The sequence below is a fragment of the Winogradskyella marina genome (assembly GCF_015645385.1).
GTDB classification, from domain to species: domain Bacteria; phylum Bacteroidota; class Bacteroidia; order Flavobacteriales; family Flavobacteriaceae; genus Winogradskyella; species Winogradskyella marina.
Map to the genome: position 1 here is coordinate 57,672 of NZ_JADOET010000013.1, position 42,034 is coordinate 99,705.

The following is a 42,034-nucleotide window of genomic DNA, read 5'->3' on the forward strand; positions in this document are numbered from 1 at the left end:
ATTATAGTTATTACCCTGTTGTTTTTAAAGATGAAGCCGAACTTTTGCGTGTAAAAGCAGCTCTAAACCAAGCCGCTATTTTCCCTAGGCGTTATTTTTATCCTAGTTTAAATACTTTGGACTATGTTGAAAGCGTATCCTGTCCTGTTTCAGAGTCTGTAGCTTCTAGAGTTTTGTGTTTGCCTTTGTATCATGGGTTACAGCCTTTAGAGGTAAAATTAATAACAAAAATAATATTAGATACATTATGAAAGTAGCTGTAATGCAACCATACATATTTCCTTATATAGGCTATTTTCAGATGGTTAATGCTAGTGATATATTTGTTTTTTACGATAATGTAGATTACATTCAAAGAGGCTATATAAATAGAAATAACCTATTGTCAGGTGATGGCAAACAGTATTTTACAGTTCCTGTAAAAAAAAGTAGTTTGGGGACGAAGGTAAATGAGGTTGTGATAAGTGATTATGGCAAGTGGAAAGTTAAGTTTCTAAAACAAATTAAATTTACTTATTCTAAAGCTCCATTTTTTAATGATATTTACGATATTTTAGAGAATTTTTTAGAGAATAAAAAGTATGATAAAATAAGTGATTTCTCATTAGAATCTGTTATAATGATAAGTAATTATTTAGAAATGCGGAACCAATTTGCATTTAGTTCAGAAATAGAAGGATTAAGTGAATTTGACGATAAGGTCGAAAAACTTGAACATATTTTAAATAATTATAAGGCCAGTGAAATTATATTACCACCGGGTTCAAAAGAATTATATAAATATTGGGAGCCAATTAATGCTAAAAAAAGTACATTAAAAGCCCCTGAAATTAAATACAAGCAGTTTAATTTTCAATTTGTAGAAAATTTATCCATTATTGATGTGTTAATGTTCAACGAGATTGAAAAAGTTAAGTCGTTTATAGAAAATGTTAATTATCAATGAAAACAATAACAGGAATTCATGGTGTGCCAAGATCCGGGACATCTTGGTTAGCTCAAATTTTTAATGCATCTCCAGAAGTAAGATTAAAATTTCAACCATTGTTTTCGTATGCATTTAAGGAGAGACTTGATGAGTTCTCATCTTCTAAAGATATCACTGATTTCTTTGATGGCATATACAATAGTGATGACGACTTTATTAATATGAGAGATACTGACTTACTTAAAGGTTATCCTCAGTTTAAAAAAATGGAAGAACAGCAGCATTTAGTTTTTAAGCATGTTCGTTACCACAATGTTTTACCAAATTTAATGAAGAACCATAGCTATTTAAAACTCATTTTGGTTATAAGAAACCCTTTGGCTGTATTAAGCTCATGGAAGAACGCCCCAAGGGAATTTGACAAATCATGGGACTTTCTTAAAGAATGGAAGTTAGCGCAGCTAAAAAATACGGATAGGGCTGATTATTTTGGGTTTGATAAATGGAAGGTGGTAACTGAGATGTTTTTATCACTAGAAAAATCTTATCCAAAACGGGTTAAATTAGTTACGTATAAATCTATGCTTTCTAATACTTTAGAGGTGTCAGAAGAGTTATATAAATTTGCAGGAATAACTTTTGGGGAACAAAGCAAAAACTTTATTGAGGAAAGTAAAACGAAACAAGTCAATCACCCAAATAGCGTTTTTAGAGTTAAAATTAATGATGAAGCTTATAAAAATGATATATCCATAGATATCCAAGATGAAATTATTCAAAATTTAAAAGGGACAAATTTAGAGCGCTTTTTATATGAATAAGCAAACAAAACCACTTGTTAGTGTAAGCGTGGTAACCTATAATCATGCTAATTATATTAAACAATGCTTAGATGGTATTTTAATGCAAAAAACCACATTTCCTTATGAGATAATATTAGGGGAAGATGATAGTACTGACGGAACTAGAGCAATTTGTAAAAATTATGCAGAACGTTTTCCAGTTAAAATTAGATTGTTTTTACGCTCTCGAAAAGATGTGATTAAAATTAACGGAAATCCTACTGGGCGTTTTAATTTTATGGAAAATTTAAAATCTTGCCAAGGCAAATTCATTGCACTATGTGAAGGTGACGATTATTGGACAGACCCATTAAAGTTACAGAAGCAGGTAGATCTTTTAGAAAGCTCTCCGAATTTGGTTGCTTGTCATCATTGGCAAAAAAATGCAGTCCTACAGGAAGGTTTATTTATAGAAAAAGATGCACCAAAAAAAGGTCATGGTTATTTTCCTAAAAAAATAGCTACAGTAGAAAATATTTTTTCTAATGAGATGCGAGTGAAAACACGTACGGTTATGTTTAGGAATATAATTGACCCAAATTTTTTTCCTTATTGGTTCTCTGAAGTTGCTTTTGGAGATGTGCCGCTTAGTTTTTTACTAGGTAAACATGGTGATTTTGGTTTTATAGATGAAGAAATGGCTGTATATAGATTAACAGGAAATGGAGTTAGTACTGCAGGATTAGAGGAGTTAGGTAATAATCAATTTTATGTTCAGCATTTTAAAAACTGGATAGATATATGGGATTTTGCAGATAAGCATTATAATTACAAGTTTCATAAGCAAGCTTCAAAAACTGTGATAAGTTTTTATCGTATCATTGAATCCAATTTACCAACGAAAATGTCTTCTTTTCTACATATTATGAAGTTTAATCTATTAGAGAGGAGAATATCTCTATTCAAATCTTTTACAGCGGCAAAATGGTTGTGTTTACAATACTTTAAAAAAAATAGGGTAAAAGTTAAAAAGAAAATTAGATATTAATGAAAGAAGAAAATTTAATATTTTTAATCTCTCAACCTAGAGCAGGTTCTACTTATCTTCAAAATTTGTTATCAAATAATAATGAAACTAACACGTGTAGTGAACCATGGTTGCTATTATATTTTGCTAATCAATTTAAGCCTAATTTATTCGAAGCAAAATTTGATAATAAATTAGCTAAAACTGCTTTTAATGATTACCTAGAAAAATATCCAAGTATTAACTTTAATAACGAACAAAAGTCCTTTTTATTAAACTTATATACTCCTCTTTTTGATGGGTACAAATTTGCAATTGACAAAACCCCGAGATATTGGGAAATAATGGATGAGATTCAAAATCTATTTCCTAATAGTAAAATAATTATTTTAAAACGCAATCCATTAGACGTAGTAAAATCCATTATCAATACTTGGAATATAAATTCAATATCTGAATTAAATTATTACAAAAGAGATTTATTATTAGCTCCCAAAAAAATACATGCTTTTTGTAAAAACCACAGAGATAATCCTAATATATATGCTCTACGATACGAAGATTTAATTAGAGATACAATTGTAGAGATAAAAAAAGTATATAAGTGGATAGGTATTGCTTATCAAGTAGAAGTATCTGATACAAGTAATAATCAAAAGTATAAAGGAAAGTTTGGAGATCCCTATCAAAACTCAGAGAAATCCTATTATCAGGTTAAAACAGAATTTAAACAAAAAACATTAAATAAAACATTTAAAGATTTTTTAATAGGTTATGAAAATTATTTAGGTTCTGAATTTTTATTGGCTTATGGGAACTATGAACTAACTGAAGCAAAACAAAAACAGACCAGAGCATATAATTATTTTATGCACATCCGTACGGATGGTCGGAAGAGAATTCATTTGAAAAAAGAATTCTCTTACCTATTGAAAGAAATTTTTTACAGGTTATTTAAATAAAATTTACTAATATTAAAAATATAACAGATAACAATTGTTTAGCTAATATGTTTATTAATACTAGTGATTCTTTAACATCATAAAAAGGAAACTTTAATGTTGATATCAATAATTACGATAAATTATAATGATTTAGAAGGTTTGCAAAAAACAATGAAAAGTGTGTTGGGGCAAACCTATACCGATATCGAATATATTATAATTGATGGAGGTAGTGAAGATGGTAGTAAAGCTTATATAGAAAGTTGCGAACAAGATTTAGCTTATTGGGTAAGCGAACCAGATAATGGGATTTATAATGCAATGAATAAAGGAATTGCTCATGCTACAGGAGACTATTTGCTGTTTTTAAATAGTGGTGATTGGTTACTTGATGATTTAGTTATAGAGAATTTCGTAAATTTTATTCCAGTAGAAGATATAATTTATGGAAAAATTAAATGGATAAAAGAACAAAAAATATGGGATGATGATTTTTCAAATAAAATAACCTTCAAGTATTTTTCTAAGGCTTCTCTTCCTCATCAAGGTAGTTTTATTAAGCATAAATTATTTAGAGAGATTGGAAATTATGATGAGAAACTAAAGATTACTTCAGATTGGAAATTTTTTGTTTTAGCTATTTATAAATATAATTGTTCATTTAAACGTATTAATATGTTTATCTCTATGTGTAATCGAGACGGTTTAAGTTGTCTTCCAGAAAGTTGGCCTTTAATTTTGAAAGAACGAGAAGAGACTATGAAAACTTATTTTCCTGCATTTTATTCTGATTTAGCGATTTATGAAAATGTTGAAGAAAAATTGTTAACTAAAATTCATAAGTTAAAAAGAAATCAAAGATTTTGGATTTCTAAGGCTCTTATTAAAATATTTAAATAATTATGAAACTCCTCTTCGTAACGCACGATACCACACGTACAGGAGCACCTATGGTGATTTTGCACTTTTTACGTTGGTTACGTGTACATAAACCAGAAATTAAAGTAGATGTTATTGCTCTTAAAGGAGGTAATATGGAGGAAGATTTTAAAGCGAATTGTACAACGTATTATAATTATGCTTTAAAAACAAAAAAAGAGCCTTCGCCTTTTATTAAAGTTGTATTTAAGAGGTTAAAACTATATACCCCTAAAAATATAAAAGATGTATTTCTGTCAAATTTAGCAAGTAACGAGTACGATGTTATCTATGCTAATACTGTAGTTTCAATTCCTGTAGCTATAAATTTGAAAACGTTTTATGCCAAAACTAAGGTTATTGCTCATGTGCATGAACTAGAGGTGGTTATTAGAAGTTTATTACCTGATTTTAATGATTATTTACCACACATTTCAAGAATTATTGCACCAGCACAATTAGTGAGAGAGAACTTATTTAATAATTGGGGCATAAATGAGAATGATGTAGACGTAGTTTATGAGTGTGCTAATGTAGAGTTGCCCTTAGCAGTAGAAGAAAAAAAAGCTAATTCTAATTTTATAATAGGTGCATCTGGTACAGTGCATTGGAGAAAAGGTTATGATTTGTTTATATTAGTTGCACGCTATATAAAAGAGCACTATGCAGAAGCTGATATTATTTTTCAATGGGTTGGTGGTTTGCCTAAAAACATCAAATATATAATTGAAGAAGATTTAAGAAAACTAAGACTACAAGATGATGTCTGTTTTATAGGAGAGGTTGATAATGCTAGTACCTATTTTAATGATTTTAATGTGTTTTTAATGCCATCAAGAGAAGATCCTTTTCCGTTAGTTTGTATTGAAGTCGGTTTATTAGGAAAGCCAATAATTAGTTTCGAACAAGCAGTTGGTACTAATGAAGTTTTGGAAAAAGGCGGTGGGTTTATAGTTCCATACTTAGATGTAAAAGCTATGGCTGAAAAAATAATGATTTATTATAATCAAAGAGATTTGATTAAAATACATGGTGACATCAATAAAAAGGAATTTGGAAAGTTTACACCAGAATATATTTGTCCTCAATTGTATAATGTTATAGAAACGGAATTGAATGACGCCTAAAGTTTCCATAATCATTCCTAACTACAATCACGTTAATTTTATACAACAACGCTTAGATTCTGTTTTTAATCAAACAGTTCAGGATTTTGAAGTCATTTTATTAGACGATGCTTCTTCAGATAGTAGCGAGCAAGTTTTGTTATCTTACAAAAATCATCCAAAAGTAAGTCATATTATTATTAATAATGTCAATTCAGGAAGTCCGTTTAAACAATGGGAAAAAGGAATTAAATTAGCTGTTGGAGAATATATATGGATAGCAGAGAGTGATGATTTTTGCGAACTAAATTTTTTAGAAACGTGTTTAAAGAATAAATCTGATAATTCTCAAATTTGTTATGTTCAAAGTGTTGATGTAGATGAATTAGGGGATGTTTTGAAAGATAGAATAAGTTATACAAAAGAGTTTAACCCAAATATTTGGGAAGATAATTTTTCAATCCTAGGGATTCAATTTGTAGAAAAATATCTCTTAAAAAAGAATGTAATACCAAATGCAAGTGCTGTTTTGTTCAAGCGAAAATTAATTAAGCCAGATTTATTTAATAAAGAGTTGACTTCAATGAAAATGTGTGGAGACTGGTTTTTTTGGATTAAATTGATTTATCATACGGATATAACTTTTATTAACAAAAAATTAAACTATTTTAGAAATCATAGTGAAGTAAGTCGAAATCATTATGATTTACATAAACAAAAACAGCGTGTCTTAGAAGAAGTAGTTATTAGAGAATTTTTATTTAAAAATCACAAATTAGAGGATAAAACAAGTGTGAAAAAAATGCAAAAAAAATGGTTTAATGCACATAAAAAAAATGAATTTTTAGATAAGAGTTTTTATAAAATTTCAGAAGGTTTTTTATCTAAAGCTTCATTGTTTTATAATTTTGTTGTTTTTAAAATAAAGTCTTTATGAATATAGCCCTTTTTTCCCCTTCCAAGAACCCATATTCGGAAACATTCATTCAAGCACATAAAAATTATTTGAAAGGGAATATGTTTTATTTTTATGGGAGTGGATCGGATATTAGATTAGAAGGTGTTGGCGAATTAGAAGCTTCATTTTATTATGATTTATTGAAAGTAAAAGGAAAACTTCTTGGTAGAAAATATGGATACGCTTGGGAGCAAGTTTTACTTAAAGCTTTAAAAAAATATAAAATAGATGTTGTCTTAGTTGAATATGGAAATCATGCTTTTTATCTAAAAAATGTATTAAATAAATTAAAAATACCTATTGTCGTTCATTTTCATGGAGTGGATGCAAGTAGTAGATATATTATAGAGTATTGTAATAATTATAAAACTGTTTTTAGTTTTTCTAGTAAGGTTATAGCTGTATCAAAATTAATGGTTCAAAATTTATTTGATTTAGGGTGCCCTATGGAAAAGCTAGTATGTAATCCATGCGGTCCAAATTCAGATTTTTTTAATGTAAAAGCTAAGTTTTCTAAAAAACAATTTATTGGTATTGGTCGTTTTGTAGATAAAAAAGCACCTTATTATACTATTTTAGCGTTTAAAGAGGTTTTAATAAAGTACCCTGAAGCTATACTTTTATTAGCTGGTAAAGGATTGTTATTAGATACCTGTATAAATTTAGTTAAGTCTCTAAATCTTGAAAAAAACGTATCTTTTTTAGGTGTTATTACGCCTCATGAGTTTCAAAATTATTTAAGCGAAAGTTTGGCATATGTACAGCATTCTATAACGGCGAGCTCTGGAGATAAGGAAGGTACACCTGTAGCTGTTTTAGAAGCGAGTGCAGCAGGTTTGCCAGTAATCTCAACTAAACATGCAGGTATTCCAGATGTAATTATTGAAGGTGAAACAGGATTATTATGCAATGAACATGATGTTGTAAAGATGACCCAAAATATGTTGTTTTTATTAGATAACCCAAAGAAGGCTATATTGATGGGGGAACAAGGAAGAAAGAATATTTCAGAGCATTTTACTTTAGATAGGCATATAAGTATTTTGCAAAAAATTATTGATGATTTAGTTTAATTTATAAGAATTGAATACTCAAACAATAAGTACAATCTATATTTATGAGCAATTTCCCATTAATTTCAATCATTATACCAACTTATAATCGTGCTCATCTTATTGGGGAAACTTTAAATTCTATTATAGACCAAAATTATACAAATTGGGAATGTATAATAGTAGACGATGGGAGTACAGATAATACAATTAAAGTTATAGAAGGCTATTGTAGGAAAGATAATAGGTTTCAATATTACCAAAGACCCGAAAATCGTCTGTCTGGTGGTAATGCAGCTCGTAATTATGGTTATGAAATGTCTCAGGGAGAGTTTGTAAATTGGTTTGATAGTGACGATATTATGTTGCCAAATTTTTTAACTGAAAAATTAAAAATTTTTCAACATTATCCTAGTTTAGATGCTGTATTGGGTTATGGTGCTTATTTTGAGGAGGACAAGGCTGTATTAGAAGTTCGTAAGCCTAAATTAGATGGAGATAACTCTTTGGTGGACTATGTGTCTTCTAAATTATTTTTTATAACACATGGACCTTTATGGAAAAAATCCTTTTTAAGGAATAAAGTATTGTATGACGAAAATAGAATTAAACTTCAAGACACAGAGTTTCATTTCAGAATGTTAATAGAAGGGTTAAATTTTAAATTTTATGAACCTGACTTTTTATTTTTAATTCGCAGAGGAGATGATAGAATTTCTGCTAAGAAGACTCTAACCTTAAAAAAACTTGAAGCTGTTTTTAATTATCACTATTTTACTTCTCAGAATACGCAATATGTATCTTTAAGATTTAGAGAGCTATATCAGAAAATAACGCAGTTAAAAACATTACAAGCCTTTTACGAAATGCTAGTACGTCAAGAAGAATTGAGTATAAGATTAAGATTAGCTAAGAGCTATAAACATCAAGTTAACAGTACTATTAATAGCTTTTCACACACTACTTTCCATAAAATAAAATTGCACGTAGCAATTGCAATTATAGTATTATTTAGAAAGGGGTTTTTATTATTAAGATAACAACTAATATTATGCTTAAAAACATATTAATATCACATAATTCCATTCCTACAGAGACTATTGGCAGTTGGAAACGTATGATTACAGATTTAAATGAATATGATGGTAGTATATTTGATTACATAATATGTCCTTTAGAGAATAGAAGCTTTCTATCTCATAAGCATATTAATGTTAAAGGTTACCGACAATCAAAATTATTAAACAAGTTTGTAAAGTTTTACAGATATAGAGATTATATTTTAGCATTAGATAAATTGTTAAAAAGAGAACAACACTTTATAATTACAATTATCGATAATTACGGGATATTGCTAGCGGTGGAGCACTATTTATTAAAAAACAACAAAAGAAAATCTATAAAAATTATTTTTTTACAACATGGTCATAATTATTATTTAAATCCACAAAAAAAACAAGAATTTTTTAATGCCATAGATCTATTAGTCGTACTGACTAAAGCTTCTTATAAAATTCAGTTATTAAACGTACATGCAATTCCCTGCCGTGTAAAGCAGCTTTATAATGGTGTAGATTCTAGTTTGTTTAAAGGCGTGAGCAAAGAAAAGCAAAAGCAATTAAGGGAAAGTCTAGGTTTTAAACCCAACAAAAAATACTTTTTATGGTTATCTCAAGATAGAAAAAAGAAAGGGCTACATCTTATTTTAAAAGTATGGGAGGAAATTAATAAGACGCATAAAGATATAGAATTGCTTATCATTGGGACGAAACAACGTTTTAATATTCCAAATGTTACAACATTAGGGATTATACCTAACAAAGAATTACCTATGTATTATAGCCTTTCTGATTTTTATTTATTTCCTTCATTGTGTTATGAAGGGCATTCATTATCCTTAACAGAAGCTTTAAAAAGTGGTTGTTATTGTATTGCGTCAGATTTAGGAGCAAATTCTGAAGTTTTAGGTTATGGAGATTATGGTCAACTTGTAGAAAATCCAAACTTTGAAAAATCTTGGGTTGATGCTATTAACTATGCGCTTAAATTATATATTAGTAATGCTTTAGAAAACCCTTATTCTTCTAAAACCCCTAAAAATATTTATGATTTAGCGGAGTGGCGTAAGAAAATTACGGAAATTATTAATCTAGAAAAATGGAGTGTACACTAGTACGTTACAAATATGAAAACAAGTAAACCGCATTTCATTATAGCCGGAGAAAGAAGGTCAGGAACTACTACACTCTATGATTTGTTATGTAAGCATACAGAAATAGGAATGTTAAATATATCAGATTATGATTTTTTTATTGAACCAGAATTGTTTTCAAAGGTTCAACCTAGGGATTCTAGATTGGGTAATTGGGAGGATAATCATGATATTTCAGACTATTGGGAACTATTTTCAGATCATTCAGAACCGGTTATAGGGCAAAAAGATGCCGATTTACTATGGTGGAAATCTTCCCACGAAAGACTTGCTAAATTTTTACCTGATACGAAATTCATAATTGTTCTAAGGAATCCCGTGAGACGTGCGGAAAGTCACTATTTTAATGAGTTATCTAAAGGACGTGAAAAACTCAGTTTTCGTGAAGCTATCGATAGAGAAGAAAAGACCGAATTAACAGATTGGGAATGTTTGCACCTACAATATAAAGCAAGAGGCTGCTATGCTAAATCATTGACGGAATTTTATAAATATATTTCCAAGGAAAAAGTAAAAATTGTCATTTTAGAAGAACTCATAAATAATTATGAAGTAGAAATTGAGTCAATTTGTAATTTTTTAGAAATCAATCAAAAAGAATTAATAAATCTTAACCCTATACATTCTAATAAAGAAAAACTATTAAAAAGAAGGGCTTTTGCAAAAACACTACCCTTGAGAAAAATATTTGATCTTTGGGAGCGTCTAGTAGAAGGTGTTATTGTAAGAGTTACTAAAAATAAGAGTAAACGAGAAATTTTTAGAAAATATTTAATGAGCTTTTATAAATATTCAAAACGTAATAATAGTAGTAATTCTGATAATGACAGTGTGAAATTATATTTAGAAAATTACTATAAAAAATACAACATTGAGCTTGAAACATTAATTAAGAGACCTTTAAAATATTGGTAAGATGTTCAGAAGAATTATAAATAAAGTAGAATCAATATACCAATATAGATACTTATCTCGAAATGAAAAAGCGAGCTATAATTTCTTATTAAAGAATGTATTTAAAGGAACTGATATTGAATTTTTAGAAAAAGTTTGGCAGTTAGATCACTTCAGAGAAGTTCTGGATCTTCAGGAAATTAATAAGAAAAAATTAAAAAAAGTTTTAATCTTAGCTCCACATCAAGATGATGAAGTAATTGGTTGTGGAGGTCTTCTTAAAAAATTAGTAGACCAAGGGAGTGAGGTGCATATAGGATTCTTAACTGATGGAGCAGAATTATCTAACCCTATAGAATCAGTAGTCACTAGGCGTAAAGAAGCGGAAAACTTATGTAATTACTTAAAAGTAGGTGTCCGAAACCTAGAGGTATGTAATATTAATTTAAAAATTAATAAATATCATATTGAAACCTTGACGTCTTGGTTTAGAGAAGATTGGGATGCTATATTTACAGTATGGCCTGTTGATCATCCTCCTAAACATCGTTTATGTGCATACATGGTTGGCAAGGCACTTAAAAACAGCGCTAAAAAAGATTTTCCTTTGTATTTATATGGAGTGCACACCGATGTATTAGCAAATTTTTATGAAGATATAACTGATGTGATTGATGAGAAAGCAGATCTCATTAACTTTTATCCTTCTCAGATGCAAGCTCAACGTTACGATCATTTATCAAGAGGTTTAGATGCTTGGAGATCTCGTTTTTTGCCCGTTTCAAATGAACCAAGATTTATAGAGACTTTTTTTAGAATTCCAATAGAAGCCTATGATGATTTTCAAAGTGTTTTTGACAAATCTAATATTAATAAACTATTCAAGGGGCACGAGGCCTGTATACGTAGTTTTCATATTATTAAGAAAATTAAGAATTAATTATCTGTTTTTATCGAAGTCAAGAATGGTTAAATATAAATTTGTTAAATGAAAACTATTGCAATTATACCAGCTCGTGGAGGATCTAAAAGGTTACTAAATAAAAATATATTGCCTTTAGGGAGTATGCCTTTAATAGGGCATAGTATTAAATATGCTTTTGAGCAACCTGAAATTGATGCTGTGTATGTTAGTACAGATGATGAAAATATAAAACAAGTAGCTATAGAACACGGCGCAAGTGTTATTGATCGGCCTAGCATTTTATCAGGAGACTTGGAGCCCACAGTAAGTGCTTTGCAACATGTTTTAAAAGAGTTGAATGATAATGAAATTGAAACCGTTGTGTTATTACAACCAACAAACCCTTTGCGTCCTAAAGCACTATTCAAAGAGGTGTTTACAGAATTTAAAACTAAAAATCATTCGAGTGCCTTTACAGTTACTCGAAACCATGATAAGTTGGGGCAGATTTTAAATAATACATTTGTACCCTATAATTATACGCCAGGACAACGCAGTCAAGACTTAGAGCCTTTGTATTATGAAAATGGTTTGTTATATATTACAGCTGTAAATGCTATACGTCAAGGCTATATTATGACCGAGGATGCTTTTCCTTTTGTAGTTGATCATCTGTTTGCTAAAGTAGATATTGATACACAAGACGATTTTGATTATGCTGAGTTTTTGTTAGAGAAATATAAAGAAGAATAGAAAATAGTATTAATCATATTAAAATAGTTATTATTTATATCGTTATTCAACTATAAAAAAATAACTTATTACTAATTAGTTTATAATAATAAAATCATAATAATGAAACCATATATAGAAATTTCAGGCCGAAAAATAGGTGCAGATTATCCACCATTAGTTATTGCAGAAATTGGTATCAATCATGAAGGTTCTTTAGAAGTTGCTAAAGAGATGGTAGATGCGGCTGCTCGTGCTGGTGTGGAAATGGTAAAACACCAAACCCACATTGTTGAAGATGAAATGAGTGGGGCGGCTAAAAAAGTAATTCCCGGAAATGCAGATATTTCTATTTATGATATTATGGCCCGTTGTGCGTTAAATGAAGCTGATGAATTGGCTTTAAAACAGTACGTTGAAAGTAAGGGTATGATCTTTATTTCTACCCCTTTTTCTAGAGCTGCTGCAGAACGCTTAGAACGTTTTGATATTCCGGCCTATAAAATTGGTTCTGGAGAATGTAATAATTATCCGTTATTAGAACACATTGCACAATTTGGAAAACCTGTTATTTTAAGTACAGGCATGAATACCATCGAAAGTGTAAAGAAAGCAGTCGCTATCTTTGATAAACATAAAGTTCCTGTTGCCTTATTGCATACCACTAATTTATATCCAACACCTATTCATTTGGTGCGTTTTGGTGCGATGGTAGAATTGCACCAGGCTTTTCCTGATAAAGTCTTTGGTTTAAGTGATCATACGCTTAATAACAATGCGTGTCTAGGCGCTGTTGCTTTAGGAGGTAGTATTTTGGAACGTCATTTTACCGATCATATGCAACGTACAGGTCCAGATATTGTGTGTAGTATGGACGAGCAGGCCTGTAGAGATTTAATTGTGAATAGTGCAGAAATGGCACTTATGCGTGGAGGAACCAAGGCACCAGCCAAAGAAGAACAAGTGACCATAGATTTTGCTTTTGCAACGGTATGTACTATTGCTCCCATTAAAAAAGGAGAGGTGTTTACTAAAGCCAATATTTGGGTGAAGCGTCCAGGAACTGGTGAGATTTTAGCAGAACATTTTAATGATTTATTAGGGAAAACGGCAATTGTAGATTTAGAGGAGGATGTACAGTTACGGTTGGAAGATGTGAAGTAGATGACTATTTCAATATAAAATGTTATTCAGACAATAAAAGGAATCTCTATTGATATGTGTTTGGATTTCATTCCAAAGGTTCTAGGAATCTTTCTATTGATGAGATGAAACCATTCTTAATCTTTTATCATTTCAAATAAAAGTCTTAAAATTGTTCTCAATTTCAGAAGATTGAAATCAACGAGTACCAAAACGATTTAAATACTTTTATTCATGAAGCAGATTGTATTCCTAACAGGCACTCGAGCTGATTTTGGAAAACTAAAATCATTGCTTGCTATTTTGCAAGATTCTCTTGATTTTGAGCCTCATATTTTTGTGACAGGAATGCATCTACAACATTTGTATGGATACACTTTGATAGAAATAAAAAAGAGTGGTTTTAAAAATATTTATACGTTTGAAAATCATACCGATGAGGCTACAATGGATTTGACTTTGGCTAAAACCATTTCGGGATTTTCAGACTATATTAAGAGTATAGACCCCGATTTAATTGTGGTGCATGGAGATCGGGTGGAAGCTTTGGCAGGTGCTATTGTTGGAAGTTTAAACAATGTGTTAGTCGCACATATTGAAGGGGGCGAAGTTTCTGGAACGATAGATGAACTCTTACGCCATGCCACGAGTAAAATGAGCCATGTCCATTTTGTATCTAATGATCAAGCGAAATCACGATTAATTCAGATGGGGGAGTTGGAAAGTGCTATTTATACAATAGGTTCACCAGATGTAGATATTATGTTTTCGGATACCTTACCAGATTTAGACACGGTAAAACATTATTATGACATTCCTTTTGAAAGGTATAATATCGTCATGTTTCATCCTGTGACTACAGAAGCTAAGGAGATGTCTTGTTATGCAGAAGCTTTTGTAAATGCATTATTAGCAAGTAAAGATAACTATGTCGTAATTTATCCGAATAATGATTTAGGTAGTCAATCTATTTTAAAAGCGTATACACGTTTAGAAAATAATACACGATTTAAAGTTTTTCCCTCATTACGTTTCGAATATTTTTTAACGCTGCTGAAACATGCCCAATGTATTATAGGAAACAGCAGTGCTGGGGTACGTGAAGCACCTTATTATGGCATTCCTGTAATTAATATTGGGACACGACAACAAAATCGTGTCACTCATTCTGAAATTATAAATGTAGATTATAGTGAAGCTGCTATATTGGAGGCTTTACACCAGATTCCTAAATTGACTATAGAGCCCATGACACCACAGTTTGGAGGAGGTGATAGTGGTGCTTTGTTTTTAAAGAGTTTACAAGAAGAAGCATTTTGGTTATTAAATCATCAAAAACAGTTTCGAGATGTTCTTTAATTCTTTGGATTTTGCCTTTTTTTTACCATTAGTTTTTCTTTTTTATTGGTTTGTCTGTAATAAAAACTTAAGGTTTCAGAATATATTCTTAGTTTTCGTTAGCTATATTTTTTATGGGTGGTGGGATTGGAGATTTCTTAGTCTTATAATTTTTAGTTCTCTTTTAGATTTTATATTGGGGAAAAAAATAGCAAATACTGTTGATAAAAATAAGTCTAAATTCTTTTTATATACAAGTGTTATTGTAAACCTTGGTTTTTTAGGTTTTTTTAAATATTATAATTTTTTTGTTCAGAGTTTTGCAAATAGTTTTAATTTTTTAGGCTTAAACTTTAATGTGTCAACCTTGAATATTATATTACCGGTTGGAATAAGTTTCTATACATTTCAGACTTTAAGCTATTCAATAGATGTTTACAGAGGTAAGATAAAAGAAGCAACAGATCCTATCTCATTTTTTGCGTTTGTTAGTTTTTTTCCGCAATTGGTTGCTGGGCCAATAGAAAGAGCGACTAATTTATTACCACAATTTTATAATAAACGGGTTTTTAATTATGACAAAGCTGTATCTGGAGCGAGATTGATACTTTGGGGATTTTTTCAAAAAATAGTGATTGCAGACGGTTGTGCTTTATATGTAAATGACATTTTTGAAAATTACTTGTTATATTCTAGCCCTACACTTATTTTTGGAGCAGTATTATTTGCTTTTCAGATTTATGGTGATTTTGCAGGCTATTCTAATATTGCAATAGGAGTCAGCCGTCTCTTTGGATTCGATCTAATGAGAAATTTTAATTATCCTTATTTTTCAAGAGACATTGGTGAATTTTGGCGTCGTTGGCATATATCATTATCCACATGGTTTAGGGATTATCTATATATTCCTTTGGGAGGGAGTAAAGGTAGTAAATGGAACAAGGTTAGAAATGTTTTTATTATTTTCATTATAAGCGGTTTTTGGCATGGAGCAAATTGGACATTTATAGTTTGGGGAGGACTAAATGCATTATTTTTTTTACCACTACTCATTAATAATAAAAACAGAAAGTATCTTAATGATATATCTCCAAATCATTTTTTACCTTCTGTAAAAACTTTTTTTCAAATATGCTTTACATTTACACTAACTAGTTTCACTTGGATTTTTTTTAGAAGTAAATCGGTCTTAGATGCAATACAATATGTTAAAAGAATATTTATAAACAGTGATTATTTAACGTTATCTTCAGACAGAACAATGAATGTTTCTATTAAACCTTTATTATTAGCTCTAATTCTATTTGTTTTGTTTGAATGGTATAATAGAAATAGAGAATCAATTGTTGGTGGAGATATATTTAAGTTTTCTTACATGAGATATGGTTTGTATTTTGTAACTATAATTATGATTATTTTGAATATAAGTAATGAAGCAAATGGGTTTATTTATTTTCAATTTTAATTAGTTTATGAAAAAATTTATAATTAAGCTTATTAAGATATCTTTTGCTTTATATGGTGTGTTATGGATATTACAATTTATAATAGACACAGGTTTAAGGAAAAGTACTGATGATGTTTTTGTAAGTTGGAATAAAATATATAAAGGAGAAATTAATGCTGAAATCTTATTTTTAGGTACTTCAAGAACACTCAAGCATTATGACCCAAGAGTTTTTGAAAAAGAATTAAAGATGGTGAGTTATAATTTAGGTACTTATGGAACTCATTTTGATACTCAATTTTTAATTCAAAACCCATATTTTAAGTATAATAACAAACCAAAAATTATAATACAGAATGTAGATATAACAGCTTTGTTTAAGACCGAAGAATTAACTAATAAACAACAATATTTTCCTTATTATAAATTAGAAAATTATAAGTTGCTTAGTTCTTTTGATAAAAATATAACAATTGAATATCTGCTACCAATGTATAAATATAGAGGATACTCAGATGTGATTTTAAATTCATTACATTCTTATTTCGGTATTAGTAAAGACTTACAAAATATAAAAGGATACATTCCTAAAGATGAGATGTGGAATGATACTTTTAAGCAGCGATTGAAATATCTTAAAGGTGAAAAATTCAAATATAGTCATATCAATTTTGATAGTAGATTTAAGGTTTTTAATAATTTACTAAATGATTTGGAAGTCAATAGTGATAAAATTTTTCTTATTTGGGCACCTGAGTATATTGGCAGGCAAAAGTTAGAAGAGGAAAAAATCATGTATGTGAAAGAAAGGTATAACCAATTAGCAAAGAACGATAAAACTTTATTTTTTCTTGATTTCACAAATGATCCTATGTGCTTGGATACGACATATTTTTATGATTCATATCATTTAAACAAAATTGGGTCAGAAAAATTTTCCCGTCAAGTAAGTGATAGTATCGTGAAACATTTAAAATTAGATTAATGGATACAAAAACTAGGAAAGTATTATTTGTTGTTCCGGATGGTGTGGGTATAAAAAACTATTTATATTCCAAAATCCTAACGTATCTCAAAGCAGATGATATTCAGATTGTAATATGGTCACCTTTACCTAAGGTCGTATTTGAAGCAGTAGAACGCTTGCACCATATTACAATTGAATACAAATACATAGAGTTAGAAGTAGAATCACCACTTACACGTTTATATCGTGAGGCTACTACGTATGCACGGTTAAAACACAATGCTAAACTTAAAAATAATACTTCTATTCTAACCAATTGGCCCACAGTTAAAGGGTTTAGTAAACGTGCTTGGTTACAACGCGTATCTAAAGGTCTTGGAAACTATTTAGCTAAAGATTATAAACGTATTTTGAATTTTGAAACCAAAAGCAAAAAATATTGGTCTAAATCTATAATTAATCAATTTAAATTTGATTTGGAGGCTTTGCAACCTCAAAGTGTTTTTATAACACATCAGCGAGTAGCCAGTTTAATGCCCATATGTTTAGCGGCAAAACAATTAGGGATTACGATACATACGGCTATTTTTTCTTGGGATAATTTACCTAAGGCACGTTTGTGTGTAGAAGCTGATTACTATTTAGTTTGGGGAGCGTGGATGCAACAAGAAATGGCAGATTATTATCCTGAAATACCTACAGAAAACGTAAAATTGGTTGGAACGCCACAATTCGAATTTTATTTGGATGACTCAAAGCAGTCAACACGTGAACAATTTGCGAAGCAAAATGGATTAGATGTTAATAAAAAATGGATTTGTTTTAGTGGCGATGATGTGAAAACATCACCTTATGATGCGGTGTTTTTAGAAGATGTTGCTGAAGCACTTGCTCCCTATCAAAATCAATTACAATTAATTTTTAGACGTTGTCCAGTTGATTTTTCGGACCGATATGATGTAACACTTGATAAATATAGCACTTTAATTACTTCAATAGATCCATTATGGAATACTCCAAACGATACTGGATGGACAGGGTATTTTGCGAAATATGAAGATATTAATATGCAGGTTAATTTGGCTAAGCATTGTGAAACTGTTATAAATTTGGGATCAACTATGGCTCATGATTTTACGATGTTCAATAAGCCATGTTTGTATTTATACTATAACCCTGTTCAAGATCATGATTGGAATGTAGACACGATCTATCAGTATCAACATTTTAGAAGTATGTCAAGTCTAGATGCTGTAGGTTGGTTAAAGTCTAAAGCAAGTCTTGCAGAAGATATTTTAAAAACCATTAATCAACAGGAAGTCGTTGCTCCTGATCGAAAAAAATGGATGGAAAATGTTGTATTACAACCAGTCACGGTAACGTCTAAATTGATATCTAAACTCTTTTAACTTATGCATATTTGTTTTATAACTAATGAGTTTCCGAAACCAGGCTATCCGCATGGAGGCATAGGAACTTTTATAGCAACCTTAAGCAAGGTTTTGGTAGAAAAAGGAATAGAGGTTAGTGTAGTTGGAAAAAATTATACAGCAAGTGAAGAAATTGAATCTATCAACGGAGTAAAGGTTTATAGACTTTATGCTAAAAAAATAAAAGGTTTAGAATGGTACTTCAACACACAAGTTATTGCAAATAGAATCAAAGCGATTCACTTAGAATCACCAATTGATATTGTAGAAGCCTCGGATATGGGTTTGGCTTTTTTGCCTAAATTAAAAGGAGTTTCTTATGTTATTCGTATGCATGGAGGTCATCACTTTTTTTCAGAATCTGAAAATCGAAAAATAAACCCTTGGCGGGGATTTCAGGAAAAACGATCTTATAAAAGCGCAGATGCTTTTGTGGCTGTTTCAGATTTCGTTAAAACACATACGTCTAAATATTTATCTTTAGAAAACCGTCTCGTCGAAAGAATTAATTATCCTATAAATTTAAATCACTTCCAACCGATCGAGGTTCCGGTAGTACCTAATCAAATTGTTTTTGCAGGCACGGTTTGTGAGAAAAAAGGAATTCGACAACTCATTCAAGCTATGGCTTATATTTTAGAAGAATTTCCAACCGCTAGTTTAGATATTTGTGGTAGAGATTGGTTTTATCCTAATGGCGATTCTTATATAGAAATGCTCAAAGCAACAGAGATTCCTAAATTAAAATCAAATGCAGATAGTGTTACTTTTAAAGGGGTAATTGATTATAATGAATTGCCAAAAGTATATGCAGCTGCTCACGTATGTGCGTTTCCTTCTCATATGGAGACTTTGGGTTTAGTAGCACCTGAAGCCATGTGTATGATGAAACCTGTATTATTTACTAAAGAAGGTCCTGGGCCAGAAGTTATAAGTCATTGTGAGACAGGCTTATTATGTAACCCTTATGATGCTTTAGATATAGCAGAACAAATTAAATGGATATTTAAAAATGCTGAAGCTGCAGATAAAATGGGTGTTAATGCTCGTAAAAGTGTATTAGAACGTTTCAACATCAACAGCATTGTAGAACAGAATATTACATTTTATAACCGAATTATTAATAGTAATAAATCCGTGTAATTAAAATGTTTTCAAAATTTAAAAAGGATATAACTAAATATAAGGATTATAGTAACACTAATAGTTTAGTTTTACTACTCACTCAGCAAGGGCTTTGGGCCTTATTTGTATATCGTATTTCGAATTTAATTTATGTTAGTAGTATGCCAAATGTATTGAAGCGTATATTATTAATACCTTGCTTAATAGCTCAAAAATCGATTGAGATATTAACAGGGATATCATTACCTTACTCGGCTACCATAGGTGAGTCTTTCTATATCGGACATTTTGGGGGAATTATTATTAACGCAAATGCTATTATTGGAAATAATTGTAATATTTCTCAAGGTGTCACTATAGGTGTAAGTGGTCTTGGGCAAAAGCGTGGTGTACCAGTAATAGGTAGCGATGTTTATATGGGAGCAAATGCTGTAATTGTAGGAAATATTAATGTAGGCAATGGAGCGGTTATAGGTGCTAACTCTTTGGTAACAAAAGATGTTTTGAGTAATACAACCGTTTTGGGCGTTCCGGCAGTAAAAATAAATGAGCATAATTCAAAAGGGTATATATGAACAATAAAACGAAAAAATTATTAACCATATCTTTAGCACCAACCATCTTAAAAGATGGGAAATATTGGTCGTATTCTCCTTATGTCAACGAAATGGATGTTTGGTTTAAATATGCTGATGAACAAAGAATATTGGCACCTTTCTCTTATCCTGAAGATGTTTTGATAAAACCTTTTAGTACGAAAACTATTAAGCGGTATTACATTCCATTTTTTGCTTTCAATTCTATTTTTAATACTCTAAAGACTTTATTGATTATGCCGCTAGTGGTTTTTCAAATGATTAGAGCTATGGCTTGGGCAGACCATATTCATTTAAGATGTCCTGCAAATGTTAGTTTAATTGCATGTTTTGTACAAATTTTATTTCCATGGAAAAATAAGTCAACAAAATACGCAGGGAATTGGGACCCTAACAGTAATCAACCTTGGTCTTACCGTTTACAACAAGCCATTTTAAGGAATACGTTTTTAACCCGAAATATGAAAGTGTTGGTCTATGGAGATTGGCCTGGTGAGACTTCTAATGTGTATCCTTTTATTTCGGCAACTTACAAGGATGAAGAGCGTGTGCCTTTTAAGGCTAAAGATTATACTGAAGAATTAGTTTTTGTATTTGCAGGTATGCTAGTGCCAGGGAAGCGCCCCTTATTGACCATACAGTTTATAGAAGCCCTAAATAATAAAGGGATTTCGGCACGGCTGGAATTGTTTGGAGACGGGCCTTTACGCCCGGAACTGGAAACTTATATATTAGAACATAAGCTTGCAGATTGTATTACTATGCATGGGAATCAAGATAAAATGGTTGTGAAATCGGCTTTATTAGGCGCGCATTTTAATATTTTATTATCGAAAAGTGAAGGTTGGCCCAAAGCTGTGGCTGAAGGGATGTTTTATGGGTGTATTCCTGTAGCGACTTCGGTATCTTGCGTGAGTTGGATGCTGGGACATGGGATTCGGGGTATTGTTGTAGATGCGGAATTGGACTCGGCTGTAAACCATTTTTTAGAGGTATTCCATTCAGACTATTTAGATGCCATAGCAGAAGCATCGTTACAGTGGTCGCAGCAATATACTTTTGATCGCTTAGAGGGCGATATTAAGGCTGTTTTAGAAGGGACTTTTGAAAGTCAAGTTTAAACAGACTAAAAAAATTATGCATAGTTTTTATTTATTTAACTAACAAGAAACAATATTGCGCGTATTACAATTAATAGATAGTCTAGAAGCAGGGGGAGCCGAGCGAATGGCGGTAAATATGGCCAACGCCTTGGTTGCTAAAATAGAGCGATCCTATTTGTGTACTACGCGCGCTGAAGGGGTGTTGCGAGATGGCCTCTCTTTAGACGTAGGGTATTTATTTTTAAAGCGCACCAAGACCTTAGATTTAGGTGCTTTAAAGCACTTGTGGCAGTTTGTGAAGCAAGAAAGGATTACCGTGGTCCATGCACATTCGAGTTCGTATTTTATGGCGACTCAATTAAAATTGATCGTTCCTAGTATAACATTGATTTGGCATGATCATTATGGGAATAGTGAGTTTTTAGATCAACGTCCCGTAACCGTTTTAAAATGGTGTTCGTACTTCTTTAAAGCCATTATAACCGTGAATGCTCAATTGGCAAGATGGGATAGGACACATTTACATTGTAAACAGGTTCAGTTTTTGCCCAATTTTGTAATGGCTTATGATACAGAAGCTGTCACTACTCTAAAAGGAACTATTGGAAAACGTATTTTATGTTTGGCTAATTTACGAGCACAAAAAGATCATATCACGTTATTATATGCTTTTAAGAAGGTGTTAGGTGTTGCTCCAGACTGGACATTACATTGTGTTGGGAAAGATTTTAATGATGCTTATAGTGCAGCAGTTCGGGATGAGGTTACTGTTTTAGATTTGGACAATCGGGTGTTTTTTTATGGGAGTTGTCCCGATAGCTCACATATTATTGGTCAAGTTCAATTGGGAGTGTTATCATCAGCTTCGGAAGGTTTACCTTTGGCTTTGTTAGAATATGGACAAGGCGGTTTAGCCGTCGTAGCCACGGATGTTGGCGATTGTAAGCAAGTGATTCCTACAACTGACTGTGGTACTTTGGTACCTGCCGCAGATGCTGAAGCTTTAGCGAATGCGTTATTACGCTATATTGAAGACAGCGAATTACGAAACCGTACCGCTAAAGCTTTAAAGGGCTATGTTGCAGAACAATTTTCTGAAGAAGCGATTTTAGAACGGCTATTAACTATATATGCTTAAATTTGCCCGCTAGATATGGGAATTAAATCAAAGAGAAAGAAAAAATATCATTTTACCAATGACTTGTATGTGCTGTTGGTGGTGCTGCATTTATGTATAGGTGCTGGGATTTATTATATCCCCTTATTCTCTAAGCTGTATTTTACGGTAGTTTCTCTATTTTTTATAGGAAAGGTATTAATGTCTCCTACATCGTCTAAAACCATGTGGGTCCTGTTTGGCTGTGCCTATATGGCTGCAGCAGAGTCTTTCTTTCGGATGACTGGTGGTGGCTTGTTTTATGAGTTTTCGAAATATTATATTATTTTATTAGTGCTTATTGGGATGTTTTTTACTGGGGTGTCTGGGAAAAGTTATCCTTATTTTTTATATCTTATTTTATTGGTGCCTTCGGTTTTAGTTGCTTCTACCACTCTAGGTTACGATTTAAATTTTAGGAAATCTATTGCTTTTGTGTTGAGCGGTCCTGTTTGCTTAGGCGCTTCTGCTTTATATTGTTATGATAAAAAGGTGACACAAGAACAGCTGTTGCAAATTTTAGCTTGTATGAGTTTTCCGGTGTTATCGATGATGGTGTACTTGTTTCTATATAACCCGAGTATAAAAGAGGTGTTGCAAGGTACAGGGTCAAACTTCGCTGCATCTGGAGGGTATGGGCCTAATCAGGTCTCAACTTTATTAGGATTAGCAATGGTTGCTTTAACGGTTCGGTTTTTTTTAAAATCGCCTAGTTTTTTTTTAAAGGTATTTAATCTGGTATTATTAGCTTTAGTATCGTTTAGAGCCTTGGTGACTTTTAGCCGTGGAGGAGTTGTTGCTGCCGTTATGATGATGGTTGGTTTTTTGGTAGTGTTGTATACACAATCCAAGTTTAAAAGGCGCCAACAAATTATAGGTTCCTTGATTTTATTGTTTATTGGAGTCTCTATTACTTGGATGATAACGGCAAATCAAACAGACGGTATGATCGAAAATCGTTACACAAATAAAAATGCAGCAGGTGTAGAGAAAAAGGATTTGTCTACGGGGCGAGTAGGTTTGTTTGTAAGAGAGTTTCAAGGATTTATAGATCATCCCTTTCTAGGTGTGGGTGCAAATGGGATGAAACAAGTACGTTTGGAAGAAGAAGGGAAAATTATAGCGTCTCACAATGAGGTGAGTCGGTTGTTTTCTGAGCACGGTATTCTTGGGATTATTATTTTGATTATTTTAATAGTAACGCCATTGGCCTATAGAAACCAGCATAAAGGGAATCTATTATTTTATTCGTTTTTAATTTTTTGGTTCGCCACCATTAATCACTCCGCCATGCGTATTGCGGCTCCTGGCTTTATCTATGGTTTAGCTTTATTACATGTTACTTATGAGAAAAAACGTACTATACGTCGGGAACGCCTTATCCAATAAAGGAAAAACGAGTACAACTATTGATACCTTAAGTGAGCGCTTAAGTGAAAATTATGTTGTTAAAATTGCTTCTAATAAATCAAATAAAATATGGCGTTTATTTGATATGGTATTTTTAGTGTTAAGATATCAATCAAAAACAGATTATGTACTCATTGATACGTATAGCACAGCTAATTTTTATTATGCTTTTATTATTAGTCAGTTATGTAGGTTGTTTAACCTTCGGTATATCCCAATTTTACATGGTGGGAATTTGGAACAGCGGTTAAAACATAACCCAAAGTTAAGTGGATATATTTTTAATAATGCTTATAAATTAATAGCACCATCGAATTTTTTAAAAACAGTTTTCAACCGCTTTGGTTATCCGGATGTATTGTTTATATCGAATACGATTGATATTGAGGGTTATACATGCTTAAAAAGAGAGATTAAGACTATAAATATGCTTTGGGTGCGGTCTTTTGCTTCCATTTATAATCCAGAACAGGCAGTGTTAGTCTTAGAGCAATTGATACGTAATAATTATAAGGCTACATTAACCATGGTTGGCCCTGATGTGGATGGCTCTTTAATTGCTGTAAAACGTATGGCAGCAGCTAAACAACTGGATGTAAATTTTACTGGAAAATTAACTAAAACAGAGTGGCTGGAACTATCCAAAGGTTCTAATGTTTTTATTAACACTACTAACTTTGATAATACTCCTGTAAGTGTAATTGAAGCTATGGCTTTAGGTTTGCCTGTAGTTTCTACTAACGTTGGAGGTTTACCATATTTAATTAGTGATAAAGAAGACGGTCTTTTAGTGCCGCCGAACAATACCGATGCCATGGTTAATGCCATTATAAAATTAAAATCAGATGAACATTTGAAAGATAAATTAGTTACTGCGGCAAGATCTAAAGTTGAGAACTTTGCTTGGGACTCAATAAAAATAAAGTGGGAAAGGCTTTTGTCTTAATTTAATGTTAAAATCCAATTGAACTTGTTATATTTACATCACTATAATGCTTAAAATGTCGCAAAAAAAAAGTATTCATTTCGAAGTTTCCGAGCGCAAAATTCTATTGAGGATTGTTGACTTGATTGTGGTGTTTATTGGCGTTTATGCTCTAAGTTATTGTTTTGATTTTGAATATGTTGAAGTCAGTATGGCCAATAGCATTGCCTTAATTTTATTAGGAGCCTATATTATATTACTAGGAACAATCTTTGAGTTGTATGATCTTCAAAAAGCGAGTCGGATAGAGTCGACATTTAAAAATACGGTATTAACGGCCTCTACTGTTGTACTGTTTTATTTATTGACTCCTATATTATCTCCTGAGTTGCCAAATGAACGTATGCAAATCGTCTATCTTTATTTGGCCGTTATTGTTTCGATTCTCTTGTGGCGTCTTGCATATATTCATTTAATTGAGTCTCCTCGTTTTTACAAACGTGTACTAATCGTTGGTGAAATATCTAATATCGATAGCTTAGTCAAAGCCTTAAATGCTTCGGATCCTAATTATAAAATAGTTGGTTTTATAAATAGTGAGGAGTCATCTAATGAATCTGTAATATTTAAAGGACTTCCAGAGTTTGAAGCCAAAGATTTTTTAAACACGATTAATAAAGAACGGATATCTGAGATTTTGGTGGCTAGTTCTAATACAGAAGCTATAATGGCGGAGGTGTATCACGATTTAATTTCGTTATTAGAGCGTGGTTTTAAAATTAGGGATTATACCCAAGTTTATGAAGAGTTACTGCATAAGGTTCCTATTCAATTTGTAGGTAAAGACTTTTATAAATATTTCCCATTTAGCCGGAATAATGAGAATAAGCTCTACATATTTATACAACGTGCTTTTGATATTGTTTTTGCCATTATTGGTTTGGCAATTGGCATCTTATTATTACCTTTTATACTAGTAGGGAATTTAATAGGAAACCGAGGTCCTTTGTTTTATACACAAGAGCGTGTTGGTAAGAATAGTCAACTTTTTAATATATTGAAGTTAAGGAGTATGGTTGTAAATGCTGAGGCCAATGGTGTAAAATGGGCTCAAAAAAACGACAGTAGAATTACGGCCTTTGGTATGTTTTTGAGGCGCTCTCGATTGGATGAAATCCCACAGTTTTACAATGTCCTTAAAGGTGAAATGAGTATTATAGGACCACGACCAGAACGTCCTTTCTTTGTGAATGAGTTATCTCGTGCGATTCCTTTTTATGAAACACGACATATTATAAACCCAGGACTAACCGGTTGGGCTCAGGTTAGTACACGTTATGGGTCTTCAGTAGATGATAGTCTTACTAAGCTTCAATATGATTTGTATTATATTAAGCATCGCAGTGTTTTTTTAGACTTAAATATTTTTATAAAAACGCTTAGTACTATTTTGTATTATAGGGGGCAGTAAAAGGGTGTTGGTCGTTTAGTCGTTAGTTGTTTAGTTTGAAGTTGGAAGTTGGAAGTTGGAAGTGTGGAGTATTAAGTATTAAGAACAAAGTATTAATTACAAAGTATAAAGGTATTAAGTATTATTTGTAATGTGAGACGTCTAATGTATACTGCTTTTTTAGATTGATTGCTTTTTGATTGTATTATATTGTTTTGTAAGTTTTTGAGATGTAGTGTGTTGTTGTGCTACGAAAGATTTTAGACTCCTACACCTTTAAATTAAAGAGCAATGATTTGTTACTAATTAGCTTAATACTGAGAATTTCAATTTTCGTTTAAAACGCTAGACTTTTACTTTATTGCGGCAGGTCTTTGTTAAACCACTTTATTAAATACAAATATCTTATCAGCAAGGCAATTACAATTGGTATTAAACCAATAGCGAATACTTGTACACCTCCAATCCAGTGAAAGGTCATTAGGGCGAACATTATGATTAAAAATTTAAGGTATCGTGTGATCCATTTTTTTACTTGTGGTTTTAATAACTGTAGCATTACAATTATATTTAAAGGAAATGCCCATAATAGATTGTAGTTGTGTGCGGTTGCTGAATGATCTGTTCCAAACCATAAGAACAGTATGAGCACACCGATTAGTCCTGTAGTTCCAAATATAGCAAGGTCTAGCCATTTTGTTCTGGTGTTGTTTTTGGCATCCTTATAGGTTATATATAACATTATTAAGGCTATTAAACCTATAATTACTAAGGGACTGAATAACCAATTTAAAGCTGATTTACTTTCTTTTTTTTGATAAAGCGTAGTTGAGTTTTGAACCAAATTCTCATTGCCATTTATGGTGGCATTCTCAAAAAACGTGTGAATGTATTCTGGAAGAAACATGTGCTCAGTTACTGACGCTTTTCTGTCTATTACTGAGCCTAAAGCGATATCAATTCCAAAACTCCCCCAAGAGTTTAAGCCGACATGGTCGTGAATAAGCGTCCGAAAGGTCTTTGGTTCGAAATTTTCTGGTGTTTTAAAGTCTATTTTAGTGGTGGTTGTCGTTTGTGCAATATCTCTAATTCGTGTGGCGCAGTTATCATAGAAAAAATCATATAGATACCGTCTGTTTTCAGGTTTATAATTGTTTTCTAAATAATTGAATAGGTTTTGTTTCTCCGCTGAACTAAGGTTTAAAACTTGCTCGTTTATGGTACGATTACTAATGGAATAGTGATACAATAGATCCTTAAAATTATGTCTGCTAATAAGGTAGTTTAACTTGCCTTGTGCAAATTTTAAATAAAAATTAGGGGCTTCAAAATCGTATTCACCATAACCATAAACCACATCTATGCCCAAGGCATTATCTTTTATTCGGAAGCCGTTATGACCAAAAGCATCATTTAAGGATTCACCAGGACCAATGGTTAATACTGATACTTTTGCATCTTCTGAAAGTTGAAACTGTTGACCAAATACTGAAACAATGGAACATAGGAAGAAGAATGCGAGTAACTTTAATTTCATAAGTATAACTATCTAAAGATGCTAAAATCTATTTTTAGTGAAAACACATTGGAATACAAGGCTGCACTTTGATCGCCAATATCTGTAAAGGCATAATCTATTTGGATTCCTCTATATTTAAACCCGACGCCAAAGTTGGGTTGAAATGTCACTTGTTCGGAATCATCGATTTGTAGTTCATTTTGAAAGTTGCCCACTCCAGCCCGCATAAACACCAAGTCCGTATAGCCAAACTCGAAGCCTAAAGCCGGATTAATACTTGCAAAGGATGTAGAAATAATATCATTATTTTCAGCAAAACGCATATTTAGATTTGCAGCGGCTAAAAAGGAGTAGTCATAATTATAAAGCCACTTTTTAGAGAGTCCGATTTGTAATTTAGGAATTGTTATTTCTGTGGTTTCTGGTAATTCTTGGTTTTCGCCATCAATAGCACTACTAATTTGTTCGAATTTTTCTTCGTCAATTGACCAAGCGTTATAGGTTGTGGTGATATCTCTTGCCATGATACCAAACTTCCAATTGTTTTTACTTTCAAACTGAATGCCTGCATCGAATCCAAAGCCCCAAGATGATGCGAAATCACCAATCACTCGTCTTATAATTTTTGCATTGACGCCAAAATTTAGACCGTCTAAAGGTAGTTTTCTGGCATAAGAAAATGTAAGGCCGTAATCTGCGGTAGAAAAGGTGCTTATTCTGTCGTAATTAATATTGCCTTGGTCGTCAATTAATTGTGTGGTGTCTAATATATCATCAACGCCAAATCTAATGAGAGAAAGGCCAACAGCACTTTTATTGTCTAAAGGCATGGCGTAGGCGATGTAGTTGTAATTGGCTATGTTAGCAAAATAACTAGAATGCATTAATGCGAGTTGGTTATCTTCTAGATGTACCAAGCCGGCTGGGTTCCAATATCCAGAATTAACATCGTCAGTTTGCGATACCACTGCATTACTCATACCCAAAGCAGCAGCATCAACACCGATATTCATAAATTCATTAGAATATTTCCGTGTTGTTTGTGCCGAAGCGATGAGCGCTGTAAGTGTGAATACCAAACCAAGCACATAATGTCGCATATAATTTTTTTCTTTTTAGCTTACTTTTTTTTTAAAATTGTTACCGTAATAAAGGCTATACAGTCCCGATAGGTATCGGGATTGTAATTTCATTTAATCTAAAAATAATTCAATTTCTTTATACGACATTAGTTGTTTAATTGAGTATAAGAGAATTACCTAGTAATTTTTAAACAGCAAAAATTTTTTACAAAGATGCACATTATTTTTCTATATATTTAACTGATAAATACTGTTCTTATTGTTTTAATTTGAAGCAATTCGGAAAAATTATAAGATTGAGCGCAAATACTTTTTTATTTTTACAAAAAATACTTCTATGAGTTTTAAGAGACACATTCCAAATATAGTGACGCTCCTTAATTTATTTTCGGGTTCTATTGCTGTACTATTTGCTGTAAATGGGAATTTTATTGCAGCTGCTATTTTTGTGTTTTTAGGAATATTCTTCGATTTTTTTGATGGACTTTTGGCGCGGAAGCTCAATGTACAAAGTCCTTTAGGCATTCAATTAGACTCTTTGGCCGATTTAGTAACCAGTGGAGTAGTGCCAGGTATTATAATGTATAAGCTGATTTCTGACGCTACAAATTCTCCAAGTTTAGGTGTGAGTTCTGATAGTTGGAATTCTGTTTTTCATTGGGAAGAGTTTCAATTGCCAGTGCTACCTTTAATTGGTTTGTTAATTACCTTAGCCTCTGCTTATCGCTTGGCTAAATTTAATATAGATGAAGATCAACAGAGCTATTTTAAAGGTTTGCCAGTTCCTGCAAATACCTTGGTTATACTGTCATTACCACTGATTTTAGAATATCAGAATAACGACCTTATGAATTCCATTATTTATAATCCGTGGTTTTTAATTGGGCTAACGCTTTTGAGTTGTTACCTCTTAAATTCTAATATTAAATTATTTGCTCTAAAGTTTAAAAATTGGGGATTTAAGGATAATGCTGTTCGGTATATATTTCTAATATTGAGTCTTGTCATTTTGATAGTGCTACATTTTGCCGCAATTCCACTGGTTATTGGCTTGTATATTGTGCTTTCTTTATTGACGCAATCTAAAATTTAATAGTCTTATTATTAATGTCCGATAAAAGACATAAGACCGCTGCGCTGTTAGACGTGAGAACCAAGACTTGATTCTAACTAACTGATAAACAGTTTTGTTTTAAAAGTATGTGCCCAAAAGCATAGTGTTTTTTTAATTCTTAAAACCCATTGTTTAAATAAGGTTTAAGAATCTTGATCGTTTTTAGTCGGACAACAAAAATGGTTTATGATATTTGGAAATAACAACCCATGAACGGTAGTGTTATTACCGAAGAATAATTTTATGTAGTTTGTAAAAAATATCTCGCAGATATATTAGATTTACACTGAAAAACAGCATTGGTTGTATTCAAAATGAGACTGCTGATTATGTTATTTTAGATCAGCCCATAAATACTGGATGTTTAGAATAGAACTATTTATAATACAGTCGAGAAGTTATTGAAATTAAGGGTTTGTAGGTATTCGACTATGCTAAGATTGACATAAATTAAACATTGCTTTTTAAAATATTTTTATTAAAATTTAATTCATATAAACACAATTATAATTAATGGCTTCAGGATTTTTTGCATTACTCGATGATATAGCAGCTATAATGGATGATGTTGCTGCGATGACTAAAATCACAACCAAGAAAACAGCCGGTATTTTGGGCGACGATTTGGCTGTAAATGCCGAGAAAGCTTCTGGGTTTGTATCTTCTCGTGAAATTCCCGTTTTATGGGCAATTACGAAAGGTTCCATGCTTAATAAAATAATAATACTGCCATTGGCTTTTTTATTAAGTGCATTTATACCTTGGGCAGTGATTGCTATATTGCTTTTTGGTGGCCTGTACTTGGCTTATGAAGGTGCAGAAAAAATCTACGAATATATTGTACCACATCCACAAGACGTTGTCGTTGATCTAAAAAAGGATTATACAGAAGACGAGCTTTTAGAAAAGGAAAAGGCGAAGATTAAATCTGCTGTAGTTACCGATTTTATTCTTTCCGTTGAAATTGTAATAATAGCCTTAGGAACAGTAGTTAATGAGACATTGGTGACACAAATTATTGTGGTTTCAATTGTTGCGTTAATTGCAACGGTAGGTGTTTATGGCATTGTTGCTATAATAGTACGAATGGATGATCTTGGATTAAAACTTATTAGTAAAAGTAATGGAAGTCGAGGTTTTTTATTTGGAATTGGGACGTTTTTGGTAAAGGCTTTACCGATTGTAATTAAGAGCTTATCAGTTATTGGTACGATTGCTTTATTGTTAGTTGCAGGTGGTATTTTTGTTCATAATATTGAATATATGCATCATTTTTTAGAGCAGATTCCTTCGTTGTTGCGTGATTTTCTTATTGGACTTGTGGTTGGTGGTGTTTGTTTGCTGCTGGTTAATGGTTTTAAGATGTTGTTTTTGAAGAAGGGGTAAGAGTTGGGGTTTTGTGAAATGAAATATTTCTGAAAAATGGAACAATAGCGATTTACAAGTTTTAAATCAATAACCAATATTGGTTATTTTTTAATAACGTATATAGAAGTGGATTAGGTTCGTAGAACTTAAAGGTTTGCCTGCCTTTATAGAAAGACAGAACACGTTTACTCTCTTATGTATTCTTATGTTTTTATATTTATAAAAACTTCGTCGCTTTGTCATTCCTGCGACGGCAGGAATCCACTTGTTTAAACATAATAATGTATAAAACTATTCATCAATATTATCTTTATATTATTACCAATAAAACCAATGGTACACTTTATATTGGTGTCACCAATGATTTAGAAAGAAGAATGTTTGAGCACAAGCGTAAACTCATAGATGGGTTTAGTAAAAAATACGGGCTTACTAAATTGGTTTATTTTGAAAGTTATCAGTATGTGAATGATGCCATTAAAAGGGAAAAGAATATGAAGAAATGGAAACGACAGTGGAAGATTGATCTTATTGAAAAAGAGAATTTTAGTTGGGTTGATTTGTCTAAGGATTGGACGGTGTTTGATGATTAGTTGGCTTTGTTATTGAGTAATTGGAGCTGATTGATTTGATTGTTATCTAAAGTTTGAAGATTGTATTTAGTTAGTGGATTCCTGCTTTCGCAGGAATGACAGAACAAGTTTATTTTTGTAAACACTTTACTTAGAGTTGAAAATTTGAGACTGTTTGTTAATAGTGGATTAGCTTCGCTGAACCTAAAGGTTTGTCTGCCTACGCAGGTATGACAGAACGAAGAAATTAAAATTAATTAAACATAAATAACGTAGTCATTGGTGTTTCCTACCAACAATTAAAGAATAACTTATAATTTCGCAGTATTAAAAGGCTTTTCCGTATTTAAAACTCCAATTTCTTTTTACGTAGTTCAAAATTTTGACCTAAATATACTTTACGAACCATTTCATCACTAGCCAATTCTTCAGGTTTACCTGCTTTTAAGATACCACCTTCGAACATTAAATAAGTTCTGTCCGTAATGGCTAATGTTTCTTGTACGTTATGGTCTGTAATAAGGATACCTATGTTTTTCTTAGTTAGTTTAGCGACGATTCGTTGAATATCTTCAACTGCAACAGGGTCAACTCCTGCAAAAGGTTCATCTAATAATATGAAATTTGGATCGGTTGCTAATGCTCGTGCAATTTCTGTTCTACGTCGTTCTCCTCCAGACAGTAAATCTCCTCTGTTAGTTCTAATATGACCTAAACCAAATTCTTCGATGAGCGATTCCATTTTGTCGTGCTGTTCTTTCTTACTCAGTTTTGTAAGTTGTAACACGCTTAAAATATTATCTTCAATACTCAGTTTTCTAAACACCGACGCTTCTTGAGCTAAGTAACCAATTCCGTTTTGAGCACGTTTGTACATGGGGTATTTGGTAATATTGGTATCATCTAAAAAGATATTACCACCATTTGGTTTAATTATCCCAACAATCATGTAAAAAGACGTTGTTTTACCAGCTCCATTAGGACCTAACAAACCAACAATTTCTCCCTGATTCACTTCTAAAGAGACATCTTTTACTACTTTTCGTCCACTGTAGGACTTCATTAAATGTTCTGCTCGTAACTTCATATATGGTCTAAGAACGCTAAATTTAATAAAATCATATAGATTCTATTAGCTTTGGCTATCAATTTATTATAAGTTTAACCTTGTGCGTTGTGTTCTTCTATGGCGTCCCAATATTCGTGTGCACGACGTAAATGTGGAATCACAATAGTACCACCAACCAAAGTTGCAATACCAAGGGCTTCACTTATTTCTGCTTTGGTTAACCCTTCCTTATAAGACGATTCTAAGTGGTATTTTACACAATCATCGCAACGTAAAACCGTGGAAGCCACCAAACCTAAAAGTTCTTTGGTCTTTTTATCTAAAGCGCCTTCTAGAAACGCATTCGTATCGAGATTAAAAATACGTTTTACAATTTTATTATTATCAGCTAATATTTTATCATTCATTTTAGCACGATAATCGTTGAACTCTTTTACAGTATCAGACATAATTTAGGACTTAACTTTTGATTTTTTATTTTCTCTTGCAGCGCGTCGTTTTTGTTTTCTAACAACTATAGCTGAAATATATATACTTACTTGGTATAATATTAATATTGGAATCGCCACAATGACCTGGCTTGCAATATCTGGTGGTGTAATCACAGCAGATAAAATAAGCACAATTACTAAGGCGTATTTTCTGTATTTTCTTAAAAATTGAGGTGTTACTAATCCGATTTTAGTTAAAAAATAGATGAGTATTGGCAATTCAAAAACAAAACCTGCAGCTAAAGATGATGATCTTACAATTGAATTATAAGAGCTTAAATCAAATGCATTTGAAACTTCATCTGCAAAGGTATAGTTTGTTAAAAAGTTTAGTGATAAGGGGGTTATAACGTAGTACCCAAATGCGACACCCAAAAAGAAAAGAAGGGATGCGATTAATATAAAACCTCTAGAACTTCTCCGTTCGTTAGCTTGAAGTCCAGGACTAATAAAACTCCACAATTGATATAATACATATGGAAAGGCAATAACTAAACCTGCATAAATGGATGTCCAGATATGTGCAGAAAACTGACCTCCAACGGATCTTACTTCAATAACAAATGGTAATTCATTGGCGCAAAACGACATGTCCATTCCGAAAAACTTAGACATTTCGCATAATGCCACGTATGTTGGAAAATCCATGTGCTTTGGAGCCATAATAATCCCAACAATAAAATCTTTAAAAATAAAAGCTAATATTGCTGCAACTAAAACACTAACAACAGCTCTAACTAAATGCCATCTTAATTCTTCGAGATGGTCTAAAAAAGACATCTCATCTACATTCTTTTTCGCCATTATATAATGCCTTCTTTTATTAAATCGTGAAGATGAACTACTCCAGAGTACCTACCATCATGTTCTACCAACAATTGAGAAATTCCAAATTCTTCCATAACTTCTTTGGCGTCTACTGCCATTGCATCTTCCGAAATTCGTCTTGGATTAGTACTCATTATGTCTTTGGCTTTAAGGCTCATAAAATCATCACTCTTACTCAACATTCTCCTTAAATCACCATCTGTAATAATGCCCATTATCTTTTCGTTGTCGATAACCGCTGTTACACCTAACATTTTTTCCGTTATTTCTACAATAACTTCTTTTAAAGATGTTTCTAAGCCAACTTGTGGTTTCTGGTTTTGAGACGATAAATCATTCACTCTTAAATATAAGCGCTTACCAAGTGCACCTCCAGGATGGTATTTCGCAAAATCTTTACTCGAAAACCCTCGTAATTCTAATAAACAAACTGCTAAAGCATCTCCCATAACCAATTGTGCTGTGGTGCTTGTTGTTGGTGCTAAATTATTAGGACAAGCTTCTTGTGCGACATAAGCATTCAAAATAAAATCGGCTTGTTGGCCTAAAAACGACTCAATATTACCTGTAATGGCAATCATTTTATTATTTGCATTCTTAATAAGTGGCACTAAAACTTTTATTTCAGGAGTATTTCCGCTTTTAGAAATACAAATTACAACGTCGTCTTCAAGGATTAATCCAAGGTCTCCATGAATGGCATCTGCCGCGTGCATAAAAATTGCTGGCGTGCCTGTTGAATTTAGCGTAGCAACGATTTTCTTAGCAATAATGGCGCTTTTGCCGATTCCTGTAATAATAACACGACCTTTAGATTGGTAGATTAATTCTACGGCATCTGCAAAATCTTCTGTTAAAAGTTCAGACAAATGGTCTATGGCTTTGCTTTCAGATTTGATCGTTGATTGTGCCGTTTTTAAGATTGATTTCTTAGTGTTCAAAACTTATTATTTATAGAGTTTTCAAAGTTTAAAGAAATTGTTATCTTTAAACTTGTTGCAAATGTATATAAAATACCAATAGGGATTAATGAGTATTGCAGAAATTGACTTACACTCCGCATTAAAAAAGTACTTTGGATTTTCAGAATTCAAAGGCCTTCAAGAAGAAGTAATAAAGAACGTCGTTGCCGGAAATAACACTTTTGTTATTATGCCAACAGGTGGTGGAAAATCTTTATGCTATCAATTACCAGCATTAATAAAAGACGGTACTGCCATTGTAGTATCTCCTCTTATTGCGCTGATGAAGAATCAAGTAGATGCCATAAGGGCCGTATCTGAGCACGAAGGTGTTGCTCATGTTCTAAACTCTTCTTTGAATAAAACGGAGGTAAAACGCGTAAAAGATGATATCACAAACGGCATTACAAAATTGTTGTATGTCGCTCCAGAATCATTAACTAAAGAAGAATATGTAGACTTTCTAAGAACGGTTAAAATTTCATTTATGGCGGTCGATGAAGCCCATTGTATTAGTGAATGGGGACACGATTTTAGGCCAGAATATAGAAATCTTAGAACGATTATTAAGCGGATTGGTGACGATATTCCAATTGTTGGACTCACAGCAACAGCAACTCCTAAAGTTCAAGAAGATATTTTGAAGAGTTTAGGTATGCCAAATGCAGTCACTTTTAAAGCGTCTTTTAATAGACCTAATTTATATTACGAAGTACGTCCTAAAACTAAAAATGTAGATGCAGATATTATTCGTTTTGTAAAGCAGAACGAAGGAAAATCTGGTATTATATATTGTCTAAGTAGAAAACGGGTTGAAGGCTTAGCGCAAGTTCTTCAAGTCAACGGTATTAAAGCGGTACCGTATCACGCAGGTTTAGATGCTAAAACCAGAGTGAAACATCAGGATATGTTCTTAATGGAAGATACCGATGTTGTGGTGGCTACGATTGCTTTCGGAATGGGAATAGACAAACCAGATGTGCGTTTTGTGATTCATCATGATATTCCTAAAAGTATAGAAAGTTACTATCAAGAAACAGGTAGAGCAGGTAGAGATGGTGGCGAAGGTCACTGTTTGGCGTATTATGCTTATAAGGATATAGAAAAGCTCGAAAAATTTATGGCAGGTAAGCCTGTTGCTGAACAAGAAATAGGTCATGCTTTATTACAAGAAGTAGTTGCTTTTGCAGAAACTTCAGTATCGAGACGAAAATTTATCCTCCATTATTTTGGTGAAGAATTTGACAACGAAACGGGTGAAGGTGGAGATATGGATGATAATGTTAGGCATCCTAAAAAACAAGTTGAAGCTCAAAATGATGTAAAAACGCTGTTAGAGACCGTAGAAAAAACGAAAGAGAAATATAAAGCAAAGGATTTAGTACAGGTACTTGTCGGAAATTCTAATGCACTTATTTCTTCGCATAAAACAGATTTACAAGCGCACTTTGGTGTTGGTAAAGCTAAACCACCACGATATTGGATGGCTTTAATTCGTCAGGTTTTAGTAGCTCGTTATTTAAAGAAAGATATTGAAACCTATGGTGTTTTAAGGCTAAGTGAAACTGGAAAGGATTTTATTAAAACGCCTAGTTCTTTTATGATGGCAGAAGACCATGTGTTTGATGAAGAATCAAACGATGGTATTGTTACGGCTGCTAAAGGTAGAGGAGCCGTTGCAGATGACAAACTAATGGGAATGCTTAAGGACTTACGTAAGCGAAATGCTAAAAAGTTAGGTGTGCCTCCGTTTGTTATTTTTCAAGATCCTTCTTTAGAAGATATGTCTTTAAAATATCCGATTTCTATTGAAGAATTATCTAATGTACATGGAGTTGGAGAAAGTAAAGCCAGAAAATATGGAAAAGACTTTGTTGGGTTAATCGCAGATTATGTTACTGACAATGATATTTTACGACCTGAAGATATGGTGGTAAAATCAACAGGTACTAATTCTGCTATTAAACTATATATTATTCAAAATGTAGATCGAAAATTACCGTTAAGCGATATCGCCTCATCAAAAGGTATGGAAATGCCTGCATTTATTAAGGAAATGGAATCAATTGTGTTTTCGGGAACAAAGTTGAATATCGATTATTGGATCAATGATATTTTAGACGAAGACCAACAGGAAGAAATTCATGAGTATTTTATGGAATCGGAAAGCGATAAAATAGATGATGCTATTGAAGAGTTTGATGGAGATTATGATGATGAAGAATTACGCTTGTATCGTATTAAGTTTATGAGTGAGGTGGCGAATTAGTGATCAGTGATCAGTAATCAGTGATCAGTAATCAGTAATCAGTGATCAGTGATCAGTGATCAGTGAAAAATGGTCTATATTTAATGTAAGAGTTGAATTTCTGATTTAGGTTTTCTGAAAAAAAATGAATGAACGTTTTTAAATTATAAAATCAATACGTGAACCCGTTTTTGGCTGTTTTATTAGTCATATTCATTCCTTTTTATATCTGGATAATGGGGTATATAAATGCATATTTTTTTATTCCATTTTTTAAAGAAAACGAGGCTTCCGATTTTTTAGAAGCTCATGGTTATGAGTTTGTTTCGTGTGAAGACACAATAAGCGATGGACGTCATAACCTAGAAGAAAACCTTATAACAAGACTGTATTCTTATAAAAGTTACTACCAGATTACTGCCAAATCTATTTTAGATGGTTCGGAGAAAACATTTAAGCTCATCCTAACGAAAACCTATTTGCCATTCCATCAAAAGAGAGAATTGCATTATTTTGAAGACTCATAAACTAAACCTTGAATCTCAGTTCCTGGGTTACTCCTCTTCGTCAGAAGATTCTATCACAACATACTTGCTAAACAGAATGTCATGCTTTTTTACCTTTAGTTGAATACTTCTAAGTGTTGCGTTTTCTAGTTTTTTTACCTCGCTTTCTTCAATCTGAAAATCTATTTTAGTGACATTTCGGCCTTTAATATCTGAGTTTTCTGATTCAAACTCAGGCATATCAGCTTCTAATTTTAATTTAAAATCATCACCTGCAAAATACAGTTGCGCTCCGTTTTTACATTTCACATTAAGATCCCCAACAATAACAGTTTGAAAGAAAAAGTAGCCTCCCAATTCATTTAGTCCAGCAAAAAGAACGTTGCTTTCAGAAACACCAAACGGTTTATTTTCTATATCATTTATAATGGCTTCAATGGTATCATTAGATTTTGATTTGCGATCGGAAGTTTTAGAACCAAAGAGTTGAGATAAAAATGCCATAAATGATTTTTTTTCAAAACTAAAAAAAAGAATCAGAACCCGAAATCGAATTTGAAGTTGTTTTATTTCGGTTTCAAATTCAGATTCGATTTCAAGTTAACTTTCTTATCTTTGCAGCCTTAAACAAAATAAAATACAATGCAAGACGGTATATACGCAAAATTCAACACTTCAAAAGGTGAGATTTTAGTAAATTTAGAGTTCGAAAAAACTCCAGGAACAGTTGGTAATTTTGTTGCTTTAGCAGAAGGGAATTTAGAAAATTCAGCAAAGCCTCAAGGTACTCCTTATTATGATGGGTTAAAATTCCATAGAGTTATTCCAGATTTTATGATCCAAGGTGGTTGTCCACAAGGTACAGGAACTGGAAATCCTGGTTATAAATTTGATGATGAATTTCATCCGGAATTAAAGCATAGTGGTCCTGGTGTTTTAGCCATGGCAAACTCTGGTCCTGGTACTAATGGAAGTCAGTTTTATATCACGCATATTGCTACCGATTGGTTAGATAATAAGCATACAGTTTTTGGAAATGTTGTAGAAGGACAAGATGTTGTAGATGCTATTGCACAAGGTGATAAAATTGAAAGTTTAAAGATCGTAAGACAAGGAGACGCAGCAGAGAACTTTAATGCAATTGAGGCGTTTAGAACGTTTGAAGGATCTCGTGAAAAACGAATTGCTGCGGAACGCGAAGCTGCGCGAGCAGAATTAGATAAGCTAGCTGAAGGATTTGAAGAAACAGCATCTGGTTTACGTTATAAAATCATCCAAAAAGGCGAAGGTAAAAAAGCTGAAAAAGGACAAATGGTTTCTGTGCATTATAAAGGTCAATTAGCTGATGGTACGGTTTTCGATTCGTCATATAAAAGAAATTCTCCTTTAGATTTTCAAGTAGGAGTAGGACAAGTGATTCCGGGTTGGGATGAAGGTATTTGCCTTTTAAATGTAGGAGATAAAGCACGTTTGGTAATTCCTAGTGATTTAGCTTATGGTGCTGCTGGTGCAGGTGGAGTTATTCCTCCAAACGCAACTTTAGTTTTTGATGTGGAATTAATGGGAACAAAATAATACGTGTATAACAGCATATAAACGCATTACAAAAAACCTCTTGAAATTAGTTTTTAAGAGGTTTTTTTATATCTCATTTGAGTTGAAGTACAAAAAAAAAGTGAACCTATAAAGTTCACTTTTTCTACAGTTATATATGTCTAATTTACGCAGTTTGCATCTCGTGCTTTCCTTCGTATATTTCTTCGACTAACTTTTTATTAAATGCTGGTAAGTCATTTGGGTTTCTACTTGTTACCAAGCCTTCATCGACAACCACTTCGCTGTCTTCCCATTTGGCTCCCGCATTAACTAAATCTCGTTTTATTGAATTATATGATGTTATTTTTCGACCTCTAATAACGTCTGCTTCCGCTAAAATTTGTGGTGCATGGCAAATCGCTCCTACAGGTTTTTTATTAGTAAAAAATGATTTTACAAACCGAATGCCTTCTTCATTTTGTCTTAATGTATCCGGATTCATTACACCTCCTGGTAATACTAAAGCATCATAATTTTCTTGTGACGCTTCACTTATGGTTTTATCAACCGTATATTCATTGCTCCAATTGTTATTGGCCCAAGATTTAATTTGTCCTTGCTTTTCTGATACGATATGAACATCTGCATTGGCGTCTTTTAATGCATTCATCGGTTCTCTTAATTCACTTTCCTCAAAGCCATTTGTTGCTAATATGGCAACTTTCTTTCTTTTTAAATTTTCCATTTGTGATTTTATATTTTGATTATTAATAATTTGATTCATCACTAAGTTAAAGAAAACAAAGGCGTACAGCGAATTTTGAAATGAACTTAACTCGGATTTAATAGTAGTTGTTAATGAATACGTTTTTCGTGTTAAAATTAAGGACAACCGTTAAAAAGTTTAACGATTGTTAATGTGAATTGAGGTGCCTTTAGTTTAAGAGAACCTATTTCATTTATAATATTATCGTAATTAATCTCTTTTGGACAAATACTGATACTCTTCGGTAGTTTTAGACGAAATACAAATAAAAGGATGTATATCATTCATCTTTAAAAATATATTCTGTTTTATATTCAATATTGTAAGCGTTAAGAAAATCGATATATTCTTCTTTAAATGATTTAATCTTATGATGCGCTTCTTGGTTTTTAATGTAGGCTATAACATTATCTATTCCTGACTGGCTTACGGTGAATGCTCCAAAACCTGTTTGCCAAGCAAATTTTCCATTAATGTATTGTTTTTTATTTAGCCATTTTGTAGAGTTAGCCTTAATGTCTCTCACTAAATCTGATAAATTACAGTCTGGTTTTGTGCCAATGAGTAGGTGGATATGATTTGGCATTCCGTTTATAATCATTAGTTTTTGGTTTTTGTTAGAGATGATTCCAGAAATGTATTTATAGAGTTCTACTTTCCATTTTTTAGCAATTAAATTATCTCTTCCTTTTACAGCAAATACAATGTGAAAATAGAGTTGTGTGTATGTGTTTGCCATGAGGTTTTGTTTTAAAGAATATATGTCGCTCCTCTGGAGCTCAATGTTCTTGGTTTGTTTTAGTATTAATATGTTGCTACGCTTTGGCAATGACCTTTAAAATCTATAGCTGCTAAAGTTAAATATAGAGATAAATTGTCTAAATAGTTGTAAAATAGGTTTTTGAGATGAACTCTGTTATTTGTTGATGTTATGTCACTCCTCTGGAGCTAAGTGTTTATCCTATGATGTTTTTGGTTACTGGTATAATGCCACGCTGTGGCAGTTGATGTTATAAGCAATTTTTTTAATTAAATTGTTGCTCCAGAGGAGCAACATATTAATAACCAAATATTCTATGGTGCCAATAAAAACTCCAGCGGAGTGAAATTATTTAGTAATAAAAATAACATAATATTATGGTTTGTAGGCTTTTATTAGATGTCTGTTTGTGTCAATTAGGATTTTTGGGTGTTTAAAGATTAAATGTCGCTCCGCTGGAGCTAAGTGTTTGTGCTTTTGTTGTTTTGATTATTAATTTGTTGCCACGCTGTGGCAGTTACCTTTTAAAACCTATGCCTGTTAAAGTTAAATTTAGAGATAAACATTGTGATTAATCGAAAAAAGGCTTCTAAGGTTAATTCCGTAATTCTTTTTATGTATATATGTCGCTCCGCTGGAGCTAAGTGTTTGTGCTTTTGTTGTTTT

At 32.3% G+C, this 42,034-nt stretch carries 41 protein-coding genes (1 of these 41 running past the window's edge); 32 read left to right on the top strand and 9 right to left on the bottom strand.

The genetic code is table 11. The annotated features are described in order from the left end of the window. The 26 genes from ITJ86_RS13760 to ITJ86_RS13885 form a co-directional block, all read left to right on the top strand. Positions 1-251, top strand: the 3' portion of a protein-coding gene (locus ITJ86_RS13760; protein ID WP_195872228.1) for a DegT/DnrJ/EryC1/StrS family aminotransferase. 823 nt of this gene lie to the left of the window's left edge; the window shows 251 of its 1,074 coding nt (coding positions 824-1,074); its start codon lies off the left edge, out of view; the stop codon is at positions 249-251. After that, on the top strand, positions 248-946 hold the full coding sequence (locus ITJ86_RS13765; protein WP_195872229.1) for a WbqC family protein: 699 nt from the start codon (positions 248-250) through the stop codon (positions 944-946). Before ITJ86_RS13760 ends, ITJ86_RS13765 begins: the two co-directional genes overlap by 4 nt. Continuing rightward, entirely contained in the window at positions 943-1,749 is an 807-nt protein-coding gene (locus tag ITJ86_RS13770; RefSeq protein ID WP_195872230.1) for a sulfotransferase domain-containing protein, read from the top strand. Before ITJ86_RS13765 ends, ITJ86_RS13770 begins: the two co-directional genes overlap by 4 nt. Beyond that, positions 1,742-2,758, top strand: a complete 1,017-nt coding sequence (locus ITJ86_RS13775; protein ID WP_195872231.1) for a glycosyltransferase family 2 protein — start codon at positions 1,742-1,744, stop codon at positions 2,756-2,758. Before ITJ86_RS13770 ends, ITJ86_RS13775 begins: the two co-directional genes overlap by 8 nt. Then, positions 2,758-3,699: a sulfotransferase family protein gene (locus ITJ86_RS13780; RefSeq protein ID WP_195872232.1), complete on the top strand. Its 942-nt coding sequence runs from the start codon at positions 2,758-2,760 to the stop codon at positions 3,697-3,699. The genes ITJ86_RS13775 and ITJ86_RS13780 overlap by 1 nt, the downstream gene beginning before the upstream one ends. Positions 3,700-3,795: 96 nt before the next feature. Beyond that, entirely contained in the window at positions 3,796-4,581 is a 786-nt protein-coding gene (locus tag ITJ86_RS13785; protein ID WP_195872233.1) for a glycosyltransferase family 2 protein, read from the top strand. A 2-nt stretch (positions 4,582-4,583) separates the two neighbouring features. Continuing rightward, on the top strand, positions 4,584-5,726 hold the full coding sequence (locus ITJ86_RS13790; RefSeq protein ID WP_195872234.1) for a glycosyltransferase: 1,143 nt from the start codon (positions 4,584-4,586) through the stop codon (positions 5,724-5,726). After that, positions 5,716-6,642: a glycosyltransferase family 2 protein gene (locus ITJ86_RS13795; protein ID WP_195872235.1), complete on the top strand. Its 927-nt coding sequence runs from the start codon at positions 5,716-5,718 to the stop codon at positions 6,640-6,642. The genes ITJ86_RS13790 and ITJ86_RS13795 overlap by 11 nt, the downstream gene beginning before the upstream one ends. Beyond that, entirely contained in the window at positions 6,639-7,736 is a 1,098-nt protein-coding gene (locus ITJ86_RS13800) for a glycosyltransferase (protein ID WP_195872236.1), read from the top strand. Before ITJ86_RS13795 ends, ITJ86_RS13800 begins: the two co-directional genes overlap by 4 nt. Before the next feature lie 44 nt (positions 7,737-7,780). Further along, entirely contained in the window at positions 7,781-8,755 is a 975-nt protein-coding gene (locus tag ITJ86_RS13805) for a glycosyltransferase family 2 protein (protein ID WP_195872237.1), read from the top strand. Between the two features lie 11 nt (positions 8,756-8,766). Next, entirely contained in the window at positions 8,767-9,888 is a 1,122-nt protein-coding gene (locus ITJ86_RS13810) for a glycosyltransferase family 4 protein (protein ID WP_195872238.1), read from the top strand. 12 nt (positions 9,889-9,900) lie between these two features. Then, positions 9,901-10,842, top strand: a complete 942-nt coding sequence (locus tag ITJ86_RS13815; RefSeq protein WP_195872239.1) for a sulfotransferase — start codon at positions 9,901-9,903, stop codon at positions 10,840-10,842. A 1-nt stretch (position 10,843) separates the two neighbouring features. Beyond that, a complete protein-coding gene (locus ITJ86_RS13820; RefSeq protein WP_195872240.1) occupies positions 10,844-11,761 on the top strand; it encodes a PIG-L deacetylase family protein in 918 nt (305 codons plus the stop codon). Positions 11,762-11,809: 48 nt separating this feature from the next. Continuing rightward, the gene (locus ITJ86_RS13825; RefSeq protein ID WP_195872241.1) at positions 11,810-12,478 is read left to right on the top strand and encodes an acylneuraminate cytidylyltransferase family protein; all 669 of its coding nucleotides are present in this window, start codon (positions 11,810-11,812) and stop codon (positions 12,476-12,478) included. Between the two features lie 102 nt (positions 12,479-12,580). Then, a complete protein-coding gene (locus ITJ86_RS13830) occupies positions 12,581-13,621 on the top strand; it encodes an N-acetylneuraminate synthase family protein (RefSeq protein ID WP_195872242.1) in 1,041 nt (346 codons plus the stop codon). A 213-nt stretch (positions 13,622-13,834) separates the two neighbouring features. Further along, positions 13,835-14,959, top strand: a complete 1,125-nt coding sequence (gene neuC / locus ITJ86_RS13835) for a UDP-N-acetylglucosamine 2-epimerase (protein WP_195872243.1) — start codon at positions 13,835-13,837, stop codon at positions 14,957-14,959. Between the two features lie 175 nt (positions 14,960-15,134). Then, entirely contained in the window at positions 15,135-16,403 is a 1,269-nt protein-coding gene (locus tag ITJ86_RS13840; RefSeq protein ID WP_317190634.1) for an MBOAT family O-acyltransferase, read from the top strand. 7 nt (positions 16,404-16,410) lie between these two features. Continuing rightward, the gene (locus ITJ86_RS13845; protein WP_195872245.1) at positions 16,411-17,370 is read left to right on the top strand and encodes a hypothetical protein; all 960 of its coding nucleotides are present in this window, start codon (positions 16,411-16,413) and stop codon (positions 17,368-17,370) included. Beyond that, entirely contained in the window at positions 17,370-18,761 is a 1,392-nt protein-coding gene (locus ITJ86_RS13850; RefSeq protein ID WP_195872246.1) for a hypothetical protein, read from the top strand. The genes ITJ86_RS13845 and ITJ86_RS13850 overlap by 1 nt, the downstream gene beginning before the upstream one ends. A gap of 3 nt (positions 18,762-18,764) precedes the next feature. Then, on the top strand, positions 18,765-19,925 hold the full coding sequence (locus tag ITJ86_RS13855; RefSeq protein ID WP_195872247.1) for a glycosyltransferase family 4 protein: 1,161 nt from the start codon (positions 18,765-18,767) through the stop codon (positions 19,923-19,925). Positions 19,926-19,930: 5 nt separating this feature from the next. After that, on the top strand, positions 19,931-20,482 hold the full coding sequence (locus ITJ86_RS13860; RefSeq protein WP_195872248.1) for a serine O-acetyltransferase: 552 nt from the start codon (positions 19,931-19,933) through the stop codon (positions 20,480-20,482). Further along, a complete protein-coding gene (locus ITJ86_RS13865; protein ID WP_195872249.1) occupies positions 20,479-21,624 on the top strand; it encodes a glycosyltransferase in 1,146 nt (381 codons plus the stop codon). Before ITJ86_RS13860 ends, ITJ86_RS13865 begins: the two co-directional genes overlap by 4 nt. A gap of 55 nt (positions 21,625-21,679) precedes the next feature. Then, positions 21,680-22,744 carry a glycosyltransferase gene (locus ITJ86_RS13870; protein WP_195872250.1) on the top strand — a complete coding sequence of 355 codons (1,065 nt, stop codon included), beginning with the start codon at positions 21,680-21,682 and terminating at the stop codon, positions 22,742-22,744. 15 nt (positions 22,745-22,759) lie between these two features. Next, positions 22,760-24,151, top strand: coding sequence for an O-antigen ligase family protein (locus tag ITJ86_RS13875; protein ID WP_230080313.1), 1,392 nt, complete (start codon positions 22,760-22,762; stop codon positions 24,149-24,151). Further along, entirely contained in the window at positions 24,108-25,118 is a 1,011-nt protein-coding gene (locus ITJ86_RS13880; protein ID WP_195872251.1) for a glycosyltransferase family 4 protein, read from the top strand. The genes ITJ86_RS13875 and ITJ86_RS13880 overlap by 44 nt, the downstream gene beginning before the upstream one ends. Positions 25,119-25,173: 55 nt before the next feature. Continuing rightward, complete coding sequence (locus ITJ86_RS13885) at positions 25,174-26,568, top strand: sugar transferase (protein WP_195872252.1); 1,395 nt, start codon at positions 25,174-25,176, stop codon at positions 26,566-26,568. Between the two features lie 337 nt (positions 26,569-26,905). Here the strand turns inward: ITJ86_RS13885 and ITJ86_RS13890 are convergent, their stop codons facing one another. Continuing rightward, the gene (locus ITJ86_RS13890) at positions 26,906-28,084 is read right to left on the bottom strand and encodes a lipoprotein N-acyltransferase Lnb domain-containing protein (protein ID WP_195872253.1); all 1,179 of its coding nucleotides are present in this window, start codon (positions 28,082-28,084) and stop codon (positions 26,906-26,908) included. An 8-nt stretch (positions 28,085-28,092) separates the two neighbouring features. Further along, positions 28,093-29,166, bottom strand: a complete 1,074-nt coding sequence (locus ITJ86_RS13895; protein ID WP_195872254.1) for a putative type IX sorting system protein PorV2 — start codon at positions 29,164-29,166, stop codon at positions 28,093-28,095. A gap of 319 nt (positions 29,167-29,485) precedes the next feature. Here ITJ86_RS13895 and ITJ86_RS13900 point away from each other — a divergent pair, with 319 nt between their 5' ends. The 3 genes from ITJ86_RS13900 to ITJ86_RS13910 all read left to right on the top strand — a co-directional run bounded on the left by ITJ86_RS13900 (position 29,486) and on the right by ITJ86_RS13910 (position 32,223). Beyond that, a complete protein-coding gene (locus ITJ86_RS13900) occupies positions 29,486-30,241 on the top strand; it encodes a CDP-alcohol phosphatidyltransferase family protein (RefSeq protein ID WP_195872255.1) in 756 nt (251 codons plus the stop codon). Between the two features lie 534 nt (positions 30,242-30,775). Beyond that, positions 30,776-31,648, top strand: coding sequence for a DUF808 domain-containing protein (locus tag ITJ86_RS13905; RefSeq protein ID WP_195872256.1), 873 nt, complete (start codon positions 30,776-30,778; stop codon positions 31,646-31,648). Between the two features lie 263 nt (positions 31,649-31,911). Then, complete coding sequence (locus ITJ86_RS13910; RefSeq protein WP_195872257.1) at positions 31,912-32,223, top strand: GIY-YIG nuclease family protein; 312 nt, start codon at positions 31,912-31,914, stop codon at positions 32,221-32,223. A 325-nt stretch (positions 32,224-32,548) separates the two neighbouring features. On the opposite strand, the gene lptB is transcribed toward ITJ86_RS13910, so the two are convergent. From lptB to ITJ86_RS13930, 4 genes are all read right to left on the bottom strand, one after another. After that, positions 32,549-33,289: an LPS export ABC transporter ATP-binding protein gene (gene lptB / locus ITJ86_RS13915; RefSeq protein ID WP_195872258.1), complete on the bottom strand. Its 741-nt coding sequence runs from the start codon at positions 33,287-33,289 to the stop codon at positions 32,549-32,551. 74 nt (positions 33,290-33,363) lie between these two features. Beyond that, entirely contained in the window at positions 33,364-33,720 is a 357-nt protein-coding gene (locus tag ITJ86_RS13920) for a carboxymuconolactone decarboxylase family protein (protein ID WP_195872259.1), read from the bottom strand. Between the two features lie 3 nt (positions 33,721-33,723). Then, positions 33,724-34,566 (bottom strand): twin-arginine translocase subunit TatC, encoded by an 843-nt coding sequence (gene tatC / locus ITJ86_RS13925; protein WP_195872260.1) that lies wholly within the window; start codon positions 34,564-34,566, stop codon positions 33,724-33,726. Next, a complete protein-coding gene (locus ITJ86_RS13930) occupies positions 34,566-35,531 on the bottom strand; it encodes a KpsF/GutQ family sugar-phosphate isomerase (protein ID WP_195872261.1) in 966 nt (321 codons plus the stop codon). Before ITJ86_RS13930 ends, tatC begins: the two co-directional genes overlap by 1 nt. Positions 35,532-35,619: 88 nt before the next feature. Between ITJ86_RS13930 and ITJ86_RS13935 the strand changes: the two genes are divergently transcribed. Continuing rightward, on the top strand, positions 35,620-37,821 hold the full coding sequence (locus ITJ86_RS13935) for an ATP-dependent DNA helicase RecQ (RefSeq protein WP_195872262.1): 2,202 nt from the start codon (positions 35,620-35,622) through the stop codon (positions 37,819-37,821). A gap of 215 nt (positions 37,822-38,036) precedes the next feature. Then, positions 38,037-38,327 (top strand): hypothetical protein, encoded by a 291-nt coding sequence (locus tag ITJ86_RS13940; RefSeq protein ID WP_195872263.1) that lies wholly within the window; start codon positions 38,037-38,039, stop codon positions 38,325-38,327. 27 nt (positions 38,328-38,354) lie between these two features. On the opposite strand, the gene ITJ86_RS13945 is transcribed toward ITJ86_RS13940, so the two are convergent. Next, positions 38,355-38,810: a hypothetical protein gene (locus tag ITJ86_RS13945; RefSeq protein WP_195872264.1), complete on the bottom strand. Its 456-nt coding sequence runs from the start codon at positions 38,808-38,810 to the stop codon at positions 38,355-38,357. A gap of 138 nt (positions 38,811-38,948) precedes the next feature. Here ITJ86_RS13945 and ITJ86_RS13950 point away from each other — a divergent pair, with 138 nt between their 5' ends. Continuing rightward, positions 38,949-39,881 carry a peptidylprolyl isomerase gene (locus tag ITJ86_RS13950; protein WP_195872265.1) on the top strand — a complete coding sequence of 311 codons (933 nt, stop codon included), beginning with the start codon at positions 38,949-38,951 and terminating at the stop codon, positions 39,879-39,881. A 145-nt stretch (positions 39,882-40,026) separates the two neighbouring features. On the opposite strand, the gene ITJ86_RS13955 is transcribed toward ITJ86_RS13950, so the two are convergent. Both ITJ86_RS13955 and tnpA read right to left on the bottom strand, forming a co-directional pair. After that, the gene (locus tag ITJ86_RS13955) at positions 40,027-40,587 is read right to left on the bottom strand and encodes a type 1 glutamine amidotransferase domain-containing protein (RefSeq protein WP_195872266.1); all 561 of its coding nucleotides are present in this window, start codon (positions 40,585-40,587) and stop codon (positions 40,027-40,029) included. Between the two features lie 301 nt (positions 40,588-40,888). After that, a complete protein-coding gene (gene tnpA / locus ITJ86_RS13960; protein WP_195872267.1) occupies positions 40,889-41,347 on the bottom strand; it encodes an IS200/IS605 family transposase in 459 nt (152 codons plus the stop codon). Between the last annotated feature and the right edge of the window lie 687 nt (positions 41,348-42,034).

What these genes read in the sequence shown, in the direction of transcription:
- ITJ86_RS13790 (WP_195872234.1), top strand. Translation starts at nt 4,584, where the DNA reads ATGAAACTCCTCTTCGTAACGCACGATACCACACGTACAGGAGCACCT.
- ITJ86_RS13830 (WP_195872242.1), top strand. Translation starts at nt 12,581, where the DNA reads ATGAAACCATATATAGAAATTTCAGGCCGAAAAATAGGTGCAGATTAT.
- ITJ86_RS13905 (WP_195872256.1), top strand. Translation starts at nt 30,776, where the DNA reads ATGGCTTCAGGATTTTTTGCATTACTCGATGATATAGCAGCTATAATG.
- ITJ86_RS13865 (WP_195872249.1), top strand. Translation starts at nt 20,479, where the DNA reads ATGAACAATAAAACGAAAAAATTATTAACCATATCTTTAGCACCAACC.
- ITJ86_RS13875 (WP_230080313.1), top strand. Translation starts at nt 22,760, where the DNA reads ATGGGAATTAAATCAAAGAGAAAGAAAAAATATCATTTTACCAATGAC.
- neuC (WP_195872243.1), top strand. Translation starts at nt 13,835, where the DNA reads ATGAAGCAGATTGTATTCCTAACAGGCACTCGAGCTGATTTTGGAAAA.
- ITJ86_RS13795 (WP_195872235.1), top strand. Translation starts at nt 5,716, where the DNA reads ATGACGCCTAAAGTTTCCATAATCATTCCTAACTACAATCACGTTAAT.
- lptB (WP_195872258.1), bottom strand. Translation starts at nt 33,289, where the DNA reads ATGAAGTTACGAGCAGAACATTTAATGAAGTCCTACAGTGGACGAAAA.
- ITJ86_RS13765 (WP_195872229.1), top strand. Translation starts at nt 248, where the DNA reads ATGAAAGTAGCTGTAATGCAACCATACATATTTCCTTATATAGGCTAT.
- ITJ86_RS13890 (WP_195872253.1), bottom strand. Translation starts at nt 28,084, where the DNA reads ATGAAATTAAAGTTACTCGCATTCTTCTTCCTATGTTCCATTGTTTCA.
- ITJ86_RS13825 (WP_195872241.1), top strand. Translation starts at nt 11,810, where the DNA reads ATGAAAACTATTGCAATTATACCAGCTCGTGGAGGATCTAAAAGGTTA.
- ITJ86_RS13785 (WP_195872233.1), top strand. Translation starts at nt 3,796, where the DNA reads ATGTTGATATCAATAATTACGATAAATTATAATGATTTAGAAGGTTTG.
- ITJ86_RS13860 (WP_195872248.1), top strand. Translation starts at nt 19,931, where the DNA reads ATGTTTTCAAAATTTAAAAAGGATATAACTAAATATAAGGATTATAGT.
- ITJ86_RS13845 (WP_195872245.1), top strand. Translation starts at nt 16,411, where the DNA reads ATGAAAAAATTTATAATTAAGCTTATTAAGATATCTTTTGCTTTATAT.
- ITJ86_RS13900 (WP_195872255.1), top strand. Translation starts at nt 29,486, where the DNA reads ATGAGTTTTAAGAGACACATTCCAAATATAGTGACGCTCCTTAATTTA.
- ITJ86_RS13885 (WP_195872252.1), top strand. Translation starts at nt 25,174, where the DNA reads ATGTCGCAAAAAAAAAGTATTCATTTCGAAGTTTCCGAGCGCAAAATT.
- ITJ86_RS13850 (WP_195872246.1), top strand. Translation starts at nt 17,370, where the DNA reads ATGGATACAAAAACTAGGAAAGTATTATTTGTTGTTCCGGATGGTGTG.
- ITJ86_RS13935 (WP_195872262.1), top strand. Translation starts at nt 35,620, where the DNA reads ATGAGTATTGCAGAAATTGACTTACACTCCGCATTAAAAAAGTACTTT.
- ITJ86_RS13950 (WP_195872265.1), top strand. Translation starts at nt 38,949, where the DNA reads ATGCAAGACGGTATATACGCAAAATTCAACACTTCAAAAGGTGAGATT.
- ITJ86_RS13910 (WP_195872257.1), top strand. Translation starts at nt 31,912, where the DNA reads ATGTATAAAACTATTCATCAATATTATCTTTATATTATTACCAATAAA.
- ITJ86_RS13800 (WP_195872236.1), top strand. Translation starts at nt 6,639, where the DNA reads ATGAATATAGCCCTTTTTTCCCCTTCCAAGAACCCATATTCGGAAACA.
- tnpA (WP_195872267.1), bottom strand. Translation starts at nt 41,347, where the DNA reads ATGGCAAACACATACACACAACTCTATTTTCACATTGTATTTGCTGTA.
- ITJ86_RS13855 (WP_195872247.1), top strand. Translation starts at nt 18,765, where the DNA reads ATGCATATTTGTTTTATAACTAATGAGTTTCCGAAACCAGGCTATCCG.
- tatC (WP_195872260.1), bottom strand. Translation starts at nt 34,566, where the DNA reads ATGGCGAAAAAGAATGTAGATGAGATGTCTTTTTTAGACCATCTCGAA.
- ITJ86_RS13810 (WP_195872238.1), top strand. Translation starts at nt 8,767, where the DNA reads ATGCTTAAAAACATATTAATATCACATAATTCCATTCCTACAGAGACT.
- ITJ86_RS13895 (WP_195872254.1), bottom strand. Translation starts at nt 29,166, where the DNA reads ATGCGACATTATGTGCTTGGTTTGGTATTCACACTTACAGCGCTCATC.
- ITJ86_RS13955 (WP_195872266.1), bottom strand. Translation starts at nt 40,587, where the DNA reads ATGGAAAATTTAAAAAGAAAGAAAGTTGCCATATTAGCAACAAATGGC.
- ITJ86_RS13775 (WP_195872231.1), top strand. Translation starts at nt 1,742, where the DNA reads ATGAATAAGCAAACAAAACCACTTGTTAGTGTAAGCGTGGTAACCTAT.
- ITJ86_RS13770 (WP_195872230.1), top strand. Translation starts at nt 943, where the DNA reads ATGAAAACAATAACAGGAATTCATGGTGTGCCAAGATCCGGGACATCT.
- ITJ86_RS13945 (WP_195872264.1), bottom strand. Translation starts at nt 38,810, where the DNA reads ATGGCATTTTTATCTCAACTCTTTGGTTCTAAAACTTCCGATCGCAAA.
- ITJ86_RS13920 (WP_195872259.1), bottom strand. Translation starts at nt 33,720, where the DNA reads ATGTCTGATACTGTAAAAGAGTTCAACGATTATCGTGCTAAAATGAAT.
- ITJ86_RS13880 (WP_195872251.1), top strand. Translation starts at nt 24,108, where the DNA reads ATGAGAAAAAACGTACTATACGTCGGGAACGCCTTATCCAATAAAGGA.
- ITJ86_RS13940 (WP_195872263.1), top strand. Translation starts at nt 38,037, where the DNA reads ATGGGGTATATAAATGCATATTTTTTTATTCCATTTTTTAAAGAAAAC.
- ITJ86_RS13820 (WP_195872240.1), top strand. Translation starts at nt 10,844, where the DNA reads ATGTTCAGAAGAATTATAAATAAAGTAGAATCAATATACCAATATAGA.
- ITJ86_RS13805 (WP_195872237.1), top strand. Translation starts at nt 7,781, where the DNA reads ATGAGCAATTTCCCATTAATTTCAATCATTATACCAACTTATAATCGT.
- ITJ86_RS13780 (WP_195872232.1), top strand. Translation starts at nt 2,758, where the DNA reads ATGAAAGAAGAAAATTTAATATTTTTAATCTCTCAACCTAGAGCAGGT.
- ITJ86_RS13815 (WP_195872239.1), top strand. Translation starts at nt 9,901, where the DNA reads ATGAAAACAAGTAAACCGCATTTCATTATAGCCGGAGAAAGAAGGTCA.